At 62.6% G+C, this 57671-nt stretch carries 50 protein-coding genes, 3 pseudogenes and 1 riboswitch (1 of these 54 running past the window's edge); of the genes and pseudogenes, 22 read left to right on the plus strand and 31 right to left on the minus strand.

Features of this window, described 5'->3' with window-relative positions; translation table 11 throughout:
- The coding region (locus tag AB4Z48_RS30175; protein WP_441620809.1) for an isochorismatase family protein at positions 1 to 412 on the plus strand (412 nt) is incomplete at its 5' end.
- A 290-nt stretch (positions 413 to 702) separates the two neighbouring features.
- Positions 703 to 1527 (plus strand): MetQ/NlpA family ABC transporter substrate-binding protein, encoded by an 825-nt coding sequence (locus tag AB4Z48_RS30180; protein ID WP_441620811.1) that lies wholly within the window; start codon positions 703 to 705, stop codon positions 1525 to 1527.
- A gap of 52 nt (positions 1528 to 1579) precedes the next feature.
- Here the strand turns inward: AB4Z48_RS30180 and AB4Z48_RS30185 are convergent, their stop codons facing one another.
- The 5 genes from AB4Z48_RS30185 to fusA form a co-directional block, all read right to left on the minus strand.
- A complete protein-coding gene (locus AB4Z48_RS30185; protein ID WP_441620813.1) occupies positions 1580 to 2587 on the minus strand; it encodes a tripartite tricarboxylate transporter substrate-binding protein in 1008 nt (335 codons plus the stop codon).
- A gap of 60 nt (positions 2588 to 2647) precedes the next feature.
- On the minus strand, positions 2648 to 2968 hold the full coding sequence (locus tag AB4Z48_RS30190; RefSeq protein ID WP_441620815.1) for a DUF4387 domain-containing protein: 321 nt from the start codon (positions 2966 to 2968) through the stop codon (positions 2648 to 2650).
- A gap of 23 nt (positions 2969 to 2991) precedes the next feature.
- On the minus strand, positions 2992 to 4353 hold the full coding sequence (locus AB4Z48_RS30195; RefSeq protein WP_441620817.1) for an acyclic terpene utilization AtuA family protein: 1362 nt from the start codon (positions 4351 to 4353) through the stop codon (positions 2992 to 2994).
- 174 nt (positions 4354 to 4527) lie between these two features.
- Positions 4528 to 5553 carry a sigma-54 interaction domain-containing protein gene (locus tag AB4Z48_RS30200; protein ID WP_441620819.1) on the minus strand — a complete coding sequence of 342 codons (1026 nt, stop codon included), beginning with the start codon at positions 5551 to 5553 and terminating at the stop codon, positions 4528 to 4530.
- Between the two features lie 252 nt (positions 5554 to 5805).
- Positions 5806 to 7845, minus strand: a complete 2040-nt coding sequence (gene fusA / locus AB4Z48_RS30205) for an elongation factor G (protein ID WP_441620821.1) — start codon at positions 7843 to 7845, stop codon at positions 5806 to 5808.
- A gap of 570 nt (positions 7846 to 8415) precedes the next feature.
- Here fusA and AB4Z48_RS30210 point away from each other — a divergent pair.
- Positions 8416 to 9453 carry a carbon-nitrogen hydrolase family protein gene (locus AB4Z48_RS30210; protein ID WP_441620823.1) on the plus strand — a complete coding sequence of 346 codons (1038 nt, stop codon included), beginning with the start codon at positions 8416 to 8418 and terminating at the stop codon, positions 9451 to 9453.
- 56 nt (positions 9454 to 9509) lie between these two features.
- Here the strand turns inward: AB4Z48_RS30210 and AB4Z48_RS30215 are convergent, their stop codons facing one another.
- Positions 9510 to 10463, minus strand: coding sequence for a helix-turn-helix domain-containing protein (locus AB4Z48_RS30215; protein WP_441620825.1), 954 nt, complete (start codon positions 10461 to 10463; stop codon positions 9510 to 9512).
- Between the two features lie 431 nt (positions 10464 to 10894).
- A complete protein-coding gene (locus AB4Z48_RS30220; protein WP_441620827.1) occupies positions 10895 to 11755 on the minus strand; it encodes an HD domain-containing protein in 861 nt (286 codons plus the stop codon).
- On the opposite strand from AB4Z48_RS30220, the gene AB4Z48_RS30225 reads away from it, so the two are divergent.
- On the plus strand, positions 11715 to 12686 hold the full coding sequence (locus tag AB4Z48_RS30225) for a GlxA family transcriptional regulator (RefSeq protein WP_441620829.1): 972 nt from the start codon (positions 11715 to 11717) through the stop codon (positions 12684 to 12686). The two genes, AB4Z48_RS30220 and AB4Z48_RS30225, sit on opposite strands and share 41 nt — an antisense overlap.
- A 204-nt stretch (positions 12687 to 12890) precedes the next feature.
- On the opposite strand, the gene AB4Z48_RS30230 is transcribed toward AB4Z48_RS30225, so the two are convergent.
- Positions 12891 to 13592 (minus strand): aldehyde dehydrogenase family protein, encoded by a 702-nt coding sequence (locus AB4Z48_RS30230; protein WP_441620831.1) that lies wholly within the window; start codon positions 13590 to 13592, stop codon positions 12891 to 12893.
- A gap of 160 nt (positions 13593 to 13752) precedes the next feature.
- Here AB4Z48_RS30230 and ribBA point away from each other — a divergent pair, with 160 nt between their 5' ends.
- Together ribBA and ribA are read left to right on the plus strand one after the other, a co-directional pair.
- Positions 13753 to 14883 carry a bifunctional 3,4-dihydroxy-2-butanone-4-phosphate synthase/GTP cyclohydrolase II gene (gene ribBA, locus AB4Z48_RS30235; protein ID WP_441620833.1) on the plus strand — a complete coding sequence of 377 codons (1131 nt, stop codon included), beginning with the start codon at positions 13753 to 13755 and terminating at the stop codon, positions 14881 to 14883.
- A 64-nt stretch (positions 14884 to 14947) separates the two neighbouring features.
- Entirely contained in the window at positions 14948 to 15616 is a 669-nt protein-coding gene (gene ribA / locus AB4Z48_RS30240) for a GTP cyclohydrolase II (protein ID WP_441620956.1), read from the plus strand.
- Between the two features lie 277 nt (positions 15617 to 15893).
- On the opposite strand, the pseudogene AB4Z48_RS30245 reads toward ribA, so the two are convergent.
- The 11 genes and pseudogenes from AB4Z48_RS30245 to AB4Z48_RS30295 form a co-directional block, all read right to left on the minus strand.
- Positions 15894 to 16124, minus strand: a pseudogene (locus AB4Z48_RS30245) (response regulator transcription factor); the annotation flags it as partial.
- A gap of 99 nt (positions 16125 to 16223) precedes the next feature.
- Positions 16224 to 16406: pseudogene (locus AB4Z48_RS30250) on the minus strand (response regulator transcription factor); the annotation flags it as partial.
- Between the two features lie 982 nt (positions 16407 to 17388).
- Positions 17389 to 18927 (minus strand): 3-hydroxyacyl-CoA dehydrogenase, encoded by a 1539-nt coding sequence (locus tag AB4Z48_RS30255; RefSeq protein ID WP_441620835.1) that lies wholly within the window; start codon positions 18925 to 18927, stop codon positions 17389 to 17391.
- A 253-nt stretch (positions 18928 to 19180) separates the two neighbouring features.
- On the minus strand, positions 19181 to 20383 hold the full coding sequence (fdhA, locus tag AB4Z48_RS30260) for a formaldehyde dehydrogenase, glutathione-independent (RefSeq protein WP_441620837.1): 1203 nt from the start codon (positions 20381 to 20383) through the stop codon (positions 19181 to 19183).
- Between the two features lie 52 nt (positions 20384 to 20435).
- The gene (locus AB4Z48_RS30265) at positions 20436 to 21239 is read right to left on the minus strand and encodes a hypothetical protein (RefSeq protein ID WP_441620839.1); all 804 of its coding nucleotides are present in this window, start codon (positions 21237 to 21239) and stop codon (positions 20436 to 20438) included.
- Between the two features lie 87 nt (positions 21240 to 21326).
- A complete protein-coding gene (locus AB4Z48_RS30270; protein ID WP_441620841.1) occupies positions 21327 to 22328 on the minus strand; it encodes an ABC transporter substrate-binding protein in 1002 nt (333 codons plus the stop codon).
- A 98-nt stretch (positions 22329 to 22426) separates the two neighbouring features.
- Positions 22427 to 23488, minus strand: a complete 1062-nt coding sequence (locus tag AB4Z48_RS30275; protein WP_441620843.1) for a Rieske 2Fe-2S domain-containing protein — start codon at positions 23486 to 23488, stop codon at positions 22427 to 22429.
- 12 nt (positions 23489 to 23500) lie between these two features.
- A complete protein-coding gene (locus tag AB4Z48_RS30280; RefSeq protein ID WP_441620845.1) occupies positions 23501 to 24460 on the minus strand; it encodes a PDR/VanB family oxidoreductase in 960 nt (319 codons plus the stop codon).
- A gap of 22 nt (positions 24461 to 24482) precedes the next feature.
- Entirely contained in the window at positions 24483 to 25301 is an 819-nt protein-coding gene (locus AB4Z48_RS30285; RefSeq protein ID WP_441620847.1) for an ABC transporter permease, read from the minus strand.
- Complete coding sequence (locus tag AB4Z48_RS30290; protein ID WP_441620849.1) at positions 25288 to 26112, minus strand: ABC transporter ATP-binding protein; 825 nt, start codon at positions 26110 to 26112, stop codon at positions 25288 to 25290. The genes AB4Z48_RS30285 and AB4Z48_RS30290 overlap by 14 nt, the downstream gene beginning before the upstream one ends.
- Complete coding sequence (locus AB4Z48_RS30295) at positions 26112 to 26879, minus strand: alpha/beta fold hydrolase (protein ID WP_441620958.1); 768 nt, start codon at positions 26877 to 26879, stop codon at positions 26112 to 26114. Before AB4Z48_RS30295 ends, AB4Z48_RS30290 begins: the two co-directional genes overlap by 1 nt.
- Here AB4Z48_RS30295 and AB4Z48_RS30300 point away from each other — a divergent pair.
- Positions 26870 to 26956 (plus strand): annotated as a pseudogene (locus AB4Z48_RS30300) (hypothetical protein); the annotation flags it as partial. The gene AB4Z48_RS30295 and the pseudogene AB4Z48_RS30300 sit on opposite strands and share 10 nt — an antisense overlap.
- On the opposite strand, the gene AB4Z48_RS30305 reads toward AB4Z48_RS30300, so the two are convergent.
- The 7 genes from AB4Z48_RS30305 to AB4Z48_RS30335 form a co-directional block, all read right to left on the minus strand.
- Positions 26951 to 27367, minus strand: a complete 417-nt coding sequence (locus AB4Z48_RS30305) for a RidA family protein (RefSeq protein ID WP_441620851.1) — start codon at positions 27365 to 27367, stop codon at positions 26951 to 26953. The pseudogene AB4Z48_RS30300 and the gene AB4Z48_RS30305 sit on opposite strands and share 6 nt — an antisense overlap.
- Positions 27368 to 27454: 87 nt before the next feature.
- A complete protein-coding gene (locus AB4Z48_RS30310) occupies positions 27455 to 28567 on the minus strand; it encodes an LLM class flavin-dependent oxidoreductase (protein ID WP_441620853.1) in 1113 nt (370 codons plus the stop codon).
- Positions 28568 to 28663: 96 nt separating this feature from the next.
- Positions 28664 to 29212, minus strand: coding sequence for a flavin reductase family protein (locus AB4Z48_RS30315; RefSeq protein ID WP_441620855.1), 549 nt, complete (start codon positions 29210 to 29212; stop codon positions 28664 to 28666).
- A 3-nt stretch (positions 29213 to 29215) separates the two neighbouring features.
- Positions 29216 to 29728: an NAD(P)H-dependent oxidoreductase gene (locus AB4Z48_RS30320; protein ID WP_441620857.1), complete on the minus strand. Its 513-nt coding sequence runs from the start codon at positions 29726 to 29728 to the stop codon at positions 29216 to 29218.
- A gap of 530 nt (positions 29729 to 30258) precedes the next feature.
- Entirely contained in the window at positions 30259 to 31257 is a 999-nt protein-coding gene (locus AB4Z48_RS30325; protein ID WP_441620859.1) for an AraC family transcriptional regulator, read from the minus strand.
- Between the two features lie 305 nt (positions 31258 to 31562).
- The gene (locus tag AB4Z48_RS30330; RefSeq protein ID WP_441620861.1) at positions 31563 to 32222 is read right to left on the minus strand and encodes a TetR/AcrR family transcriptional regulator; all 660 of its coding nucleotides are present in this window, start codon (positions 32220 to 32222) and stop codon (positions 31563 to 31565) included.
- Positions 32223 to 32283: 61 nt separating this feature from the next.
- Positions 32284 to 32817: a lecithin retinol acyltransferase family protein gene (locus tag AB4Z48_RS30335; protein ID WP_441620863.1), complete on the minus strand. Its 534-nt coding sequence runs from the start codon at positions 32815 to 32817 to the stop codon at positions 32284 to 32286.
- A gap of 452 nt (positions 32818 to 33269) precedes the next feature.
- Positions 33270 to 33387: riboswitch (guanidine-I (ykkC/yxkD leader) on the plus strand.
- Between the two features lie 57 nt (positions 33388 to 33444).
- On the opposite strand from AB4Z48_RS30335, the gene AB4Z48_RS30340 reads away from it, so the two are divergent.
- The 14 genes from AB4Z48_RS30340 to AB4Z48_RS30405 all read left to right on the plus strand — a co-directional run bounded on the left by AB4Z48_RS30340 (position 33445) and on the right by AB4Z48_RS30405 (position 50062).
- The gene (locus AB4Z48_RS30340; protein ID WP_441620865.1) at positions 33445 to 34458 is read left to right on the plus strand and encodes an ABC transporter substrate-binding protein; all 1014 of its coding nucleotides are present in this window, start codon (positions 33445 to 33447) and stop codon (positions 34456 to 34458) included.
- A gap of 7 nt (positions 34459 to 34465) precedes the next feature.
- Complete coding sequence (locus tag AB4Z48_RS30345) at positions 34466 to 35368, plus strand: ABC transporter permease (RefSeq protein WP_441620867.1); 903 nt, start codon at positions 34466 to 34468, stop codon at positions 35366 to 35368.
- Positions 35369 to 35372: 4 nt separating this feature from the next.
- Complete coding sequence (locus AB4Z48_RS30350; protein WP_441620869.1) at positions 35373 to 36269, plus strand: ABC transporter ATP-binding protein; 897 nt, start codon at positions 35373 to 35375, stop codon at positions 36267 to 36269.
- A 23-nt stretch (positions 36270 to 36292) separates the two neighbouring features.
- On the plus strand, positions 36293 to 37099 hold the full coding sequence (locus tag AB4Z48_RS30355) for an urea amidolyase associated protein UAAP1 (protein WP_441620871.1): 807 nt from the start codon (positions 36293 to 36295) through the stop codon (positions 37097 to 37099).
- An 18-nt stretch (positions 37100 to 37117) separates the two neighbouring features.
- Entirely contained in the window at positions 37118 to 37804 is a 687-nt protein-coding gene (locus tag AB4Z48_RS30360; protein WP_441620873.1) for an urea amidolyase associated protein UAAP2, read from the plus strand.
- Between the two features lie 113 nt (positions 37805 to 37917).
- Entirely contained in the window at positions 37918 to 41586 is a 3669-nt protein-coding gene (gene uca, locus AB4Z48_RS30365; RefSeq protein ID WP_441620875.1) for an urea carboxylase, read from the plus strand.
- Entirely contained in the window at positions 41583 to 43421 is a 1839-nt protein-coding gene (atzF, locus tag AB4Z48_RS30370; protein ID WP_441620877.1) for an allophanate hydrolase, read from the plus strand. The genes uca and atzF overlap by 4 nt, the downstream gene beginning before the upstream one ends.
- Before the next feature lie 73 nt (positions 43422 to 43494).
- Positions 43495 to 44481, plus strand: a complete 987-nt coding sequence (locus AB4Z48_RS30375) for a TorF family putative porin (RefSeq protein ID WP_441620879.1) — start codon at positions 43495 to 43497, stop codon at positions 44479 to 44481.
- Positions 44482 to 44869: 388 nt separating this feature from the next.
- Positions 44870 to 45589 carry a c-type cytochrome gene (locus AB4Z48_RS30380; protein WP_441620881.1) on the plus strand — a complete coding sequence of 240 codons (720 nt, stop codon included), beginning with the start codon at positions 44870 to 44872 and terminating at the stop codon, positions 45587 to 45589.
- Positions 45590 to 45594: 5 nt separating this feature from the next.
- A complete protein-coding gene (locus tag AB4Z48_RS30385) occupies positions 45595 to 46881 on the plus strand; it encodes a c-type cytochrome (protein WP_441620883.1) in 1287 nt (428 codons plus the stop codon).
- 8 nt (positions 46882 to 46889) lie between these two features.
- Entirely contained in the window at positions 46890 to 47066 is a 177-nt protein-coding gene (locus tag AB4Z48_RS30390; protein WP_441620885.1) for a hypothetical protein, read from the plus strand.
- A complete protein-coding gene (locus AB4Z48_RS30395; protein WP_441620887.1) occupies positions 47063 to 47647 on the plus strand; it encodes a cytochrome C oxidase subunit II in 585 nt (194 codons plus the stop codon). Before AB4Z48_RS30390 ends, AB4Z48_RS30395 begins: the two co-directional genes overlap by 4 nt.
- On the plus strand, positions 47634 to 49253 hold the full coding sequence (locus AB4Z48_RS30400; RefSeq protein ID WP_441620889.1) for a cbb3-type cytochrome c oxidase subunit I: 1620 nt from the start codon (positions 47634 to 47636) through the stop codon (positions 49251 to 49253). The genes AB4Z48_RS30395 and AB4Z48_RS30400 overlap by 14 nt, the downstream gene beginning before the upstream one ends.
- Positions 49250 to 50062, plus strand: a complete 813-nt coding sequence (locus tag AB4Z48_RS30405) for a c-type cytochrome (protein WP_441620891.1) — start codon at positions 49250 to 49252, stop codon at positions 50060 to 50062. The genes AB4Z48_RS30400 and AB4Z48_RS30405 overlap by 4 nt, the downstream gene beginning before the upstream one ends.
- 157 nt (positions 50063 to 50219) lie before the next feature.
- On the opposite strand, the gene AB4Z48_RS30410 is transcribed toward AB4Z48_RS30405, so the two are convergent.
- The gene (locus AB4Z48_RS30410) at positions 50220 to 50342 is read right to left on the minus strand and encodes a cold-shock protein (RefSeq protein WP_441620893.1); all 123 of its coding nucleotides are present in this window, start codon (positions 50340 to 50342) and stop codon (positions 50220 to 50222) included.
- 16 nt (positions 50343 to 50358) lie between these two features.
- Positions 50359 to 50700 (minus strand): hypothetical protein, encoded by a 342-nt coding sequence (locus AB4Z48_RS30415; protein ID WP_441620895.1) that lies wholly within the window; start codon positions 50698 to 50700, stop codon positions 50359 to 50361.
- 620 nt (positions 50701 to 51320) lie between these two features.
- On the opposite strand from AB4Z48_RS30415, the gene hpnJ reads away from it, so the two are divergent.
- Complete coding sequence (gene hpnJ, locus AB4Z48_RS30420; protein WP_441620897.1) at positions 51321 to 52736, plus strand: hopanoid biosynthesis associated radical SAM protein HpnJ; 1416 nt, start codon at positions 51321 to 51323, stop codon at positions 52734 to 52736.
- Positions 52737 to 53243: 507 nt separating this feature from the next.
- Here hpnJ and AB4Z48_RS30425 read toward each other — a convergent pair.
- From AB4Z48_RS30425 to AB4Z48_RS30435, 3 genes are all read right to left on the minus strand, one after another.
- Complete coding sequence (locus AB4Z48_RS30425) at positions 53244 to 55886, minus strand: bifunctional diguanylate cyclase/phosphodiesterase (RefSeq protein ID WP_441620899.1); 2643 nt, start codon at positions 55884 to 55886, stop codon at positions 53244 to 53246.
- A 431-nt stretch (positions 55887 to 56317) separates the two neighbouring features.
- Positions 56318 to 57274, minus strand: coding sequence for a 2-hydroxyacid dehydrogenase (locus AB4Z48_RS30430; protein WP_441620901.1), 957 nt, complete (start codon positions 57272 to 57274; stop codon positions 56318 to 56320).
- Between the two features lie 79 nt (positions 57275 to 57353).
- Positions 57354 to 57671, minus strand: the 3' portion of a protein-coding gene (locus AB4Z48_RS30435) for a type II 3-dehydroquinate dehydratase (protein WP_441620903.1). 144 nt of this gene lie beyond the right edge of the window; 318 of the gene's 462 nt are visible here — the last part of the coding sequence; its start codon lies off the right edge, out of view; the stop codon is at positions 57354 to 57356.

Here is a 57671-nt window from a genome sequence, read left to right on the forward strand (position 1 = left end):
GCACTGGGCACTGGCCGCCAACGGCCGCAAGAAGATCGTCGTGGCCGGGCTTTGGACCGAAGTCTGCAACACCACCTTCGCACTGAGCGCCATGCTCGAAGGCGACTACGAGATCTACATGGTGGCAGATGCCTCGGGCGGCACGACCAAGGAAGCCCACGACTACGCCATGCAGCGCATGATCCAGGCCGGCGTGGTGCCGGTGACCTGGCAGCAGGTCATGCTCGAATGGCAGCGCGACTGGAAGAACCGCGACACATACGATGCCGTGACCGGCCTGGCCAAGGAACATTCTGGCGCGTACGGCATGGGTATCGACTATGCCTACACGATGGTGCACAAGGCTGCGCAACGTACGGCAACCACGCACGAATCGATCGCGCCTGTGCATGCGCCGGTGATCGAGCACTAATCACCTCCAGTCGGTGCCGAAGGCTTGCTGAAGCTTTCGGCACCATGCAAATGATCGGCGCGGTGGTTGGCGAGTTCCTGTCGGCGCAGCGCGGTCTTGGCTTTCTGAAGCCGCCACCGGCGACGCGGCTGTTCCAGCGCCGCACGACTAACGTCATACCGATTCCTTCCTTTGCGCCGATTCGCCCGCCCCCGACAATGAGCCACCGTCGGCAATGCGGGCGCTGCGCGGGACATGCTGGTCACGCGTAGCGCCCGCTTCCGGCTCATTTCCATTCGGGGACCATAACTATGAACAAGCGGGTGCGCGCCCTCATCGTGGCGCTTGGGGTTGGCATTGGCGTGGTCGCAGGCATCGGATCCGCCTTGGCGCAAGGTGCGCCGGACAAGACGAAGATCAAGGTGGGCATCTCGGCCGGTAACCAGGAGCAGATCTTCGACCTGGTCAGGAAGGTGGCCGCCCGCGACGGCCTGACGATCGATGTGGTGGTGTTCAACGACTACCTGCAGCCCAACGAGGCGTTGGCATCCGGCGACCTGGACGCGAACGCCTTCCAGCACAAGCCATTCCTCGACAGCCAGATCAGGACGCGCGGCTACAGGATAGTGCCGGTTGGCTTGACGATCACTGCGCCGCTGGGGATTTACTCCAAGAAGTATCGCGGCGTCGATGAACTTCCGGAGGGCGCGAAGATCGGTATCCAGAACGATCCGTCAAACGGCAACCGCGCATTGTTATTGCTGCAGAAGGCAGGACTGATCAAGCTGAAAGCAGGCGTGGGCCAGAACGGCGTCAACGCGACGCCGCTCGATGTGGTGGAGAATCCGCGCAAGCTCAAGCTGGTGGAACTCGACGCCGCCCAACTGCCGCGCGCGCTGCCCGACCTCGCGGCGGCATCGATCAACAATGACTATGCCTACCAGGCGGGACTGTCCTTGCAGAAAGACACCATCGCCATTGAGGATGCACGCGGCCCGTACGCCAACCTGATTGCCGCGCGCCCTCAGGACAAGGACAAGCCGTGGGTGAGCAAGCTCGTCAAGGCCTATCAATCCGACGAAGTGCGCAACTTCATCAATGCGCAGTTCAAGGGATCGATCATCCCCGCGTTCTGAACCACCGACAAACGGATACAGCGGCACCCGAGCGCGATGCCCTGCCTGGTCGCTACTCCGCCACGATCTTGCGCTCTGTGGCGATCCGTTTCCACAACGCCAGCTCTTGCTTCATCCGTTTGCCGAACACGTCCGCACTGGCGGCGGACGGCCGGGCGCCGTCCTGGGCCAGCGTCGCCTTCAGGTCATCCGATGTCGCCACCGCCGCGATCTCGCGGTTAAGCCGTTCCACCAGCGGCGCCGGCGTGCCGGCCGGCGCCAGCACGCCCACCCAGATGTCGGCCACATAGCCGGGAACCGATGCGCCCAGAGGCGGCAGATCCGGAAACGCAGGATTGCGCTCGTGCGACGTCACGGCCAGCGGACGCACCTTGCCCGACTTGATCAGCGTGGCCAGCGAACTGTAGTTGGAGATCATTACGTCGATCTGCCCGGCCGCCAGGTCGATCAACGCATTGGACGCGCCCTTGTACGGCACGTGCATCATGCTGACACCCGACGACACGCACATCAGTTCCGTGGCCATCTGCCCCAGCGAGCCGACGCCGGCGGACCCATAGGTGATGCTGCCCGGCTTGGCTCGCGCTGCGGCCAGCACCTCCGCGGGCGTGCGCGCGGGCATCGCCGACGACACGGCCAGCAGCATCGGCCCATCGGCCACCATGGCCACCGGCGCAAAGGCCGTGAGCGGGTCGTACGGCGAGTTCGGTTGCGTGGCCGCCGCGGTCAGCAGCGTGGATGACGTCAGCAGCAGCACCGATCCATCGTGCGGTGACTTGGCGACGAAGTTGGACCCCACCACACCGGCCGCACCCGGCCTGTTCTCCACGATCACGGTCGTGCCCAGGCGCCGAGCCAGACCTTGGGCCAAACCGCGAGCGATGACATCGTTGCTGGCGCCGGCCGTGAACGGTACCACCAGCCGCACCAGCGGCGGCACCGCGTCGGGCGCCGCTGGCGCAGAAGTCTGGGCGCCTGCGGCCCCAGCCGCGCCAACCAGCAGCAGCGCCGCCAGCAGACGGCCTGCAATGTCAAAATACGTCGTTCGATACCAGCGCATTACGGCACCTCCGGGATCAGCGTGGAAATGAAAATGACATCATTCAAGGGGGCGAGCCGCTCAGGCCGGCACGTCCAGGTCCAGCAGCGGCGCGTACTGCTGGGCCCCGAAGATGTCGCCATCGCCCGCGCAGCCGCTGGGGCGGTTTCGATAGATCGTGAACTTGATGGCCAGCGCGGGATCGTATTCGACGAAATCGGAGATGCGCTCCACCGGAATGCGGTACAGCGCGGCCATCGATTCGCGCGTGATCGCGCGGGATCGCTTGACGCGCTCATACTGCGCCGCCTCGCGAAAGATGATGTCGAACGTGATCTTGTTCACGCCGGCGTTCTTGCTGCGGATGGTCTTGGCCAGTTCGTGCAGTTTCTGAGTAGGCATATTCGGCTCCAGGATGGCTTGCATCAGACGCCCGCGTGGACGAGGTGTGTGGGAAACAGCGCCAGCGGATCGTGCACGGCGATGGTGTGGTTGAGCGTCCAGCGGTAAGCCGCGCTCGCGTGCAGCACTTCGTCCAGCGGGAACGACACCGATCCGGCCGTGCCCTTCACGTCGGGCAGCCGCGCGTAGAACATCTGGCGCAGCCCGGTCATGGTCACTTCCTCGGCCATCTCGCGCGTGGGCGCCACGCCTTGCACCAGCACGGCGAGCTCGTGGCCGGGCCGGTCGCGCAGCGGCTCCAGCTCGCCCATCACGCCGTCGCGCCCGTAGACGCTGTAATGAAGCTGGTAGCCTTCGTCGCCAAAGCGCAGTCGCACCTGCTCCCGGGCCCATGCCATGACGCGGTCGATATTGGCGATCGTGTATGGATCGCGCACGCCGCACAGCCCCACGTAGCGTTCGCCCACCTTGCCAGAGCCTTCGAGCTTGACGCGCACCGCTTCGTCAGCGTGGAAGCGCGACCCCGTGATCCGGGTGGTGCGCTCGTCCACCTGTTCGTAGCGGCAGTCGCGCATGTCGAGGCGGCCGCCGGCCACGAATTCGTCGTATGGATTTGAACGCTCGTACATCGCATGGCCCGCCACGGACGCCACGGTGCAGCGCTGCTCGGGGTGCATGGCGGTGACGCGCACATCGTCGTGCGAGATCGTGCCCATCACGGTCTCCTTGCCGCCATAAGGCTCCGCGCAGAACGACGCGCATTCCAGCACCTTGCCCAGGTAGTACGCCTGGTCCGCCGAGAAGCCATGATGCAGCGCGGGCGCGGCGAACAAGGCCGCGTCGGAGCTGCGGCCCCCGATGATGACATCGGCGCCCTGGCGCAGCAATTCGACGTACGGATGCACGCCGGCCATGGCGACAACGCGCTCGGTGGCAGCGAGTTCGTCGTGCGTGAGGTCGGCAAAGCCGTCCAGCCCCGTGATCGCATCGCCGTCGTCGAGTCTCGCGCGCAGCAGGCCCTTGTCCACCTCGGAATAGAAGTAGCCGAGCTTGAAGCGCTTTAGCCCGTGCTGGCGGGCCAGGTCCTGGATGATGCGAACGTACAGGTCCACACGGCTGTTGGTGCCGGTATCGCCAGCCGAGCCGATGATCATCGGCACGCCAAGCTTGCGCGATGCCAGCAGCATCTGCTCGAGGTCGTGGCGCTGCCATGCCTCGGGGCTGGTCGAGGTATCGGACCCCAGCGGCACTGGCCCCACGTCATCGCTGCCCGAGTCGGCGGCGATGTAGTCCGGCCCGGCTTCCACGCCCAGTTCGAAGCTGGCGATGCGCAACGGCGCAAAGCCAAGATGGCCGTTGGGGCAGATGATCTTCAGTGACTGCATGTGTCAGGTCTCCAGAGCGTTCGCGGGCACCGATGCCCGTCCTGGAACCCTTTCAGCGAAATCCATGCCAGACTCAAGAATTGACAATTCTCCTTTTAAATCAACGCACTAAACGGAACGCAAAAATACCATGCGCGGATTTAACGCGCGATTCACACGCAGCGCGTGCGATTTTCACGCATCGGTGATACCCAGCTTGATCATCTGGTGTCGCAATGCATGGCGCGTCAGACCGAGCCGTTCCGCTGCGATGCCGATGTTGCCGTCGGCGTGGCGAAGCGCAGCGCGTACCAGACCGGTCTGGAAGCGAGCCGTCGCCGTGGAATAGTCGAGCCCGCCGTCGTCCTGCGGATTGTCGTGCACATCGGTGCCTGCGTCGCCACGGGCCCGCGGCGCGGGCAGCTTCTCCGTGGCACGAGCGCCGGAGACCTCGCGCAGGATACGCGCGGGCAAATGCCCGGGCAGCACCGTATCGCCCTCCTCCAGCAGGCAGATCCGTTCGAGCAGGTTCTCCAGCTCGCGCACATTGCCCGGCCAGCGATAGCTGCGGAAGATGCGCGCCACCTCGGGGTCGAAATGCCGCATCCGACTGCCGTACTGCAGGTTGTAGCGTTCCAGCGCCGCATGGGCCAGCAGGAAGATGTCGTCGCCGCGCTCGCGTAGCGGCGGGATATTGATGGCGATGACTTGCAGGCGGTAGTAGAGATCCTCGCGAAAATTCCCTGCGTTGACTTCGCCCAGCAGGATCTTGTTGGTGGCCGCGATGAAGCGCACGTCCACGCTGATCGGTTTGACCGCACCCACGCGCCGGAACCGTCGGGTATCGAGCAACGTGAGGATCTTCGACTGCATCACCGGGTCCAGCTCACGCACTTCATCCAGGAATACCGTGCCGCCATTGGCCGCCTCGATCAGCCCTTCCTTCTTGACCACGGCCCCGGTGAATGCGCCTCGCTCGTGGCCGAACAGTTCCGATTCCAGTAACTGGGCAGGAATCGCCGCGCAATTGATATCGATGAAGTCGCGCGCGGCGCGGGCAGACTGCTCATGGAGCATCCGGGCAATCAGGCTCTTGCCGGTCCCGGTCTCGCCATAAATCAGCACCGTGCGGGCCTGGCTGCGCGCGACGCGCGTCACCAGGTCGCGCAACGCGACGATGGACGGATGATGACCAACTAGATCGGACGATTGAGGATGCATGTGTATTGGATGGCCGTGCAGCAGCAGCCGTAGACCGTATCAGATGTAAATGTGTCACCGTTGCCGCAGAAAGCTGTCAACTCGCGAGCCGGTGCAAGGGCAAACACCCGCTCGGCTTTGCACCGCAAAGGCGTGAAGACAGCGAAAGGAATCTACCACGAGCGAAGCCGGGGCCGGCCGGACCGTCAGGGCGGCCAAATCAAGATCCGGCTAACGGCCGGCCGACGGTACTAATGCTGGAGCCGGGCCCCGCTATCGCCCTGCTTCTTTGTGTTTCGACGCCATGCGCTCCTGCTGGGCGGGGGGCGTCGGATCGTAGTGGCTGATCTGAATGCTGTAGTTGCCGTGTCCGCCAGCGATCGCGTTCAGGCGCGATTGATAGTCGTTGAGTTCGGACAATGGGACCTGCCCTACAACGACCACGGCGTTGCCGGCGGCCGTGCGTGTGCCGTGAACCTGCCCGCGCTTGGCGGACAGGTCGCCGATGATGTCACCCATCGACGCTTCCGGCGTCATCACCTCAATGTCCACGATAGGCTCAAGCAGGATGGGCTGGGCTTTCAGCACCGCATCGACGAAGGCCTTCCGCCCCGCGGAGACGAATGCCACTTCCTTGGAGTCGACTGGATGGCTCTTGCCGTCGAAGACGGTGACGCGCACGTCCTGCATCGGGAAGCCGGCAAGCGGTCCGCTGTCGATGACCTGCAGGATGCCCTTTTCCACGGCGGGAATGAACTGGCCTGGGATGGCGCCGCCCTTGACGGCGTCGACGAACTCGAAACCAGTGCCTCGCGGCAGTGGCTCGACGCGCAGCATGACTTCGCCGAATTGCCCGGCGCCCCCGGTTTGCTTCTTGTGGCGATAGTGCCCCTCGGCGCTGGTGCCGATGGTTTCCCGATAGGCGATTGTCGGTGGCCGTGTCACGACCTCGAGCTTGTACTGCTCGGAGAGTCGCTCCAGCATGAGGCGCAGGTGCAACTCGCCCAGGCCGCGTACCACCGTCTCGTTGGTGCCGGCCGGGTGTTCGATGCGCAGGCACGGGTCTTCCGCACTCAGTTTCTGCAGAATCTCCCAGAGGCGCTGCTCGTTGCCTCGGCGTGCAGGCTCGATCGCCAGACCATAGATGGACATGGGGAAGTGGAGCGGGGTCAGGTGGATGTTGCCGTCCTCGGGGGCGTCGTGCAGCACGGCATCGAAGCCGATCTCGTCGACCTTGGCCGTGGCGCAGATATCGCCTGGCCCGGCTTGCGTGACGTCCACGTGCTCCTTGCCCTGCAGCATCATGAGATGAGCGACCCTGAATGGCTGGCGCCGGTCACCGATATAAAGCTGGCTATCGCGCCTGATCGTGCCCTGATGGATGCGAAACACGGCCATTTTGCCGATGTATGGGTCCATGACAATCTTGAAGGCGTGGGCCAGCACATGCCTGTCCGCGACCGGCTCGGCGCGCACGACTTCCTTGCGGCCGCCAGCGTCGCGATAGAAGAGCGGCGGGTTCCCTTCCAAGGGATTGGGCAGGAGCCGGACGAACACATCGAGCAATTCCGCGATGCCGGCGCCGTTGGCCGCTGACGTGAAGCAGATCGGCACCAGATGACCTTCGCGCAGCGCCCGTTCGAAGGGCTCGTGCAACTGCTCCGGGTTGATGGCCTCGCCCTGCTCCAGGTATAGCTCCATCAGGGCTGGGTCGATCTCGACCACTTGATCGACCAGCGCGTTGTGCGCCGCAGCAACAGACAGGAAATCGGCGTCGCCGGCAGGGTTGAAAAAGCAATCCACCACCTCGCGGCCGCCTTGCGCCGGCAGATTGATGGGCAGGCATCCCATGCCGAAGGTCGCCTGGATTTGCGTCAGAAGCCCCGGAAGGTCGACCTTTTCGCCATCAATACCGTTCACGATGATCATTCTGCAGAGCTTGCGTTCCTCCGCCCACGCCATCATGCGCCGGGTGGTCATTTCGATGCCGGTCTGTGCATTGATGACGATGACGGCAGTCTCTACAGCGGGCAGGACACTGATCGACAGCCCCGAAAAGTCCGGATATCCGGGAGTATCCAGCAGATAGATGCGCGTGTCCCTATAGTGCAGATGGACGACGGCAGAGTTCAGCGAGTGATGATATTTGCGCTCGAACGGGTCGAAATCGCTGACCGTGGTGCCGCGCTCCACGCTGCCGGGCGCGTGTAAGGCGCCGCCCTGGTGCAGCAGCGCTTCGACAAGCGATGTCTTGCCACACCCGGCATGCCCGACCAGGGCGACGGTGCGGATGGCATCGGGACTGTATCGCATGGTCGCCCTCGTCCAGTGATGGATGTGGGGTCATTATTGGCGAAAAAGGACGTGTGTGCCATACGGGGTAATCTATATGAACGCTTCCCGTTTGCGCACACCTTCAGCGATATGCCGGACTCGTCAGCAAGTGTCTGGCGCCTGACAAGCCCTAGCCCGAGTATCCGGCAGGTGAATCCTGGCCGGAATGGATGACCGAAAGTCCTATGCCGAGCCAGTTGCGATCAGATCCCTGACGGAAGGCGAGGCTGCGAAGCGCACAGGCAAAACTGCAAGCCGTGCAGTTCTATTCGTAGGTTATGTATGCATTCTGCTCACTTCGGGTTTGCTCGCACTTTAGCCGCTGTGGATTGGACTTCAGCAACGCGTACGAGCTCCGCAGCGGCCCCGCATAGAACGACGGTGCGAGTGAAGCGCTAAAGCCCTCAGCGAATAGCTGCGTAGTCTGATATGAGTTCGCCCACGCAAGCAAGGCATCCCAAGAAGCCAGCACAAGACAGGCAGGAATCTCAGACAAGGGAGTCGGATCTTTTCCGCCTATGCTTGGGCACCACACATCAGGAGACCACTATGCCCATTGAACATCCCCGCTATCGGGTAGCTGCTGTCCAGGCGGCGCCAGAGTTTCTGAATCTCGAGGCAACCATTGACAAGACGATTGCGCTCATCGAAGAGGCCGCCCGAGGCGGCGCAAGTCTCATTGCCTTCCCTGAAACGTGGATACCTGGCTATCCGTGGTTTGCCTGGCTTGGTGCGCCGATCTGGGGAATGAAATTCATCCAGGCATACCACGACAATTCGATGGTCATCGACAGCGTGCAGTTTGAGCGCGTCGCCCAAGCGGCATCGCGTTGCAACATCACCGTTGTGCTTGGCTTCAGCGAGAAAGACGCTGGAAGCCTGTACATTGCCCAGGCCATCCTGAGCCCTGAAGGGAAGACCATTGCCACGCGCCGCAAGCTGAAACCCACGCATGTCGAACGCGCGATCTTCGGCGAAGGCGACGGCAGTGACCTGGCTGTTCACGACACCAACCTCGGCAGGGTTGGCGCCCTTTGCTGCTGGGAACATCTTCAGCCACTTACCAAATACGCGATGTATGCTCAGAATGAGCAGGTCCATATCGCCGCCTGGCCCAGCTTCTCCCTTTACGTCGACGCGGCTTACGCGCTCGGACCAGAGGTAAACAACGCCGCGAGTCGGTTGTATGCGGTCGAGGGCCAGTGCTTCGTGGTTGCGCCGTGCGCGACGGTTTCGCAAAAGATGATCGACATGCTTTGCGAGACACCCGAGCAGCAAGCGCTCCTCAAGCTGGGGGGCGGCCACGCGCAAATCTACGGTCCCGACGGACGGTCGCTGGCCGATCCGCTGCCTGCGGACGCGGAGGGGCTGTTGTATGCGGACATTGACCTGGCCGCCATCACCCTCGCGAAGGCAGCTGCTGATCCGGCCGGGCATTACTCTCGCCCTGACGTGACACAACTGCTGCTGGACCGCAATCCAAAGCCTCGTGTCGTGTATGCGAAGCCCAGCCAAAGCGCAAACGGCAACTCCGCGGGCATGCGGGCCGTCGAGCATACCGAGCTCGAAGAAGGTGAACAGGCCTGAGCGTTCAAACGACGCCTCGGTTCAAGCCGTCTCACAGGGACTGGACGGCCCGGCTGCTAGTCGCGCGAGCGGAACGCAGCCGGGCTTTGGCCGAACCGCCTCCGGAACGCGCGGCTGAAGTGTGCGGGATCGTTGAACCCCCAGCTCAGAGCGACCTGCTTGATGCTTAACCCGGAACAGGCAACGTCGAGCAGCGTCGCCCGACATGCCTGCAGCCTCTGATCCCAGATCCACTCGGCAAGCGAACACGGTTCCACCTCGAACACCCGATACAGTGAGCTGACGGACATACCGAGCGCTTCGCTGATCGAGCTGATGCTCAAGTCCGGGTCGGATAGATGTTCGTGAATATAGGACTTGATCCGGTTCAAGTGAAACAGCTTCAAGGTCGGTAGCGATCCGGCCTGCGAAGCCGGCAAAGTCGCAAGAGCCGCAGCGACGAGATCGAGCACGGCGTCGGAAACAGACGCCTGTGTCTGACCAGCCATCGCCTCTGCATGCTCTGGCAATCCCGCCACCAACTCCCCTAGCAGGCGCCCTATGCCTTGACTGCCGCGAATGGCGACGGCCGTCAACCGCTCCGCCGACGGTGCTCGCACCCGCAGCCGGTCGCGTGGCACCGTCACCACCAGTTGTTCGAAGTCCTCCCGGAACACGAGTTCATAGGGACGCGTGCTGTCATAGATCGCAAAATCGCCAGCTGCAAGTACCGCACGTCGACCATCTTGGCGTACTTCCCCCTCACCTGCCAATTGGAAGCTGACCAGGAACAGTTCCTCCTGAGTCTGCCGGATCAGTCGCGAAGTCCGTCGCACATGCTGGCCACTGGAATTCACCACCGCAAGTTCAATGTCCGCGAGATCGCTCTGGGCGATGCAACCAGAAAACTGCCGCCCTCCATTGAGCTTGGCGGGGTCAACGTCCAGCTTGACGAAGGCGCGACTGATAGCGTCTCGCCAATAGTCCAGCCGCTCGCCGACAGGTGCGGAATCGGTACTTGTGCGTTTCATCGTCTAACCCATGAACAGGACATCGGTGAGTCCTGGATTGATGCCACTCGCTGAACAGCACAAGCCCGCGCACGCCATTTCCGGTGAGCAATCAGCCATCGCACAACATGCTTTCAGGAATCCACGCGTGCGTCGCGGCGGACCGCTTGCGGCGGACGGCCAACTGTATTGACCCGCCGCACCTCAAGCGACGTGGATTAGGCTTGAGGGGGGGGTAAGGGACATCAGCCAGACGATTTCAATAAACCGGGTAACAAGCCCCAAGTGATTTGGGCTTGAGGACACCGCGTCACAGTTCGGCGACGAACCGGCGGATGGCCGCCGCAACTGCTGATAATTGCCGCTTCGTGACCTGCAATCGACAATGAGCTTATCGAATCAGGACGGCGTCTCAGCTGCCGGAGAGCCATCCTCTCCGGCAAGACCGCGGTTCAGCTTTCGAAAGGGGCGTGGTCGAGCAGGTCGCAAACGTTCGGAATCTCGAAACCATGCACGTGACGACGTCCGATATCTGCTAGTCCCGTGCCAATTGCCGTGTGGGGCTTCTTCCGTGCAACTTCAGCTAGCGCCGCCTGAAACGCGGCTTTGAATCCCAGACGCGGATAGAGTTGCAGGACATCGTCGATGAGGGACGGTGTAAGTTCCTCGATCCAGAGCCCCATGACGTCCACATGGGCACCCATGTGGACAAGAGCGACTTCCGGCTCCTTGCGGTCGGCGATGCCGGCGCTGGCGTGAAGCGCGATCGCGTCCCAGACCAGTTGTGCCTTCGATTCCGCGTAGCCGTTCGCCAGCAGGAATCGGCTGGCGGCATCGGCGCCATCGACTTCAAAGCGTTGATCGGCAGCAAATTCTTCCGTAAGTCCCAGGTCGTGCAGCAACGAGGCAAGGTAGACGGCCTCGCGGTCATACTTCAACCCACGCTTCTGACCAAGGAATTCAGACCACCACCACGTCCGGTGTACGTGACCCCACATCGCTTTGGAATGGACGCGCTCGACGAGCGAGGCAGCTTTACGGGTAAGCTCGGAATCGGGATCGCTAACGCCCCCGATGATGACAGGTGTGCCCACATGTCCTCCGCAAATATCAAGTTGATCAGGTTCCCAGTGTAGGTCGCCCGGGGTTGGCAAAAATGACTGTTTTTGGATGATTTGTGCCAGAATGGGCTTTTGGTCGGAAGGCGAGGCCTCGATGAGGGAACGGAAGACATCACGCGGCCCGCGTGCAGGGGCGATGCCGAGGCGAGTTGTGATCTTGGGATTGCCACCCGTCGATGCGCTCGACGTCATCGGCCCGGCGGAAGTATTTGCCTTCGCGAATCGGCTTCACGAGGGCAAAACTGCACCCTATGCACTGGAACTGGTTTGTGCGGGCGCCGACATATACATCGAGAGCGAAACCGGCATTGGACTCAAGGGACACAGGACGCTTGAACAGGAGCGTCGTGCACACAGGCCAATCGACACGTTGATCGTGGCTTCGGGCTTCAGATCATCAGATCAGCTGGACAAGGCCACCATGGAGTGGCTCCGAACGCGCGCGCGGACAGTGCGGCGCATATGCTCGATATGCGTCGGAGCGTTCGCATTGGCTGAAGCAGGACTCCTGGATGGTCGCAGGGCAACGACCCATTGGGGTGTGGCGCAAAGCATGGCCGAACGCTATCCCAAGGTGCAGGTCGATCCGACTCCAATATGGGTGAAAGACGGAAACATCTACACCTCCGCTGGAGTATCGGCGGGTATCGACCTTGCGCTTGCCTTGGTCGGCGAAGACATGGGGGACAATGTGGCCTTGGAGATCGCCAAGAATCTTGTCCTATTCTTGCGACGTCCGGGCGGACAGGCGCAATTCAGCGTCGCCCTTCAGTCCCAGCGCACGGCCGGCTCAAGCCTGGATGAACTGTGCCTCTGGATCAGCGAGCACCTCGAAGCGAGCCTTACGGTAGAAGTCCTGGCAGATAGGCTCGCAACCAGCGTCAGGACGTTGATACGCACCTTCCAGCGAGAACTGAAGACTACGCCAGCAAAGTACGTCGAGGCCGTCCGACTCGAAGCAGTGTGCCGGGCGCTCGAACTAGGTGGGCGGTCGACGGAGGAAATCGCACGGCGCTATGGCTACAACAGCTTTGACGTGCTACGCAAGGCGTTCACGCGTCGGTTCGGGGTGACCCCAAAAAATTACGCAGAACGCTTCGCGAAGGATAGCGCAGCGAGCTAGGTGCTTGCGGGCCCGCGATGGGCACCCGGAAATGTTCCACCGTCTGCCTGGCGCGGATCGCCCGCTACAGTCAGTCCGGCATGGCGCCGCGGCCGTCCCAGCCCCGCCCGTGCGCATTGCGGTAGCGCACCGCGCCCGAAAGTGGACACCGGACCGAACGTGCTGGCCAACGACGGCCCATATCGTCGTGGCCGTACTCTTGCTTCAGTGCTTGTTCGAGGCCCCCAGAGCGGGATCGGCCCGGCCGAGGAAGAACCGCAGTACCAGGCGCTGGATGACCGTTCCGTAGGGTGGATAGAACAGGTCGATGGGGAAGAAGCGCTGCCGCTTGAACACGGTCTTGGCATGGGACAACTCGCGAAAGCCCTCTTCCCCGTGATAGTTGCCCATGCCCGAGTTGCCGATGCCGCCGAAGGGTGCGTCGTGATTCACCACATGCCAGCCCCAGTCGTTGACCGAGACGCCGCCCGAGTGCGTACGGCCGAGTAAATCGTCGCGCTCGGCGCGGTCGCGGCTGAAGCAGTACAGGGCCAGGGGCCGCGCGTGCTCATTGATAAAGCCGATCGCCTCGTCCATCGTGTCGTACGGGCCGACCGGCAGGATGGGGCCGAAGAGTTCTTCGGTCATCACCAGCATGTCGGGGGTGACGTCCGTAACGATCTGCAGCGGCAGCGTTCGCTCTTTGCCAACTGGCATCGGCCCGCATGACTCGATGCGCGCGCCCTTGGCGCGCGCATCATCGAGCAGTCTCTGGATGCGTTTGTACTGACGCTCATCGATGATCGAGGTGTAGTTGGGGTTGCCGGCCGTCTTGTTGTCAAAGAACTTTTCAAACGTTTGGCATTGGCACGCAGGGTCACCGCTCAGCTCGAACAGCACTTCCTCGATATCGCGCAGGCTCAGCATAGGGCGCGGATATCGGCGGGGTGGTGCCGAGGATTTCCGGACATCGTTTGCCCATTATCTGGCTAGATCTGTGCCACTCGAGACGCTTCAATAGAAGCCAAGAGCAACACTCACCGCCGGCCACAAGCCCGCACAGCGGCAATCCCAACCTAGAGTACCCATGAACCCCTCTCTATCTACGATCCCGGAACTCCTGGCCGATCTCGCTGCCGGCAGCTTGGTGATACTGGTCGACGATGCAGACCGAGAGAACGAAGGCGATCTCGTGATCGCCGCCGACCACATCACCCCGGATGCCATCAATTTCATGGCCAAGCATGGTCGCGGGCTAATCTGCCTGACACTGACACGCGAGCACTGCCAGCGCCTGCGCCTGCCACCGATGACCACTCGCAATGGTGCTGCACACGGCACCGCGTTCACGGTCTCCATCGAGGCGGCCCGCGGCGTCACTACCGGGATCTCGGCGTCCGACCGCGCCAGAACCGTGCAGGCAGCGGTTGCACGAGATGCAACACCGGGCGATCTCGTTCAGCCGGGGCACATCTTTCCCTTGCAGGCCCGTGACGGCGGCGTACTCGTGCGGGCGGGGCACACGGAGGCCGGCTGCGACCTTTCGGCGATGGCAGGCCGCTCTTCCGCTGCCGTCATCTGCGAAATCATGAACGACGACGGGACCATGGCCCGCATGCCAGACCTGGAGATCTTCGCTCGCAGGCATGGTCTCAAAATCGGATCCATTGCAGATCTGATCGAGTACCGCAGCCGCAATGAAACACTGATCAAGCGAGTCTCCGAGCAAATACTGCACACTGCACAGGGCGAGTTCAACTGCATCGTCTTCCGTGACCACCTCGGAGGAACACATCTTGCGCTAACGTGCGGCCAGTGGTCGGCTGCCGACGAAGTACTCGTTCGGGTGCATGAACCCATGTCGATGATGGATCTTCTAAGTGTGAATACCAACCGGCACTCCTGGTCCCTGTCGGGAGCACTTGCAAAGCTGCAAGCCTCGGGGAGAGGTGCCGCCCTGCTTTTGAACTGTGGCGAGGATCCGGAAGCCCTGGCGTCGCACATGTCAGCGCCTGACGGTGGCGCGCTTGATCAAAAGCCAATGGACCTGCGCACGCACGGCATTGGAGCGCAAATCCTGCGCGATCTGAACATCGCCAGGATGACGCTCCTGGCAAGCCCACGGCGTCTGCCAAGCATGGCCGGCTATGGGCTGGAGGTGGTGTCGTTTCTGGAAGCTCCGGCCGCGATAGCCAAAGCCAACCTTTGGGCGGCCTAGCCCCACCGCCATACGCCCCAACATCGAGAGAATTTGCATGTCCGCCGCTGAACAAATAGACATCATGACCCCGCTGGAGCACCATCATCTGGAGAGACTGCGCGACGCCCGGAGGCTACGGTTTCCGGCCATATCCGCAAAGCCAACCGGGCTGGTCGAGCGTTGTGGCGAGGCCAGGCTACCGCTCTCTACCGGCACCTTTCTGGCGATTGCATATCGAAGCACCACGACCGGCCTGGAGCATATTGCGCTAGTGATGGGAGATCCCGCACAAACACCGGGATGTCTGGTCCGAGTGCATTCCGAGTGCCTGACCGGCGACGCATTTTCGTCACTCAGATGCGACTGTGGTGAGCAGCTCCAGCTTGCATTCCGTCGTATTGCAGACGAGGGCTGCGGCATCGTTGTCTACGTACGCGGCCATGAGGGCCGGGGCATTGGACTTGCGGAGAAGATCCTCGCGTATCGGCTCCAGGACGCGGGGTTCGATACCGTCGACGCCAATACCCATCTCGGCCACGCCGTCGACGCCCGCACGTACGATGAGGCGGCCCATATTGTCCTCGACATTGGCGCCAGCACAGTGAGATTGCTCAGCAACAATCCCACGAAGCGGGCAGCCCTGGCTGCGCACGGGCTGAATGTCCTGGCACAAGTGCCCTTGCACATTCCCGAGAACGCCGAGAATCGGCGCTACCTGCGGACCAAGCGAGAGAAAATGGGTCATCTGTAGATGCAGCCCTTAATGCCAACATAGACCTGGCGTACGCGTCCGGCGCCGGACACGATCGCTGCAGTTGACCGACCAACTGCGTGATCGACGAATGCCTGCGATAGGGGATCACGCACAATCCCCCTCCAATTCATCAAGTAGTGCGCTGCTGCGACCGCGGGGCGAGACCATTCGCCAGTATGCGATGTGAACCGACAGAATCCACACCGACGACACACCCGTGCCCGCGGGCCACACTGGGGGCGGCGGAGGGTGGGTCGACTGCAACTGGCGATGCTCAAGGCTGGCCAACCGTTGCCATGTGTCGCACATGGTAGCGTTTCATTCGCGAAATCGCTTCGGTCCGGGTTCGCAGTCTCAGCCGCTGCAGGATGCCGGACACGTGCTGCTTGACCGTATTCTCCGTTAAGCCCAGGCGCCGTGCGATGACCTTATTTGGCAATCCTTCAAGTAGCAGAATCAGGACTGAGCCCTGGCGCTGGGTCAGGCCCATGGCTTCCGGGGTAATTTGGGTACGCTGTGCCGATTCGGTCGTTCTATCCTGCACGCCTGCCGGCGCGGCGGTGAGTGACAAGCTGCCACCCGTCTGCTCGGCGCCCACGCGCAGTTCCAGGAGCGAGATTACTTCAGCACGGGAGCGCAGGTCGAGCCGCTGCAAGATGGCAGACACATGTTCCTTCACCGTGTTTACAGCCAGACCGAGACGGCGCGCAATGAGCTTGTTGGATAATCCCTCGAGAAGCAAATTGAGTACCGTTCCCTGGCGTTGGGTAAGACCCAGCCCTGCGGGCGGCGCCGAAGTGATTGTCCCGACCTGCCGAGTGGGGCTGTTGTCGTCCCGTGCGCCGGGATTGGTACGCGAGTGCTTACAGCCTGGGGCCTGTGCTAGCGGTTGGCGTTTTGCAATCAGAATGGCTTGCTTGCGCCTGGTTACACCAAGCCGCCAGATGACCGCAATGTCGTGCTCCTTGGCAGCCCTTTCCGTCATGGAGAAATGCTGCGCTACCACCTTGTCGGGCAACACTTCAAGCAGCAGAACGAGGACGGCGCATTGCTGCTCGGGGAACACGCCTGAATCCGCCACGGCGTCGGCATTCTGTGTGAATCCGCTTGCTGGCGTTTGCGCAACGACAGTTGCGTCATCCGCCATATCCACCCGCACTACGATCGGGAAGGAGCTGGCCTTCTGAGGATCGTTGGCGGTCGCTGCCAGTGACGAATTCGCGCTACTGAATGTGGCCACGAAAGGCAAGCTGTCCATGGCGGCAGGCCTGGAGCCGGTTGAACTCCCAGGATGGACGCGTCCAGGGATCACGCCTCCCCTGGTCTGCAACGCTCGAGGAAGCGCCGCCTCCCTGTTGACAATCGCGAGCTTTCCCCCATGTCCCATCCCGATGGCCGGATGATGGGTGTCTTTGGCCTGCATACCTTCCATCGTTGCCTGCAACTCCTCGAACTGCGTCGTGGTCAGTTCGGCCACGACGCGCAACGTGTCCCTAAATTGCTCTGAAATCATCTTCTTGTTACGTTTTCCCCATGACCCATGGTTCCCGCACTGGTGCCAGTGTTCGCCCCAAAGAGTGGAATGTGGAGCGTGGAGCTTTGCTCGGCCTCATCGCGAAGCGCCGGGATCGTTCTCTATTGCATCGCTGAATTCGTGGGTCGCACGACGGGCGGGGATAATCGAGATATGCATGCCACCGCGAGCCGCATTGCGAACGGTGCCTCCGTGAGTGGCGTTACACAACTCAGCGTTCGCGATTGTCTGGTGTTCAGTATGACAAGGCCGGCTCTTCAGAATGCAGCGAGGCAGACAGTTGTGCCCGCCGACGAAGCCAGGGGGAAGGCCGGTACCGCGGGTCGCCGCTCAGTTGCATCATGTTGTCGAGCAACTTCAGCACCGTACGCGCTCCCAGACGATCACCCCACGTGAGTGGCCCCATCGGATAGCCAAGACCAAGCATAACTGCCCTATCAATATCCGCCGGAGTTGCGATCCCCTGCTGTGCCATATCACAAGCGATATTTATGATTGTCGCCACGATCCGCTGGGCCACAAGCCCCACGCTGTCCCGCACAATGCTCACGCCCGCGCCATCGGAGCCGAGCGCACCGTGAGCCGCACGCCGAAAAGCCGGGTCCGTCACGGGGGAAAGCATCAACGTACGCCGTCGGGAAGTATCAAAGCAGAGATCCAGCCCGACTGTGCGTCTCGCATCCAATAGCTCCCGTGCGCAGCAACTGCTGACGTCCTCACCCAGAGGCGTCACGATACATAGCGCTTGCGCACTGGGACAAACACTGCTTTCCAGCGGTGTCCCCAAGGCGGTGAACAGATCGACCGCTCGCTGAGCCAAAACCGGATCCGCCGGACTAATCCACACGGCGCTGGGCCGATCCTGCGGCAGCGCCTGCGCTTTCATCCGGACCGGACTACCCTCGACGTAGCGGTAGTATCCTTCCCCGCTCTTTCGTCCGAGCAGGCCTGCAGCGCGGCGCTGGGTCGCCAGCACTGATGGGCGGAAACGCGGCTCGTCAAAGTATTGCCGGTAGACCGATTCCATCACCGGCACGGAAATGTCGAGCCCGACCAGATCGAAGAGTTCGAAAGGACCGAGCCTGAACCCCGCCTGATCCCGCATGATCGCATCTATCTCCAATGGGGTGGCAACGTCCTCGCCTATTAGCCGCAGCGCTTCAGTGCCGAATCCACGGCCGGCGTGATTGACCACGAAGCCAGGAGTATCCTTGGCGCGGACCGGAGCGTGGCCCAAGCGCTTCGCCAGTCCCATCATGGCGTCGCCAATCGCACGATCGCCCCGGACGCCATCGATGACCTCGACGACCTTCATCAGCGGAACCGGATTGAAGAAGTGGAAACCCACGACTCGCTCCGGCCGCGCGCAGGCGGCCGCGATAGCAGTTACGGAGAGTGAAGAGGTATTCGTCGCGAGAACGCAGCCGGGTGAGACGATTGCCTCCAGCGCGCGGAACAAGGCCCGCTTCGCCTCCAGGTCTTCGACAATCGCCTCCAGCACGATATGGGCAGGTCTGACGTCATCGAGCACATCGACCGTTACCAGCCTCCCGGCGGCAGCATGGGCATCCTCCTCCGGCAAACGCCCCTTCGATGAAAGGCGGGACAGCGCGCTAGCCACGGCACCCCGCGCCTCCTCGGCTGCCCCGTCCCGTGCGTCATACAGCAGGACAGTGATCCCGCCCAGTGCCGCGATCTGGGCAATGCCCCGGCCCATGGCGCCCGTACCTACTATCGCTAGCACGAGCTCTGGTGAAGCTGGATCAAGTACCATCTCGTATCACTTATATTCCCTGCACTTCGCTCGGCCTAGAGTGCAAATAAAGCTGGTCTTGCGCGCCGTATTCGCAACCGCAAGCATTGAGCGTGCCCATGGCGCCGCCGTCGGCGCAGACAAACTTCGCAACAGTGTGGCCCGTTGCGCCTGAATCTTCCGTCTAGTGGGAATCCGGAGTGCCAACGACCGGGGCAGTTTATGTGAAGCGACGTCGTAAGATGCCCTCCGTTTTGCTGCCACCCCGCCCTCCCTAAGCAGCCTTCGCAATCATCTGATGCGGGTCGATCACAAACTTCTTTGGCGCGCCGGAATCAAAGGCCGCGTAGCCCTTGGGAGCGTCGTCCAGGGAGATCACCTCTACACCCACCACTTCCGCGATCTTGAGCCGGTCCCAAAGAATGGCCTGCATGAGAGAGCGGTTGTACTTCATCACGGGTGTCTGTCCCGTGAAGAAGCTGTGCGACTTCGCCCAGCCGAGGCCAAGGCGGATGCTCAGCGCCCCGCGCTTTGCCGCTGAATCGACCGCACCGGGATCATCCGTAACATACAGGCCAGGAATGCCAATCTTGCCGGCCGCGCGGGTTACCTCCATCAGCGAGTTGAGGACCGTAGCGGGCGCCTCTTGTTGCGCGCCTGCATGCCCATGCCCTCTCGCCTCAAAACCGACCGCATCAACGGCGCAATCGACCTCCGGCTCACCAAGGATCTGCTCGATCTGATCGGACAGCGTGGCATCCAGCGAAAGGTCCACAGTATGGAATCCGACCTGGCGCGCATGCACCAACCGTGCCGGCTTCACATCGCCCACAATCACCACGGCTGCGCCCAGCAGTCTTGCCGATGCCGCTGCCGCTAGCCCGACCGGACCAGCACCCGCGACGTAGACTGTACTGCCTGGCCCCACGCCGGCACTGACGGCGCCGTGATAGCCCGTCGGCAAGATGTCGGAAAGGCAGGTCAGATCGAGAATCTTGCTAAGCGCCTGCTCCCGGTCAGGGAACTTCAATAGATTGAAGTCCGCATACGGCACCATCACATACTCTGCCTGCCCGCCGACCCAGCCGCCCATGTCGACATAGCCGTACGCGCCACCGGCACGCGCCGGATTCACCGTGAGACAGACACCGGTATGCTGCTCCTTGCAAGTCCGGCAACGCCCGCACGCGACGTTGAATGGCACCGAGACGATGTCTCCACGCGCCAGTGTCTCAACGTCGCGACCCACCTCCACGACCTCCCCGGTGATTTCGTGCCCGAGAATGAGACCCTCCGGCGCGGTGGTCCTGCCGCGCACCATATGCTGGTCGGATCCGCAGATATTGGTCGAGACGACCTTCAAGATCACGCCGTGATCAATTCGGCGGCCACGGGGATCTTCAAGTTTCGGAAAGGAAATGTTCTGGACTTCGACAACGCCTTGGCTGATATAGGCCACGCCACGATTGGTACTCATTGATGCCTCCATATTTATGCGACCCACCTCGGTGGGTCAGTGACTTGGCCGGTTACCAGTTCCAGCGGAATACGATATTCGGCGTCGTGCGAGACTTGTTGCCGGCGCTGTTGAGAACGTTGTTGCCAGTGACGGAGTGGTGCTCCAGGCGAAGGCCCAACGCGAACGCATCCTTGGGCCCAAAGTTCACGAACACTTCCGGTTCAAGATAGATGTCCACCCCGCCGCCGATGATCGGGCTGAAGTAGACCGGTCCGCTGAATGTCGCGTTCAGACCTGCCACGCGAAATGGAATCAGGAAGAACAGGCGGAGCAGCGGCCGGGTTCCCTGCACATCGGTGGGGCCTACCGTGTACCACTTCTTCCTCGCAAGGATCGAAGTCTCGAGCATCGATCCCTTTGTGAACGGTAAATCCCAATACACGCTGAGGCCTGCGGAAACCGCCCGGTAGTGCGAGTAGCTGCCGTCTTCCACACGCACCATGGCCAGCACATCCTGGATCGGGCCATAGGACAGATTGGCGCCGGTGCTCTTGGACAAGCTCAGATGCGAATTCCAGAGAAAGTAGTTCTGACGGTTCGAAGTATCCTGCCCAAGGTCACGGCCCCTGTAGGCATCGAACAGGACATAGTTATCACCCAGGGCATAGGTTCCAAAATGCTCGAATCGCAGGGTCTCGCGGCTTCCATTGGTGCCCGTTCCCATGACATAGTCATTGGGATCGCTCGGCGCATAGGCGAACTGGATATTGGTCTGCGAGTAATTCTCTGCGCGCGGACTCGCGCAGAATGATGCGAGTGCCAGGACCGTCGTCCATTTAAGCGCCCCATGGGGTGCTTTCTTCAGTTTCCACATGGCGTCAGATTTTCTAGTTAGCTGAGCTCAACCGTGTTCGCCTCCCAAGGCGAATTCCGGAACTTGGGGGATTTCGCCTGCCCGCGCCTACCTGCCGCCCGGCAGATATCGGGTATCGATGACTACCATTGGATCAAGGACGTTGGACGACAAGCCTTGCGACTTCGCCACCCAGTCCCACGTTGCGTTCACGCGCTCGGGACTGAAATTGCCGCGGCCATCCTTCTTGCTTATCTCGTTGTCGATCAACGACACCGATGCGCCAAACTCCTCGCCCGCCACCTTTGCGTCCAACCCGGGAACGATCTTCGCCATCGCCGTGCCGACCGCCGTGGGATTCGCGACGGCCGCGACGCTGGCCTTGTTGAAGGCGTCGAGAAAGCGCTTCGCAAGCTCCGGCTTTTCCTTCAGGAAGTGCTCGTTTGCGACAATGACGTAGCCATACCCGTCGTATCCATAGTCGRACCACTTAAGCACGCGCAGGGACTTCCCCGCCGCCTTCATGACCGACGCCGCTGTCGGAGCGCTGGTCACCCAGTCCAGGGCGCCATCCACTTGACCGCTGGCGATAAGCGGTGCGAGTGCCCCCGCATCGACCTTCATCAGCTTCACACTGGCCGGATCCACACCGTTCTTCTGCAGGAACAGCGGCCAAACCACGTTGACGCTTGAATAGACGGAGGTTGCCAACTTCTTGCCGGCAAGATCCTTCAGACTCTTGACCGGCAAGCTTTCGATCAGGTGAATGGAATCCGGCTTCTTGTTGTAGATGCTGTAGATCACCTTGATCGGCAATTTCTGCTGCGCAATTGCGGCATAAACCGCATCGATGCCCACCGCCGTCATATCCGCCGAACCGGACGCCACCCTGGTGATGGCATCGCTTGACCCGTTGCCACTACGGATCTCGACATCCAACTGCGCTTTGCTGAAGTAACCATCGGCCTTGCCCAGATACTCGATGCCGTTAGCGCCACTGGGTATCCAACCGAGCTGATAAATGATCTTGTCGGCGGCCCGGGCTGTGCCCATGACGCCCGCCAACAGCCCAACAGCAACTACCATTGCGTTCAACCGATGCTTTCTCATGGGAACCTCCTGACAAGAATTTCACGACGCAGCTACCCCTCCAGGTCTGCCGCTCACGCGGCCCCGGAAGAAGGTGTGTAAAGGATTGGAAGACGACTTCAGTCTGGCTGCGCAGCCCCCAGGCCCAGCGCTACCATGGCCCTGCGATACTCGACCGACATGCGATCCGCAGGTATGTGGATCTCATTTCTCAGGTCGAGAGGCAATGCTTGCGGACACTGGGCCACCACCTGCGAAAGGTCTTCAACATTGATCCGCTCGGTGAACTCGATCAGCGCTTGAGGATCAAATTTCCGGCTCTCATCGACCACAATCTGGAATATCTTGGTGGTCCATGCCGTCATGGGTGAACCCACGTCGAATACACGATAGACGGAGCCGGAATCCGGATGGTGGACCCGTACCGTGCATGAGAACGGCAGCGTGGTCTCATAGCGATAGACGGCACGATTGAACCTCGGCTCATCTGCGGCAGACCCTTGCCCCTCCTCGACATAACGAGTCCGCTCAATCACGTTGGTCTCGAACGCCAGGTTGAGGCCGGACACGGAGACTTCGTAGGGAGGGATCACAACCTCGGGGCCGCCAAACGTCGAGGTGTGCACCCACGGCACATGACAAAGATCGCTGAAGTTCTCGATATGGCGGGCAGCGGACGTATCCCATACACTGGGCGGCACAATTGCCACCGTCCCGGAACCATTCTCCACCTGGGGCCACTCGGGAAGGTCCGCACGAGGCTCGTTGCTCAAGCACACCCAGACAAAGCCATAGCGCTCCTTGCAGAGATAGCTCTGGAGGCATAGCTTCTTCGGTATCGGCAAGTTCGGCGCCAGCGCGGGAATCCGCACGCATGTCCCGGCGGCGTCGTACTCAAATCCATGAAATCCGCACACCAGATTGCCATCCTTGACCGACCCGAGGCTCAGTTTTGCGCTCCGATGCGGGCATGAATCCCGCGCGGCCTTGACGCCGTCGCATGATCGGTAGAGCACCACCGGGATGTCGAGCAGTTCCACCCCAACCGGGCCGTCGGAAACTTCCGTTGACAGGGCCACCGGATGCCAGAATGACGCAAGGATCGCCCAGTCCGACTCCGTGAAGCCGCTATCGGCCGGTCGCGGGCTGTTGGGTGTTGTGTTCTTGATGGGGAGGAACATTCTTTCTTCTCCTTAGAGGTCGATTGTCAGAGTGGAATCCGGTTTTCCGCGGGATACGCACACCAGCATGCAATCACCGCGCGCCCGCTCGCCTGGCGACAAGTAGTGGTCTCGGTGATCGATGTCGCCACACAGCACTTTCGTCAGGCAAGTGCCACAAATGCCCTGCTCGCAGTTCAACTCCGGCTGAATGCCGTGTTGCTGAAGGACCTCCACGACACTGGTTCCCTCCGGCACCATCGCTTTGATGCCGGAGCGGACCAGGACGAGCTCGAAGGCGCCACCGCTTTGCGTGAGCGTCGGCGATGCCGCGAAGTATTCGGTGTGTAGGTGAATGTCCGCCCGCTCACGTACGGCGGCGGCCACAGCATCCATGAATCCTCCAGGGCCGCAAAGATAGACATGCGTTCCCGGCACAAGATCTGCCATGGCACGTCGCGCATCAAAGCGCTGGGCCACAGAGCCGTCGTCATGATGAAATACGACCATGGATGCGAATGGCGCCTCTTGCAGTTCGCGACGGAACGGCGTCCGCGCCACCGATCGTGTTGCGAAATGCAGGACGAAGGGGCGACCACTCGCATGCATCCGTTTAGCCATTGCCAGCAACGGCGTCACGCCGATGCCCCCACCGATCAGCACCGCCGGCGCAGAACCCGCGTCCAGGGCAAATGCGTTGCGTGGGCACCCAACCTTGACCTGCGTCCCGGTACGAACGATCTCATGCATGCGCCTTGAGCCGCCGCGCCCTCCCTGCTCGCGCAATACAGCTATCACATATCGGTCACGTTCCCGTTCATCGTTCAGAAGGGAGTACTGCCTGACCGGCCCCCCGGGAACGTGCACGTCGATATGCGCACCTGCCGTGAATGGCGGAAGCACACCGCCATCGGCCCGCACGAACTCAAACGAACGGATCCCATCCGCTTCGTCCGCCATCCGCTTGACTACGAGATCCATGACTTCGCCCATGTCACACCTTCCTTCTTCGCGCTCATTCACCGCCCGACTTGGGCAGGCTGCGCGGGTAACAGATCCGTTGCACCAGCGTCACCAGGTGGAACAGTCCCAGACTCATCAGTACCAGCACGCCTAGTGCTGAAAACGCTTGGGAAATCTTGAAATAGGAGGTCGCGAACCGAATGAAGTAACCCACCCCTTTTTCCGAAGCGACAAACTCAGCGATCACGGCGCCAATGACCGCAAGCGTGATGGCCACCCGGACGGCCGAGAAGACATGAGGCAAAGCGAACGGAAGCCGGATCTGCAGATACTCGTTGCGCAGCGAAGCCTTTAGAGCCCGGCTGAGCTCGATCAACTCGGGCGGCGTCTGTGCTAGTCCGGTGGCAATACCGACAACCAGTGGAAAGAACGTAATCAAGGCGGTGATCACAACCCTCGCCAGATCGGTGGCGCCGAGCGTGACAATGAGGATTGGGGCGACCGCGACAATGGGCGTGGACTGCACCACAATCAAGAGCGGATACACGCTAGTGCGAAACACCCGGAATCGATGAAGCGACGCAGCAAGCGGAAGGCTGACCGCAAAGGCCAGCAGAAACCCCAGCACGATCACGCGCAGGGTCGCCTGGATGTGGTCCCACCACTGCCAGGGGCCGACGGCAACACCAGCCCGGACAATGGCGCCAGGCGACGGCAGCAAATATTCAGGCAGCCCCAGCCAGCGACTGGCAGCCTCCCACACACAAAGTATGACCAAGAAGGTGATGAATGGCAGCGTCGCCCGCGGGGCCATCCACGGCGTCTTCTCTCGCGCCGACAGCGGGCGCTTACCGGCTTCAATTGTGTTCATGGCTGCTCAGGAGTTCTTCGCGAAGGTTGTCGGAGAGATCATGGAAGAGCGGCTCGCGCATTGTTGCCAGCGTGCGAGGACGGGAGAGTTCCACCGGCACAATCTCGCGGATACGGCCTGGCCTCGGCGCCAGCACAAGGATCCGGTCAGCCATCAGCACCGCCTCGGTAATGGAGTGCGTAATAAAGACCGCCGTGCTCTGCCGTGCGCTCCAGAGCCGCATCAACTCGAAGCTCAGTTCGTCCCGGGTGAGCGCGTCGAGCGCCGAGAATGGCTCGTCAAGCAGCAAGATCTCCGGATCCGCCAGGAGCGCACGCGCGATGCTCACGCGCTGCTGCATGCCGCCTGATAGCTCATCCGGGTACTTCTTCCGGAAGTCCTTCAGGCCAACCAGTTCGAGCAGCTCTTCGGCTCTGGCGATGTCGCCCGGCGTCAGGCGACGGCCCTGATGGGTTATCGGGAACGTGAGGTTTGACATCACGTTCATCCAGGGCAATAGCGTGGGCTTCTGGAATACAAAGCCGATGTCGTCACGCGGACCAGCGACCTCGTCGCCAAAGATATGAACGGAGCCGGTATCCGGCTTGATCAAGCCGGAGATGAGGCGCAGCAGCGTGGACTTTCCACAGCCGCTAGGGCCAACTACGACGACAAACTCGTTACGGCGAATGCTGAAGTTGATGTTCTTCAGCGCTTGTACGACCGTGCCGTCAGACGCCTTGAAACGATGCCCCACCTCACGGAAGTCGATCGCCACGCCGCGCGCCCCTGTTACCGTGCTGCTAATGGATTCCAGGTGTTTCTGGAGCATTACTCCACCTCCCTATGTAGAATCGAAGCACCGGCATCGGCGTTCGTCATTAGGAACGCGGACAATGCCGAGTCGAACTCCGCTGGCGCTTCAATATTGCAAAGGTGACCCGCCCCCTTGATGACAACCAGCCGGCTCCGTGGGATGCTGGCGGCAAGCAGGTGACTCTCCGCTTCCGGCAACACGCGATCCTCGTCGCCGACAATGACCAGCGTGGGAACCGTAATCCGCCCCAGTGCTTCGCGGAAATCAGTGGTGACGAGAGCTTGCAGCGCTTGCTTGTAAGAGTCCGGCCGCAGCGCTTCCAGGGAGCGGCGCAACCTGAGGCGGATCGCTTCGTCGGCGCGTCCTCCCGCCAGGATGTCAACGAGTCCCTTGGCAATCTCCGCGATCGAGACACCTTCTTCGAGTGGTCTGAGACGCTTCGCAAGGAATTCCTCCCTTGCCTCGGAGGTCAGCAGGTTCGCGCCCGCGCTCGTCGCCGCAAGTGTCAGCGTGGCCACCCGCTCCGGGTATCGCAGATAGAAATCCTGGGCAATGTAGCCGCCCATCGACAACCCGACGATATGCGCGCGCTCTGCCCCAAGTTCGCTCAGCAAGAAATCCAGATCGTCGGCAAAGTCGCTGAACACCAATTGCCGGGCAGAATCATCGCTATCACCATATCCGCGCGCGTCCCAGGCGACGCACGTGTGATTAGCGCTCAGGCCCGCGAGCTGTCCGTCCCAGTTGCTGCGGTTGCCACCGACGCCATGCAGGAAGACCACCAGCGGTCCTGCTCCCGCCCGCGCGTAAGCGATGCGCACGTTGCCGCGCTCGGAGAATGCGGGACTCGTCGTCATGACCTTTGCTCCGGCAAGACAGCGACCACTTCAATCTCCACAAGGCAAGCGGGCAACAGGAGTGCCTTGACTTGCACGCCCGTACTGGCTGGCTTGTGGTCTCCGAAAAACTCCTTTCGTACCACCCAGTACTCCTGGGCCACCGACTCAGTCAGCGCGCAGGTAAAGTACGTGGTCATCTTGACAATGTCTCGCATCGAGCCACCAACACGCGCGAGGATCGCCTGGATGTTCTCGAAGCACTGGCGCGACTGGGCGACCAGATCACCCACGCCAGCCAGACTTCCGTCCGGGCGCAGGGCAATCTGGCCAGAGAGGTATACGGTGCTGCCGGCGCGAATCGCAGGCGCGGGCGGCATGTCGTGCTCCCAGTCCCATTCGGGAAAGACAGGGCTTATGTGGGTGCGGGTCAAGACTGCTCCTCGGATATAGGCTGAACAAGCGTGCGTTGCCCCGTGTTCGACGCATGGCGCACGCTCGCATTTGACAGGGTCCGTCGCTTACGCCGCGCGCATCGTTGCGCCGACATTCGTCGAGACCCCCAAATCCTCAAGCAAGGGCAGTACTCTCTCGCCGATGAAGCTGAGGTCCTTGATGAAGTCAGGGACGATGAGCGTGATGCCGTCAAGCTCGGATTCAATAATGGTCTTGGCCAGGCGACGCGCGAGCGTCTCGGCCGATCCGGTCATTGCGCCACCAAGCACCGAGCTCACTCGTGCACCTTGGTCAATGAAGTACTGGGCAGCAAAATTCTGCTTGGCGCTGACGTCGGACGAGTACTCCGCCGTCTGGGTGGCGAGCGCGATACGGTCCACGCCTGCATCGAAATGGTCCAGGCGGGCCTGCGCATCGGCGTCCGTTTCACCGGGAATCAGTGTGAACAGACCGTACGTCTTGAACTCTGGCTTGCCGGCCTGAGCCGCGAGCTCCTTGGCTCGCCTGCCGCGGGCGATTGATGTCGCGTCATCGCTGGCCGTGAAGAAGCTGCCGTGGCAGTTGTCGATCGTGAACTGAAAACCACGGTCCGAAGCTCCGGCGCAGATGATGGTGGGCATCTTCGACGGCTTGGGATTCGACATGCAATCATTCAGCTCGTAGAACTGACCCTTATGGGTGACGCGATCCTCGGTCCAAAGGCGCTTGACGACGTTGATCCACTCATCCGCGAGCCCGTATCGCTGCGCGTGATCCAGCGGCTTCCACAAGCCAAGTTGGCCGAGGTCATGGGGGTTCGAACCGGAAACAAGATTCAGCCCGACCCGGCCATTGGAAATCTGGTCTATCGTGGCCACCATCTTTGCGACGAGAGCCGGAGGGAAGATCATCATGTGCACAGTTCCCCAGATCTTGATCGAGCTGGTAGCCTGCGCAAGGCCCGCCATCGTTGTCAGGGATTCGAGAGTGATATCCCAGTGCCTGGAGGGGCCGCCGTAGCCGCGCCACTTTGCCATGCTCAGGGCAAAATCGAAGCCCATCTTCTCGGCCAGGCGAGTGACCTGAAGATTGTGCTCATAGGTTCCGGGCGTTGCTGGGGCATTTACCGACGCAACCCAGCCATTGTTGCCAACCGGGATGAATACGCCGACTTCTGTTGCTCGCTTAGTTGTGGGCATCGCAGACCTCTCTAGATCATCAGAATGCTGGTTACAGCATGGGTTTAAAACAAGCAGGCTCAAGGCCTCGTTCTCAATGGATGGATTCGTTCGAAGCTATTCGGACGGTGACAGCAGCTTGCGAAAGGCGCTGCCGTGGAAGACCAGAGGTTCCACATGCGGGCGCATCGTCAACGCGATGATCTTGAGCAAGACAATGCCGTGATCGCCAGCAGGCATGACCGTCTCGACCGCGCACTCCATCCACACCGTCGCGCCATCGATCAACACCGCGTCGCCTGGGGTGGTGCCGAGACCGAGGCCATCAAACTTGTCTTCCGACCGCGAAGCCAGGCGGCGCACCGCGGCATCATGGCTGTGCCCCAGAAAGCTGATGCCCAGCCTTGGGGCCGTTGCCAGCTTTTCCCAAGTCTTCGAGGTCCACTGGATGCAGAATGAAACCAGCGGCGGATCAATCGACACCGGAACAAAACTGCTAGCCGCCATGCCTGCCGGGCGCCCGTCAATCATTGCGCACACACCCACTACACCCGTCGGGAAGCACCCATAGGCCTTGCGCAGGAACTCGCCGGACTCACCGCCTTTTTCCGCGAGCACCGAGAATGGCGGATCTGCCGCCAGCCACTTGATTGCGTTCTCTGACATGACTTACCCCCTTTGCGAGGACAGCAACGTGCGCACGATGGAGCCCCAACGATCTGCAAATGCATTGATTGCGGTGCCGTCCTCGAATGATTTTTCCAGCAGGTACAAGCCGGATGTGGGACAGGTAGCGCCGAGTTCGACAAGTACCGGTTTCAGGAGCAGGTCCGGCGCCATGGCATGGGCAGGCCCCGCTCCGAGCATGAGTGGCACGGCGACAACGCCTTGCATTCCGGTGCCGCCGGCGAACTGATCGAGGAACAGCTTGAGCAAGCCGGTGTAGGTGGCTTTGAAGGTCGGACTCGCGACAACGATGAGCCGGGAGCCGGAGACCGCTGACACGGCGCTATCTACCGCCGGCTCACCCCAACCAAGCAGCGACGCGCCGAGATCAACGACATCGATCACGGTATCCGGCGCCCGTCCAGTCAGGGCTTCGACCAGCATGGCCGCTGCGTGTGCAGTACGTGACTTTGGCTTTGGATTGCCAACGATGATTGTGGTAGTCATTTCCAACATGCCCTCGTGGGTTACGCTGCCTTCCGTATGGAGCACTCGTGCGCTCAGGTAGCTTCTGTGTGTAGCGATTTGACCATTCCGCCTCTGCCGCAGCTATCCACATATTTGGAGAAGCCTGTCCGGAAAATTTCGGGTGATTGGCAGGATATGAGCCGCTTGTTTTAGAGCACGCGACCGACCCGTCATGCGACGACTTTGTGGTCTGCGATGGGCTGAGAACATGGGGGCGGAGCGGGTGCGGGCAGGCGCCGTCGGGGCCAGGCAACCGTACTTTGAAGATGGGAAGAATGGCGGCCGCGCGGACTCATCGAGTCGGGAAAGATATGCCGCGGGAAGTTGCTATTGCGCTGGAGCAGGGCCAGCTTGCTGTGTCGACCTGGAGCCCGATGCCGCGGGCGGGCTACGTTCTGTTGCCACGTACGGTGCTCGCCGTACTACTGCTGTTGTGACCCGTAGCCGCCGGCCGAGAATGACGTCAACTTTGTGTCCCCCCCAGCTAGCCTGTGGGGGATCAGATTCGGCATACCGAACTAGCGACGTATCTTCCTGCTGATGGTCTCAGACGGCGTTTCGGAGAATTCGCGCTTGTAGTCGGCGGAGAATCGGCCAAAGTGGTTGAACCCTACGCCCAAGGCGATGGAAGATACGTTCTGCCTGGAAAGATCAGACAGCAATTCCGTGCGTGCCTGTCGCAAACGAAAGTGCTTCAGATAGGCAATGGGGGTAAATCCAAAATACTTGCGGAAGCTCTCGAACAACTTTAGCCGCGATACACCGGCGACTGCTTCGATATCCTCGAGATGTATCGTCTCTCTGAAGTTGGTTTCGATAAAGATCTTGGCGCGCGCGACGTATCCCGGGATCCTTGCACCCAGGGCCCTTCCGATCTGATCCGAATAGTTGCTTGGCTGGGCGATCAGGAGGCCCTTCAGCAGGGCCATCTCGATATCTCGGCTAAAAGTGCCGCAGCCGTATAGCTCTCTCGCGCATTCGACCTCACTGATGTAATGCTTGACCATCCTCCACCAGGCGCCGGCACTTCCCTCATTGCCCTTGATGCATGGCTCAAAGACCAGCAGTGCTTCAGTATGCTGTCCGAGAATCTCTTCGAGCACCCTCTCCAATGACTCTCGGGATATCGTGACAAGGATCTTCTTGCAGTTCCCGGTAATGTCCATCTGCAATGGCTGTTCTGGCGATACCGCAACGCCGCAGTCGATGTTCGATAACAGCGAACCCTGGGGACCCCTCAACTCCTGCTCGCCGGAAACCGGGATGCTGATGCTGTACGTCTTGAGAATCTCCCTGGCGCCAACATCCACGGTGATGTCCGTACCGTGCTCGATATACCCAACCGTGGTCGACATGCCCTTTAGCACTTGTCCGCTGTAACGAAACCTGAAACGATCAGGTGTCGGGATATGAACCGAATGCGGCCCGCAAAGCGCTTCTGAGAACGACCATGCTGCCTTGAGGTCTAGCTCGGCAGCCAGGATGGTGTCGTCGGCATAAAACTGGCTTTCCATCATGAACTCTGTGTACTAAATCAGTGGCGCGAAGCATGGGATGGGTTCGGCTAACCGCAACGCAAGTTCCATTCCTTTCTTCCGGCCAGCTAACTGCGCAAATATGGACCCACCAAGGGATGCTCTGCATGGCTCGTGCGCCTCAACTGAGGCCGACCGCACTATCGGGTTGCCTGCATACACCCGCCACACCAAGTTGCAGCGGGCTCCGCACTCAGATATGGAATACTTTATGTATAAAGTATTAGCGTACCCACTCTGCAACTTCTGGAGCATCAGCGTTTACCCGTGTCGTGAACGCCGACAAATCACGTAGTGGCCTTGCTCATTGCCCTCCACAACACCTTCGTCGCCTGCCGCAACGCCTCCTGGTCCGGCAGCCCCGGCCCTCCTCGCCGGCAAAAGATCATCAATCCCTGAGCGTGCGCTTCTATCAGCGTCGCTCGAATGGCGCACTCTTCCGCCGGCAAGGACGGGTTGATCGCCGCGATCAGATCGTGCCAGATCTGCTGGAACTGTTTGTTCCCCTCCCCCACAAGTTCCTTCACCGAAGGGTCGTGCTCGGCAAGCGTCCAGCACTCGAGAACAAATGGCGTTACGTTGGAACTTGCGGCAAGAACCTCATCAAAGAATTCATCGATGATCGTATTCAACCGATCTTCAGGCGATTGCAGCTTATTGGAACTCAGCTTCGCGTAACGTTCGATGTAACGACCGTACATTTCGCGGATCGTTGCCGTCAGCAATTGTTCTCGTGTGGCGAAATAGTGCTGCAATGTACTAAGCCGGATTCCGACTTCCCCAGCTACCCGGTTGATGCTGTAACCGCCATACCCCTCTTCCGCAAATACCTTGATCGAAGCCTCAATCAACTCCGGAACGCGACTTGCGCGATTCCCTCGCAGTCTTGTCCGCGCTTCCGTTTTCTTCCCATAAATATCCGCTGAAGTAAACTCGATCTTTTTCACTTTATTTCGTCAAAATAGATTTCCATTTATCCATTCCACCCGGCCTTGCCTGCAGATCAGTTCAAACGGCCGAACGCCGGGTCATTTCCCCCGTCTCCGCAGGACGAGGGATTAGCCAGGTCCTGGCGAGAGCCTTGATCAAACCAATTCCAGTACGCAACGCAGCTCGGGGGTCACGCAAACAGTTCTCAACCTGTGAGCTACGGCTCTGGCCATAAATACACCATGTACAAAAGTGCTCACAATTGTTCGTAATCAGATTGTATTGATGCTCGCCAAGGCGGGAACAGGCTCGCTCTACGGTTTCCATCGGTGAAAAGGCTGGAAGCGCCTGGAATTCGATCTGGAGATCCTGACCGGACGCGAACTCGCCAACGCTTACTGCCTCCACCTGGCCACTGAGCCACTTCTCACAAAATCCAGAGTAATGAACGACTTTTCCACCACCGACATAAATGCCGTGATGCCGATAGCCGTCCCGAGTCGTGCTTACGTGAGCACCCGGGAACAGAATCGGGTTGCCTGAACATGCAGGCAATCCAACAAGGCGGTCGATACGATGGCCCGTGGTACATCTGGAAATATCGTAGCGCATAGGTCTCTCCCCGCCGCATCAGAGGAGCGACTATCGTGTGAATCACTGCAAGTCGCCTGCTTGCATAATAGGTTGACATACCTATAAATCAACGGTATTTACCCTATATATGTTACGTTTTAAGCATTTATATCTAATTTTATAGGTTATGCAACCCATTTTTCAATAGGCTAGCGAACCGATAGACTCCCAAATGCGCACAACCAGGCATCTTGCTCAGGCGGGGCCGTCGCAGCTTTCCCCCGCCGGATTGCGCCCTTGCACTGTAAGCGGCCCCACCCGCACCCAAGCAGTGCATGCCGTGCGCATTTCCGCACCAGGGCATGGCATCGCACGCCGCTGCGTGGCGCAACAAGGCGGTTGCGAATCACTTTCTCATCCCCGGTTCCGTTCCCAGGCACTGGCATGGCGTTTGCTTATTCTCGGTCAGGGAGGCGACCTAGCGTCGCTCACCGAAGGGTAGCTAGGGTTCCGGTCGTGCCATGCGCACGATGCCTGGTCCGAGAGCAACCGGCCTCAGGCGCGCTAGTTCGCGCCCAGGCTCCACGGCGGGACAAAAGCCCGGGAGGTTCACTTCGTTGAGAGGTGGCTTCCCTGCCATTTGTCACCGCCGATCGGAGCCGAACCATGCCTGCATTTCCTTTCTCACGTCCTTCGCGACGCCCGTTCCGGCGTACGTGCGCCGGCCTGCTGAGCGCTGCGCTGCTTGCCATTGGCCTCGCCGGTGCACGGCCGGCCATGGCCGAAATCAAGGTCGGTGTGTCCGACTGGCCGGGATGGGTTGCCTGGTACGTCGCCGAGCAAAAGGGCTTCTTCAAGAAGCATGGCGCGGACGTGAAGCTGGTCTGGTTCGCCAACTACACCGACTCGATCGCGGCGCTCTCCTCGGGGCAACTCGACGCCAACTCCCAGACCTGGTCGGACACCCTCGGGCCGCTGGCCAAGGGCCTGCCGCTCAAGGCCGTGCTGGTCAACGACAACTCCTCGGGCAACGATGCGCTGGTGGTCAGCGGCAAGATCAAGTCCTTCGCCGATCTCAAGGGCAAGACCGTTGCGCTGGAGCAGTACAGCATCTCGCACTTCGTGCTGGTCACGGCGCTGGCCAGGAACGGCCTCAAGCCCTCCGACGTCAAGATCACCAACCTCTCGGCCGGCGACGCTGCCGCAGCCTTCATGACCGGCCGCGTGGACGCGGCGGTGGTCTGGAACCCGTGGATCGACCAGATCACCCGCAGCGGCAAGGGCCGCGCGCTGTTCACCTCCAAGGACATGCCGGGCCTGATCCCGGACCTGCTGGTCGCGCAAGAGAAAGCGATCCGCGCCAAGCGCCGCGACCTGGTCGGCATGATCCGCGCCTGGTTCGACACCGAGAAGTTCATCCGCGAGCAACCCGCCGAGGCGGCGCGGATCATGGCCAAGGTGGTCAGCATGAAGCCCGATGAGTACAGCGTCTTCCTGCCCGGCACGAAGTTCTTCGATGTCGCCGCGAACCACGGCGCGCTGGACCCGGCGCAAGCCACCTCGTTGCAGGCCGTCACGCCGACCATTGCGGCATTCCTGCTGGAGAACAAGCTGATCGACGGCAAGCCGGACCCGGCGCGCGGCGTCGATGCCAGCCTGCTGGCCGATGCGCTGAAGTGAGACAGACATGAGCGAGAACACAGCACGCCTGCCCTCCACCGCGCGCGCGGCGCACGTACTGCCCCCATCGGCGGCCACGGCCAACGCCACGCCAGCCACGCCTTCATTCCACGCCAAGCGCCAGCCCTGGTGGGGCATACGCAGCGCCATCCCGGCGCACCGCACGGCGGCGCTGGTCAGCCTTGGCCTGCTGCTGCCGCTGGTGGCCTGGGCCTGGCTGGCCGCCAGCGGCTGGGTCGAGCCGGTCTTCATGCCCGGCCCTCTGCAGGTGCTGCAACGGCTGCACGGCTGGTATGCCGACGAGGGCCTGGCCGGCGACATCGGCATCAGCACGCTGCGCGTGCTCTCGGGCTGGGCCTTGTCCGCGGTGATCGCCCTGCCACTGGGCCTGGCGATCGGCACGTTCCGCAGCGTGCAGGCCTTGCTGGAGCCGCTGACCGATTTCGTGCGCTATATGCCGGCGGTGGCCTTTATCCCGCTGGTGATGGTGTGGGTTGGCATCGATGAGGGCGCCAAGATCGCCATCATCTTCATCGGCACGTTCTTCCAGATGGTGCTGATGGTGGCCGAGGACGTGCGCCGCGTGCCGATGGCGCAGATCGAAGCGGCCCAGACCATGGGCGCAAGCCGCGGCGAAGTGATCCGGCTGGTCATCGTCCCCGCCGCCAAGCCAGCCTTGCTCGATACGCTGCGCATCACCATGGGCTGGGCCTGGACCTACCTGGTTGTGGCCGAGCTGGTAGCGGCCAGCTCGGGCCTGGGCTTCTCGATCCTGAAGGCGCAGCGCTTCTTGCAGACCGACAAGATCTTCGCCGGCATCCTGCTGATCGGCGTGATCGGCCTGGCGATCGACCAGTTGCTGCGCTGGACGCACCGGCGCGCGTTTCCCTACCTGCACGCGAGGCGCTAAAGCCATGTCCATGACGCTCTCCCCCAAGCTGCGCGTGCGCGGCGTATGGAAATTCTTCGGCCGCGGCAAGACGCACGATGGCACGCCTGACAGCACGCCCCCGGCCGCATTGCAGGACATCCACCTGGATATCGCCAACAACGAGTTCGTCACGCTGGTGGGCGCATCCGGCTGCGGCAAGTCCACGCTGCTGCGCTCGCTCGCCGGCCTGGAGCCGCACAGCGCGGGCGAGCTGCTGTGCGACGGCAAGCCGATCGAAGGCCCGGGCCCGCAGCGCGCGATGGTGTTCCAGCACTACAGCCTCTACCCGTGGCTGACGGTGATCGAGAACATCCGCTTCTGCCGCGAGCTGAAGGTCAACACCAGCAGCCGGACCAGCGCCGATGTGGAAGCCGCCTCCGGGCGGGCCGATGCCTTGCTGCGCCTGATGGGGCTATGCCACGTCAAGGATGCCTACCCCGGCCAGCTGTCGGGCGGCATGCAGCAGCGCGTGGCCATTGCGCGTGCGCTGATGAGCCGCCCGCCGGTGCTGCTGATGGACGAGCCCTTCGGCGCACTGGATGCGCAAACCCGCGAGGTCATGCACGACCTGATCCTGCACGTGCACCGGCTGGAGCAAAGCACCATCGTGTTCGTCACGCACGATGTGGAAGAGGCGATCTACCTCGGGCAACGCGTGGTCCTGATGGCGCCGCGCCCCGGACGCATCGACACCGTCTACGAGGTGCCGCTGCCGGCCGCGCGCACGCAGGAGATGAAGCTCTCCTCCGAATTCCTGAACCTCAAGCGCGAGGTGCTCGCGCGCATCCGCGCCACCTCCGGCATGCAGACGGATTTCGAATTGCTCGAGCAGCTCTCGCATGCCGCATCCACCGACCTCGCACCCGAGCCGCAGGCCTGAGTTGCCACCCGGAGACCAACAGAATGGAAACCCCTGAACACGCCTTTGCGAACCCGTCCGTGCATGCCGCGGTGGATGTCATCGACCACTGGCGCCGCTTTGCCCCCGACCTGCCCGCCAGCCAGGTGGCCTGGAGCGAAGTCCTGCCCGGCGGCTGCCACTGGAGCTGGCGCTTGTCGCGCGGCATGGCCCTGCGCTTTGCCGCCCTGGACGCGCGCGCCAACTGCTCCGTGGTGCTCTACGCCGCGCATGACCGGCTGGAGCGCTACAGCATGCCCGACACCTGCAAGGCGCTGCACACCGCGCATTTCACGCGCGGCCATGTGCTGATGAGCGATATGGGCCGCGCCATGGCCTCGATCACGCACGACACACTGGGCTGGCACGACCCGTTCGGCGGCTTGCTGGACGCCGCGCGCCTGCATGAGAAGTACGGCGAGCAGCGTTTCGGGCAACACCGCAACGCCATGTACCGCGCGGGCCGCGATGGCCTGCTGATCGAAATCGGCAAGTACGGCCTCGGCGCGCGCGACCTGATCGCGCCGGTCAACCTGTTCAGCAAGATCGCCGTGGACGCGCACGGCAACTTCGCCTTCGATGCCAGCCTGGCGGTGCAAGGCAGCTCGGTGGAACTGCGCTGCGACATGGACCTGATCGTGGCCGTCTCCACCGCCCCGCATCCGCTGGACCCGCGCCCCGGCTACGCGCCCGGCAGGGTGGGCGTCGCGGCCTGGCGCAACGGCCCGGCCCCGGCCGACGACTTCTGCCGCGGCTACCGCCCCGAATGCGCGCGCGCCTTGCACAACGCCGATGTGTTCGCGCTGTCCTGAAGACCACGAGGAACCGATATGACCAACGCTGCCACCGCTACCCTGCGCACGAGTTCGCTGGACCCCGCGCACGCGACGCTGCGCCACCGCCAGCCGGCGGGTGAGCCCTGGCTCACCGAAATCCGCGCCGGGCAGACCGTGCGCATCGTCGACCTGGAAGGCAACCAGGCCGCCGACGTGCTGTTCTACAACCGGCATGACGTGGCCGAGCATTACAGCGCCACCGATACGCTGCTGCGCCAGGGCGGCATCTACCTCAGCAGTGGCTCGGTGCTGGTGTCAAGCGCTGGCCGGCCGATGCTGACCATCGTGGCCGACACCTGCGGGCGCCACGACACCCTGGGCGGCGCCTGCGCGGCCGAAAGCAACACCGTGCGCTACGCGCTGCAGAAGAAGTTCATGCACTCCTGCCGCGACAACTACCTGCTGGCGATGGCGCATGCCGACGTGGGCCTGAGCAAGCGCGACCTGGTGCCCAACATCAACTTCTTCATGAACGTGCCAGTCACGCCGGAAGGCGGCCTGTGCTTTGCCGATGGCATCTCCGGCCCGGGCAAGTATGTGGAGCTGCGCGCCGAGATGGACGTCTGGATGCTGGTGTCCAACTGCCCGCAGCTCAACAACCCGTGCAACGCGTACAACCCCACGCCGGTGGAGTTCATCGTGTGGGATGCCGCGATCACTGCCCGCGCGCGGATCGCGTAGCGCGCAGAACGTAGTACCAGCTTGCCCATTCCGCGCCCCAAGGGCGCCGCTGCGGGACGACCCGCAGCCGAGATGATTCCCGCAGGACGACCTGCCCCGAGGGAACCACCCGCATGTCCTCGCCATCTCAACGCTTCGACACCGTCCTGATCGCCAATCGCGGCGCCATCGCCTGCCGCATCATCCGTACCCTGCGCGCGCTTGGCCTGCGCTCGGTCGCCGTCTACTCCGAAGCCGACGTGGATTCGGCCCACGTTGCGCAAGCTGATGTGGCGGTCTGCATCGGCCCGGCGCCCGCGGCGCAGAGCTACCTCGATGCCGGGCGCATCCTGGCCGCCGCCCGCGAGACCGGCGCTGGCGCCATTCATCCCGGCTACGGCTTCCTGTCCGAGAACGCCGGCTTTGCCGAAGCCTGCGAAGCCGCCGGCATTGCCTTCATCGGCCCGACGCCCGCCCAGATGCGCGCATTTGGCCTCAAGCACACGGCCCGCGCGCTGGCCGAACAGCACCGCGTACCGTTGCTGCCGGGCAGCGGGCTGCTGCCCGGCCTGGCCGTCGCGCGTGCCGAAGCGCTGCGCATCGGCTATCCCGTCATGCTCAAGAGCACTGCCGGTGGTGGCGGCATCGGCATGCGGCTGATCCGCAGCGAGGCCGAGCTGGCGCCCGCCTTTGAAGCGGTGGAGCGCCTGGCGCGCGCCAACTTCAAGGATGCCGGGCTGTTCCTGGAGAAGTTTGTCGAGCGCGCCCGCCATATCGAGGTGCAGTTGTTCGGCGATGGCCAAGGCAAGGTGGTCACGCTCGGCGAGCGCGATTGCTCGGCGCAGCGCCGCAACCAGAAAGTCATCGAGGAAACACCCGCGCCAGGGCTGGATGCGGCCACGCGCAGCGCGCTGCTGGGCGCCGCCGAGCGGCTTGGCCAGGCGGTTGGCTACCGCTCCGCCGGCACGGTGGAATTCGTGCTCGACGCGGACACCGGCGCCTTTTACTTCCTGGAGGTCAACACGCGCCTGCAGGTGGAGCACGGCGTGACCGAACAGGTCACGGGCATCGACCTGGTCGCATGGATGGTGCGGCTGGCGCGTGGCGAGGACTTCGCGCTGGCAGCCCCCGCACCGCGCGGCGCCTCGATCCAGGTGCGCCTCTATGCAGAAGACCCCGCGCGCAACTTCCAGCCTAGCGCGGGCTTGCTGACTGAAGTGCGCTTTCCTGAAGACGCCCGGATCGACACCTGGATTGGCGCGGGCAGCGAGGTGCCGCCGCACTACGACCCCATGCTCGCCAAGCTGATCGTCACCGGCACCGACCGCGAAGACGCTGTGGCAAAGCTGCAGGCGGCGCTTGGCACGACGCGGCTGGCGGGCATCGAGACCAACCTGCGCTACCTGCGCGCGGTGGCAGCCAGCGACGAGTTCATCCACGGGCGCATCATCACGCGCTCGCTGGCGGATTTCACCTACCGGCCCAACGCGGTCGAAGTGCTGGACGGCGGCGTGCAGACCACGGTGCAGGACTGGCCTGGCCGCGCCGGCTACTGGGACGTGGGCGTGCCGCCGTCCGGCCCCATGGACGACCTGGCGTTCCGCCTGGCCAACCGCCTGGTCGGCAACCCAGGCACCGCCGCCGGGCTGGAATGCACGCTGAGCGGGCCGACGCTGCGCTTTCACCATGATGCGGTCATCGCGCTGTGCGGCGCGCCCATGCCAGCCACGCTGGATGGCGTGGCGCTGGCGCCCTGGCAATCGCACCGCGTGGCCGCGGGCAGCGTGCTGCGCCTGGGCGCGGTGGCCACCGGCGGCAGCCGCGCCTACCTGGCCGTGCGCGGCGGCATGGATGTGCCGCACTACCTCGGCAGCCGCTCCACCTTTACGCTGGGCCAGTTCGGCGGCCATGCCGGCCGTACACTGCGCACCGCCGACATGCTGCACATCGGCAGTGAAACCGCCGGCGAGCCGGTAGCAGCGCTGGCGCACGATCAGATCCCGGCCTATGCCGGCGGCAACCACGCCTGGGATATCGCGGTGCTGTACGGCCCGCACGGCGCACCGGACTTCTTCACCGGCGACGACATCGACGCGTTTTTCGGCACCGAATGGCAGGTGCACTACAACTCCAGCCGCACCGGCGTGCGCCTGATCGGCCCCAAGCCAATGTGGGCGCGCCGCGACGGCGGCGAGGCGGGGCTGCATCCCTCCAACATCCACGACAACGCCTACGCCATCGGCGCCATCGACTTCACCGGCGACATGCCGGTGATCCTCGGCCCGGATGGTCCCAGCCTGGGCGGCTTTGTCTGCCCGGCCGTGGTGATTGCCGCCGAGCGCTGGAAGCTCGGCCAGTTGCGCCCGGGCGACGCAGTGCGCTTTCATGGCGTGACGCAGGAGCAGGCCGCGCAGCGGCAGGCGGCGCAGGACCGCTGGGTGCGCGAGCTGAGCGCGCACCCGGCCTTCCTGCCCGACACAGGAGCCGGCGCCGGCGAACACGGCTCGCCGATCCTGCGCCAGCGCGCGGCCTCGGCCAGCCGCCCCGGCCTGGTCGTGCGCCAGGCGGGTGACCGCTACCTGCTGGTGGAGCTGGGCGAGCTGCAGCTCGACATTGCCTTGCGCATGCGCATCCATGCGCTGCATGCCGCGCTGCAAGCCCTGCGGCTCGACGGCGTGGTTGACCTGACACCAGGCATCCGCTCGCTGCAGGTGCATTTCGACCCGCGCCGGCTCGCGCGTGCCGCCCTGATCGACACCATCCTGGCCGCGGACGATGCGCTGGGCGATACCGACGACCTCGTCGTGCCATCGCGCACCGTGCATCTGCCGCTATCGTGGGACGACAGCGCCACGCGGCTGGCCATCGACAAATACATGCAATCGGTGCGCCCGGACGCGCCGTGGTGCCCTAGCAATATCGAGTTCATCCGCCGCATCAACGGGCTCGATTCGGTCGAGGCGGTGCAGCGCATCGTCTTCGATGCCAGCTACCTGGTGCTGGGGCTGGGCGACGTGTACCTGGGCGCGCCCGTGGCCACGCCGCTGGACCCGCGCCACCGGCTGGTCACCACCAAGTACAACCCGGCCCGCACCTGGACGCCGGAGAACGCGGTGGGCATCGGCGGCGCCTATATGTGCGTCTATGGCATGGAAGGGCCCGGCGGCTACCAGTTCGTTGGCCGCACGCTGCAGATGTGGAACCGCTGGCGCGACGCGCAAAGCGGCGCCGCCGACTTCGACGCGGGCAAGCCGTGGCTGCTGCGCTTCTTCGACCAGATCCGCTTCTATCCTGTCAGCGAAGACGATCTCACCAAGATCCGGCGCGACTTCCCCGCGGGTCGCTATCCGCTGCGCATCGAGCAAGGCACGTTTGGCATGCGCGACTACCGTCGCTTCCTGGACAAGCATGCAACGGATATCGCGGCGTTCAGGCAATGCCAGCAAGCCGCGTTCGGCGCGGAGCGGGAACGCTGGCGCGCGCTCGGGCAGGCCGAGTACGTGGACGAAACGCAGGCGCCCTCCGCCGCTGCGGCCCACGCCACCGAACTCCCGGAGCAAGCCCATGTGGTGTGCAGCCAGGTACCCGGCAGCGTGTGGCGCGTGCTGGTAAAGGAAGGCGACGCGGTGGCCGAGGGCGACACGCTGGCCATCGTGGAATCGATGAAGATGGAGTTTGCCATCACGGCGCCTTGCGCCGGCTACGCCTGGCGCGTGGCCTGCCGCGAAGGCGCGCCCGTGAGCGCCGGGCAGGAAGTCGTCATCGTGGTGCCGCAAAGCGTGGCAGCGAAGGAGGCAGCATGACGGTCCCCTTCTCGCTCGATATCGCCTCGCTGCAAGCGGCTTACCAACGCGGCGAACGCACGCCCACCGAGGTCATCGAAGCGGTGATTGCGGCGACAGAGCACGATCCGCATCACGCGTGGATCCATCGCCTCGACGCCACGGCCCTGCGTGCCCGGGCAAGGGAGCTGGAACAGAACGGGCCGGCCGGCCTGCCCTTGTACGGCATTCCGTTCGCGATCAAGGACAACATCGACCTGGCCGGCGTGCCGACCACGGCCGCCTGCCCGGACTACACCTATATGCCGGCCCGCAGTGCTTTCGTGGTGCAACGGCTGCTGGATGCCGGCGCCATTGCCGTGGGCAAGACCAACCTCGACCAGTTCGCCACCGGGCTCAACGGCACCCGCTCGCCCTATGGCGCCTGCCACAATGCCTTCGATCCCGAGCGCATCTCCGGCGGCTCCAGCTCCGGCTCCGCCGTGGCGGTGGCCCTGGGGCAGGTGAGCTTCGCGCTGGGCACCGACACGGCGGGCTCCGGCCGCGTGCCCGCCGCGTTCAATCACCTGGTGGGGCTCAAGCCGAGCTGCGGTCTGCTGTCGACCAGCGGCGTGGTGCCGGCCTGCCGCTCGCTCGATACGCCCTCGGTCTTCGCGCTGACCGCCGACGACGCGCACCGTGTGTTCGCGGTGGCGCAGGGCTTCGATGCCGACGACCCCTATGCGCGCCCGGTCCAGCCGCATGGTTTCGACTTCGGCGTCGCTGCTGCATTCCGCCTCGGCGTGCCGGCGCCGGGGCAGCTGCGCTTCTTCCAGCCAGGCTATGCCGACGCCTTCGCCCAAGCGTGCGCGCATGCCCGCGCGCTGGGCGCCGAGCTGGTCGAGATTGATTTCGCCCCGTTCCTCGAAGCCGCCCGGCTGCTGTACGAAGGCCCCTGGGTGGCCGAGCGCTACCAGGCCATCCGCGCCTTCGTCGATGCGCATCCGCATTCGCTGTACCCGGTCACGCAGCAGATCACGCTGGGCGGCGCCACACCGCTGGCCGCCGATGCCTTCGCCGCCATGTACCGGCTGCGCGCGCTGCAGCGCCAGAGCGAAGCCGCCTGGGCCCAGGCGGACGCCCTGCTGCTGCCCACCGTACCTGGGCATCCGACCATCGCCGCCATGCTGGCGGAGCCGGTCGCGCGCAACAGCGAGCTGGGCCTGTACACCAACTTCATGAACCTGCTGGACTGCGCCGGCATTGCCGTGCCCGCCGGCTTCCTCGCCGACGGTCTGCCCTTCGGCATCACGCTGGTCGCGCCGGCCCACCAGGACGTGCCGCTGCTGCATCTGGCGCGGCGCTGGCAATATGCCCTGCAAGGACGCGCGGCCACGATGGGCGCAACGGGCAGGACGTTGCCCGCCGCCGCCAGTGTGCCGCCCGCCGGGCGCAGCGGCCAGCTGCAAGTCGCCGTCTGCGGCGCCCACCTGCAAGGCCAGCCCCTGCACCACCAGCTGGCCGAGCGTGGCGCGCGCCTGCTGGCACGTACCCGCACGGCGCCGAGCTACCGCCTCTACGCGCTGGCCGGCGCCGGCGTGCAGCGGCCCGGCCTTGTACGCGTGGGGCAAGCCGAAGGTGCCGCCATCGAGGTCGAAGTATGGGAGATGCCCGAGGCCCGCTTCGGCAGCTTCGCCGCCGGCATTCCCGCGCCCCTCGGTATCGGCCGCACCGTACTGGCCGACGGCAGCAGCGTTCCAGGCTTTATCTGCGAACCGTGCGGCATAGCCGGCGCGACCGACATCACGGAATTTGGCGGCTGGCGGGCGTGGCGCGCCCACCAGGCAGCCATCGGCACGGAGCCGCCGCCGCACTGAGCCCCCCGCCGTTCTCTCCTGTTTGCCGTTTTTTGTTCCCATCCACCCACTGGTCCCAACCGTGAGTTCCACCATGTTCGCCCCTACTACAGGCACGCCCTCCCATCGTCCGTCGTCGCCGCGCGTGGTTCCCGCGTGGCTGGCCGCTTGCGCGCTGCTAGCCTGCGCAGCGCCGGTCACGGCCCAGGATAGCGGCCAAGCCGCCCAAGCCGCCGAGGCGAATGCGCCGGAAGCCGCACCTGCGGAGCCGGCCGGCCCTTACACGTTCACGGGCCATCTCGACGCCGTCTCCCGCTATGTCCTGCGCGGCGCCACCACCACCTACGGCAACGGCGCCCCACTGGGTAACGCCGGCGGCGACGCCCCGGAATCCTCGCGGCCAGCACTGCAATGGGGCGTGGACCTGGCGCATGAAAGCGGCTGGAGCATCGGCTACTGGGCGTCGATGATCAACTACTCGTACCAGCAACTGGGCAACTCCTACAGCGACCGCTCGATCACCAGCTTCCAGACCGCGAAGTCGATCGAGAACGATTTCTACGGGGCCTATAGCGGGAAGATCGTCGGGGACCTCGGCTACACGGTCGGGATGACGGCCTATTACTACATCAATGGCTCCCATGCCAATGCGCTGGAATCCAGGCTCGGCCTGAGCTATGGGCCGTTCAGCCTGAATGCGCAGACGCTGCTCAACGATGTGGTGTGGGGGAACAAGGGGGATACGTACTGGACGCTGGTCTATACCAAGACCTTGCCCTATGGCATTACCTTCACCGGCACGGTGGGGGCATACACGTACAAGAAGGAGGGAAAGTACCTTGGCACCACTGATACGCTCAGCGGGACTTCATGCGGGCCACATGGCGCGTTTGTCGTCAATGGATGCTTTGCGGGGAATACGCCGTACAGCGGAGCCTTCCGGCATCTCACACTGGCGCTTGCCGCGCCGATTCCCGGGACGCCGCTTAGCGCAGGGCTTCAGTGGATTATTGGGGGGTATAACCGGTTTGGGGTGCATCAGGAGAATCGGGTCTTGGCTTCGGTTAGTTATGGGTTTTGAGCGAATTGGGAAGCAGGACAACTGTCAAGTCGCAGTCAGTGCTTCTTTGGCTACCAAGTCTATCTACCGGGGGAGTGGGCTGAAGATACTTAGCGGCGCCGGTAGGCGGATTTCCCACCGACGTGAGGTTCCTGACGAAGGACGTCCCGGGAAGGGGGCTGTAAAGCCTCTCGGTCCCAAGACCAAGTTTGCCAGCGAGCCTGCGCTCCACGCGATAGGTCGCGAAGAGTACATTGACTTTAGCCATTGTGACCGCCTACGCTGTTAGCGCAGCAAACACAACGCAGCGCAACTCTCAGGCGGCAGGAATAGCTGGCGTGGCGGCGCCCGGCGCCCGCCTCTGCCAATGGTAGGTGTTTCGCCAAAGGGGTGACGACGTCACAATTCAATGCGAAGACCAAGACCGGCGGTTTTCCTCGCATGCCTGCTTTGCGCCCCCGGATGGGCGTTGGCACAGGCTACGGCCGAGGCTGTCCCTGCGTTCAAGCAGGTTGAGTCGCTGGAGGCCAGGGTGCAGGGATGCGTGACCTGTCATGGCCAGAGCGGACAAGGCACGAGCAACGGTTACTACCCACGTATCGCCGGAAAGCCCGCGGGCTATCTCTACAATCAACTGGTGGCCTTCCGGGACGGAACCCGCAAGTACCCGCCCATGAACTACCTGGTCGCATACCTGCCCGATGCCTACCTGCGGGAAATCGCCGACCACTTCGCCAAGCAAAGACCACCGTTCGCGGCCCAGGAGGCCGGAACCACGGATCCCGTCACGGTGGCACGAGGCCAGGCCCTGGTACGCACAGGCGATGCCAGCAAGAATGTCCCCGCGTGCGCGACGTGCCATGGGGCCGGGCTGACTGGCATGGAGCCGGGCATTCCAGGTTTGATCGGGCTACGCCCTACCTATATCGTGGCGCAGCTAACGCGCTGGCGCGTCGGCGACCGGCATGCCGCCGAGCCCGATTGCATGAAGCGCATTGCTACGCGGCTTTCCGATAGCGATATAACGGCGGTAGCAGCGTGGTTGTCGCAGCAGCCCGCGCCGAAGGATCTGTCTCCCGAGTCGTCCAACCTTGTGCGCATGCCTCTGGCGTGCGGCAGCCAGCGATAAGCCATATGCGAACGAGCGCGCGTATTGGGATCGGAGTTGCAGTCCTGCTGGCCGTAGCCGTGGTCGCCATGTACTGGTTCCGCCCCAGCAGGCTTCCTGAAAAAACGGACGCCCGGCCCATCAATGCGACAACTCAGATCATCGGCAGCGGAGAGTATCTCGCCCGCGCCGGCGACTGCGTGGCCTGCCATACGGCACCAAACGGCAAGCCGTTCGCGGGAGGCCGCGCGATGGCTACGCCTTTTGGCAGCCTCTATGTTCCTAACATTACGCCAGACGACGAAACCGGCATTGGCCAATGGACCGCCGACGACTTCTACCGGATGATGCACACCGGCGTCTCGCGTGACGGGGCGCTGTTGTATCCGGCCATGCCGTTCGCCTCCTATACCAAAGTGACACGGGCCGACTCGGATGCGATCTTCGCCTATCTTATGTCCGTCGCACCGGTAAAGCAGGCCAATCGCGCGCACGAGCTGCGCTTCCCCTTCAACAAGCGCGAACTTTTGATCGGCTGGAGAACGCTGTACTTCAAGGAGGGCGAGTACACCGCTGATTCCAAGCAATCCGCGCAATGGAACCGCGGCGCATATCTCGTACAGGGCCTGGGGCACTGCGCGATGTGCCATACGGCTATCAATATGTTGGGCGGTTCGAGCGAGTCGAAAGCATTCGAAGGCGGCATGATCCCCAACCAGAACTGGTATGCGCCTTCACTCACCTCCAACCAGGAGGCCGGGCTAGGAAACTGGTCCATCAAGGACATCACGGACCTCCTGCAAATTGGCGTTTCGCACCGGGCGACGGTGTATGGCCCGATGGCCGAGGTCGTCTACAACAGCCTTCAGTATCTTAGCGATGCCGACGTCGAGGCGATGGCGGTCTATCTCAAGGCATTGCCGCAACGGGATGCCGAACCGCCTCCCACCAGCCAGGCGCGCCTGGTCGATCCGGCTGTGATGGAACTGGGCCGCAAGGTGTACGCACTGCAATGCGCTGTCTGCCACGGCGCGGAAGGCAAAGGGCAGCCGCCGGCATTTCCCCCACTGGCGGGCAATCAGTCCCTCACCATGTTGTCGCCCGTCAATTCCATTCGCATGGTGCTCAACGGCGGCTATGCGCCCGGTACCGCGAAGAACCCGCGGCCTCATGGCATGCCCCCCTTCTCGCATATCCTGAACGATCAAGAGGCGTCTGCCGTAGTCACGTATATCCGTGTTGCTTGGGGCAATAGCGGTACGCCCGTGACACCGGCCCAGGCCAACGATCTTCGTACGCTGCTTCCTGAGTGAGGAAAGTGATGGCCGATCCCATTGAGAGTGAGGAAGCGAGACAACTGGACGTGGAAGTCGCTCGGATCGTCAGCCGCGGCCCGTCGGGGACGTTTGCGATAGCCGGCGTCGCGACCGCCATCGTGATTGCCATCTATTTCGGCTTCTATCTGTTTGTCTATCTGCCGCGAGGCGTGGTTCAGTGAGCGCCGATACCAACTCCCCGGCAAACGACGGCAGCCACCACGCGGAATTTGTCGCCGTCGCGGCAGAACGCCGCTGGGCCATCGTCGTTGGGATCATCATCGCCTCCCTGGTGGCAGTGATGATCATCACCAGCCTTCACTGGGCGGCCATGCCGCCGTCCAGGGTAGAGACCATCGACGTGAAGACCTTGCACATCCGGGGCGAATTCGTTGAAAGCAACTTGGGCACCGCAATGGACAATGACGGCAAGGTGATCGTCCGCGTCGTAGCCCAGCAGTACTCTTTCGTGCCGCAATGCATCGTCGTACCCGCAGACGTGCCCATTACCTTCCGTGCCACCAGCACCGACGTCGTACACGGCTTTATCGTCGGAACAACCAATGCCAACACGATGCTGATCCCGGGTTTCGTGTCGACGTTCACCACCAGGTTTCGCACTACGGGCGAGCAATTGATGCCGTGCCATGAATACTGCGGCACCGGACATGAAGCCATGTGGGGTCGCGTACAAGTGCTAGCGCGCGACGAGTTTCTCGCCAAGACGCGTACAGAAGAAAGGCTGACCTGTGTTCCTCGCTAGAAGACTCGTGCTGGCCCATTTCTGGGTCGCCTTCGTCGCCTTCCTCGGCGCGATCCTGCTTGGCGAATGGCAGATGTACATTCGCAGCCCGCTGCATGCGTGGATCAACAACCCGGAGCACTACTATCGATCGGTGACGGCACACGGCACCGTGATGGCTTACGTGCTGCCCACACTGGTAGCCATGGGCTTCGGCTATGCCATCACGGAACTTGCGCTGAAAAGGCCATTGATCGGCGTGCGATGGGCCTGGGGCGGCTTTTGGCTGGTGGTGGGCGGCACCGCGATGGCAGCCGTCACCATGGCGATTGGCAAGGCGTCGATCCTGTACACGTTCTACCCGCCCATGATTGGAAGCCCGTTCTACTATCTTGGCGTCGTGCTGGTGGTCGTGGGCTCCTGGATCTGGGTTGCGCTGATGGCCATCAACCTGAGGGCGTGGAAGAAAGACAATCCCGGCGCAACTGTTCCGCTGGCGATGTTTGGTAACGTCGCGGGTGCCTACCTGTGGGCCTGGACGTCGCTGGGCGCCGCCATCGAAGTGCTCGTGCTAATCCTTCCCGCATCGCTTGGCCTGACCGACACCATCAACGCGGGCCTGGCGCGGGTCTTTTTCTCGTGGACCCTGCATGCCATCGTCTACTTCTGGCTGATGCCGGCGTATATCGCGTTCTATACGATCGTGCCACGTGCGATTGGAGGAAGGCTGTATAGCGATACGATGGCGCGCGTCGCATTCGTCCTCTTCCTGGTGTTCTCGATGCCCATCGGTATCCACCATCTGTTCGCCGACCCACAAGTGGGTGCCGGGTTCAAGTTTGTGCACGCGGCGATGACCGCCATGGTGTCCGTGCCGACGCTGTTGACCGTGTTCACCATCGTCGCGTCGGTCGAGATTGCCGGAAGGCTGCGTGGCGGCAAAGGGCCGTTCGGCTGGGTCAAGGCGCTGCCTTGGGACAACCCCGTGATGTTGGCGGTGACCTTCTCCTTCATCATGCTTGGCTTCGGCGGTGCGGGGGGCCTGATCAACATGAGCTACCAGCTCAACGAGACCATCCACAACACGCAGTGGGTCACCGGCCACTTTCATCTCATCTTTGCCGGGGCAATCGTCATCATGTACATGGTGGTCGCGTATGACCTATGGCCACAACTGACGCAATGCGAACCGCTGTCAACAGGAATCATGAAGTTGCAACTGTGGCTATGGTTCGTTGGCATGCTAGTGTTGTCGCTGCCATGGCACCTGGTGGGGCTGCTTGGCATGCCGCGACGCATGGCTTACTACGACTACACGCATCCGGCTATCCACCCGCAAGCGTGGACAGTGACAGCATCGGCAGCGGGTGGCTTGTTGCTTGTCATTTCCGCATTTCTCTTTATCTTCGTCCTGGCGCGCGCGCGCAAAGGCACGGCAGGTCCCGCGCCCTATAGCTTCAGCGAGCCTGTCCACGCAGGCGCTCCGGCGCCGGTGGCATTGAACGGATTTGGCCTGTGGGTGGCGATGATGATCAGCCTCACCGTCGTCAACTACGGATACCCCATCGTGCAACTGGCGTCCCTGAAGGAAGCATCCGTGCCGGTGGTACCAATCGGGAGCCGATGATGCACGAAGGCGGCATGTATGCATGGCGCAACCCGTGGTTCCGTTGGAGCGTGGTGTTCCTTTCGGCCTTGACCGTCCTGTCGATACTCGTAGGCTTCGTGTGGCTGCCGTCCGTCCATGGCGACTTCACCGCCCAGGGAATCTGGGCCAGCATTTGCCGCGCGGCCGGCGTACCCGCCGCCTGGAGCAGCGGAGCAGCCGTGAAGGACGGACCCGGCTCGTCCAATGTCGTGCTCGAGCGCGACATGGCGCGGGCCGCCCCCAGCGATTCGATCGGCCGGGGCGCAACGCTCGCACTCAACTGCACCATGTGCCATGGCGCGCAAGGCATGAGCATCTCGAACGCGCCCAATCTTGCCGGGCAGTATCCCGAGGTGGTCATCAAGCAATTGCATGACTACAAGAGCGGCAAGCGCGCAAGTCCGATCATGGAGGCTCTGGCAACGCGTCTGCCCGACAAGGACATCGAAGACCTGGCCGCTTACTTTGCTTCCCTGCCCAAGGCAAGAACCTCCCCGACTACCTACGACGAGTCGCTCCCGTCGCTGGTCCGCGTCGGGGACCCGATGCGCAATATAGCGCCATGCATTTCCTGCCACGGCGGCGTCGACCAGAAGCTGGGCGCCCCGTGGCTGGAAGGCATGCCAAAGGAATACCTGGTAGGGCAACTCAAGGCCTTCGCGCAAGGCAATCGCCACAACGATCCAGAAGCACAGATGCGTAACATGGTGCGGGGGATGAGCGCGCAGGAGATGGAAGAGGTGTCGGCCTTTTACGCCCGCAAAGCAAGTCCGGTGGAAGGAAGATAGCTAGGCAGCTAGAGCCGAGGCGACGATCGTGAGCAGGGCCAGCAAACCCCTGAGGGATTCCGCTGCGAGTTGCCGTGCTACCCTACTCCAGACCCACAGCGGACCACGCATGGGCCCGATCTCTGCCCTGACAGGATGCGTTTGCGGCGCGGAAAATTCACGGCGGTTTGATGTTCGCTGCCTGTTTCCCCTTGGGACCTTGCTTGACTTCAAAACTGACCTTCTGGACCTCCTGAAGCGATTTGAAGCCGTTTCCCTGAACCTCGGAGACGAATACCATGACGCGATGAGCGCGCTTACGGGTTCACGTCCAGCGATACGCCGGCGCAGCGAATCACGCGCAGGTAGGCGACCGTATCCCCGACTGCGGCGGTGGCCTGCTCCGCAAGCGTCCATATGCGCGCAGACTTTTCGGCGCACGCCATCATCGTCTCGAGAGCATCCGAATCTGCAAACCCGTGAGCTGCCGCTGCCCCGAGTACGGCATCGAGAACGCGTCGGGCCGCAACTCGGGCAGCGATCGGCGCCATGGGAGCCCGATACGCAAGAAAGCCTGCCATCAGCAAAAATTCGGCCGGGCTAATGTGCTGGCCATTGCCAACAGGAACACCGTCCGTATCGACTCGATCTTGCGTCATGCATCGCCTCCCTCTTTGGAGCACTTAGCGCTGTGATCGCGCGGATCCGTGCATTCCGTAGCGGATTCGACGATGTGCCCGGTGCTGCACGCGGCTCCGGACGCCGCTTGATGCCTGAGGTGACGCCGCGGGCCGCGCAGAGTTAGTCTAGTACAGGATGAATCGCCAATGCCGGCAAACGCGGCGTCCGATCGCCGCGGGTGTTGCCTCTTAGGTGTGTGTTTCGGTAAGCTGGGCATCGACAGGCATCGACACCGGGTTTATACGACCTTCCACCTTCAACGTGATCGCGCTTTAACGACCGACGGTGAAAAGGCCAATTTTTCGCCATGCCGAGACCCCAAGTCGTAGTATTCTTGATCCGCCTCCTGCTCCCCAGCGATAGCCGCTGCCTCGCTACCCGGGTGAACTGTCGTGCTGCTCTGAAACGATGATGATGAGGCGAATCGCTGCGCTCCCGTTCCCATAGGCCCACAGGAGAGGACGACGTCCAAAGCAACTATCCAGTAATTGTCATCTTTTTGAAGGCTTCGAAACACTTCGCGAACATCGCCGATGCCTGGCGAGTCCGTGCGGGTGACTGATCCCGGCCACGCCGACTATTCTCTTCGAGGGCATTAATGAAAACGCTGTTTCTCCAGGCACCTTCATTTGAAGGCTTCGATGGCGGAGCGGGCTCACGCTTCCAGACGAAGCGCGAGATTCGATCATTCTGGTATCCGACGTGGCTCGTCCAGCCCGCTGCGCTGGTCGAGGATAGCCGCGTCGTGGATGCTCCCGCAGATGGCCTGTCGCTGGACACGACACTCGACATTGCTCAGGAATACGAACTGATCATCATTCACACGAGCTCTCCATCGTTCCAGAGTGACGTTCAATTCGCAGAGCACTTAAAACGGCGCAAGCCCCCGATCCTCATTGGGATGATCGGGGCAAAAGTCGCCGTCGATCCTCACGGCTCACTGACCGCGAGCGACGCACTCGACTTCGTGTGCCGTGAAGAATTCGACTTCACTTGTCGCGAGATCGCGCAGGGCCTCCCGTTCGAATCGATTCTAGGTCTGAGCTATCGTCTGCCCGACGGCGGGATCATGCACAACGACGCCCGACCCATTCTCGAAGACATGGACCAGTTACCGTTCGTTTCGCCCATCTATAAGCGCGACCTGACACCGGAGAACTACTTCAGCGGCTACCTCAAACATCCGTATCTGTCGCTCTACACGGGGCGAGGCTGCAAATCCAGGTGCACCTTTTGCCTCTGGCCGCATACGGTCGGGGGTCATCGCTACCGCACGCGTTCGGTAGAGAACGTTCTCGAAGAAGTGAAATGGATTAGGGACAACATGCCCGAAATCAAAGAGATCATGTTCGACGACGATACCTTTACGGATCTCAGACCGAGAGCCGAGGAGATCGCTCGTGGTCTTGGCAAGTTAGGCGTGACGTGGTCGTGCAACGCAAAGGCGAACGTGCCCTATTCAACACTTAAGGTGATGAAAGAAAATGGGTTGCGGCTCTTGCTGGTCGGGTACGAATCCGGCGACGACCAGATTCTCGTGAACGTCAAGAAGGGCCTGCGGACCGATATGGCCCGCCGATTCAGTGACGATTGCCGCAAGCTCGGCATCAAGATCCACGGCACGTTCATTCTTGGGCTTCCCGGCGAGACGCACGAAACAATCCAGAAGACGATCAAATACGCGAAAGAGATCAATCCCCACACGATCCAGGTGTCACTCGCTGCGCCCTATCCGGGTACCGTCCTTCATAAGCAAGCGGTCGAAAACGGATGGTTGAATGAAGGCAAGGTCATCGCCCTCATCAATTCGGCAGGCACCCAGGCTTCCACTATCGGCTATCCGCACCTGTCGCGCGAAGAGATCTACCTTGGCGTTGAGGAGTTCTACAAGCGCTTTTATTTCAGACCAACCAAGATCTGGGAAATCGTCCGCGAAATGCTGGTGAGTTGGGAGATGATGAAACGGCGCCTGCAGGAAGGCGTAGAGTTCTTCAGATATCTCCGTGCGCGCTAGGCATGAGGCCCGGTGCACCTTTCATCACAACGGCGTCGCGCGCCCCCATGGGCCTCGACTCTGGCGAGTCAGCACTCAGGGCTATCGCAACAACGATCGAGGTACATATAAAAATACGACGGCTACCGGCTGCTGGCCGCCACCGGCACGACGGCGCTCCAGGGATCAGCCGAAGGCATGACGCCCCGGCCTTAGGCGCGCCGACACCTACCGAAGGTGCTCAGTCAAACGGCCAATAGCGACGCTTCGTACACTCCATTACCATCCCATCTGCATGACTTTGATGGACGGCCCCGCCGCTGCCGTTCCCCCACATCCTGCACCAAGCAGCGGCGGTCTTTTTGCTTGCGGGAATCATCAACTACTTCTCATCGACGCTGCTCCTGACCTCGTGCTCGAGATCGGCCAGCCGCTCCCTGCTCCGCCGTGCGCTCAAGGGCAGGCCACCACCGCCGCCTCCAGCCTGATGCAGGCCCCCGACCAAGGCACCGAAGGACACCGCTCGCCTCAGGTCACGGCGCTCACGAAGGCCTCGAACGCGCTGGCCTCCACCGGCGGACAGAAGAAGTGGCCTTGCCCGTAGTCGCAGCCGGCAGCCAGCAGGATGTCGCGCTGCGACTCGGTCTCGACGCCCTCGGCAATCACGCGGATGCGCAGAGCATGCGCCATGCTGATGATGGCGCGGCACAAGGCCACGTCGTCCGGGCCGCGCGTCAGCGAGCGAATGAAGGACTGGTCGATCTTGATGTAGTCAATGTCCAAGCGCCGAAGGTACGACAAGGACGAGTAGCCGGTGCCGAAGTCGTCGAGCGCGATCTCCATGCCGGCTGCCTGGAAGCGGGAGAGCTGGTCCATGACATCGGCGTTCTGCTCCATCAGCGAGCCTTCGGTGATCTCGATGACGAGGCTGCCCACCGGCACGTTCCTGCGCTCGATCATGCTGGACCAGGACTCGGGCCCGCTCGCGGGCGCGCAGAACTCCACTGGTGATTTATTGACCGAGATCTGGAAGCCCTTGCCCAGCAGCACCTGCCAGCGCGCAAGCTGGTCCAGCGCTTCCGTCAGCACCCAGCGGCCGATGTCGATGATGAGGCCGGATTCCTCCGCAACGGCAATGAAATCGGCCGGGCGGATCGGCCCGCGCACCGGATGGTCCCAGCGGATCAGGGCCTCGGCCTTGCAGACCTTGCCCGTGCGCAGATTGACAATGGGCTGGTAGTGCAGCGCGAACTGCCCGGACACCAGGGCCGTGCGCAGGTCCTGCGTGATGCGCAGGCGCTCCCTCTCCGCCTGCAGCAGCGCCTGGGTGAAGACCTTCCAGCGATTGCGGCCCTCCTGCTTGGCGGCAAACATCGCCCGGTCGGCGCACACCAGCATGGCCTCGGCGTTATCGGCGTCCTTGGGGTAGGTCGCCACGCCGATGCTGGCAGACACCACCACCAGCTCGCCGGCCAGGCGGTAAGGCGCGGCAATCCCCTCCAGGATCGCCTGGGCAATATCCCCGACAACGCCGGCATCGCCCACCGCGGGCAGGATCACGGTGAACTCGTCGCCGGCCAGCCGCGCCACGGTATCCGACGCGCGCACCGATGCCGCAATGCGCCGCGCCGCCTCCAGCAGCAACAGGTCGCCCTGGTCGTGGCCGAGGGTATCGTTCACCTCCTTGAAGCGATCCAGGTCGATGAACAGCAGCGCCAGCACATCCTGCGTGCCGCGCGAACGCTCGATTTCCTGCTCCAGCCGGTCGAAGAACAGGCGGCGGTTGGGCAGATCCGTGAGCGCATCGAAATTCGCCTGGTGTCGGATGACTTCCTCCGCCTGGCGCTTCTCGGTCATGTCATGGATCAGCGCAACGCGGCGGCGCTCGCCGTACGCGTGGGCCAGGTAGGTATCCACGGTCAGGTAGGCGGGAAACTCGCTGCCGTCCTTGCGGCGGATCGAGAATTCGCCGCTCCATTTGCCCTTGGCTGCCACGGTGGCCCGCAGGCGTTCGACCAGCCCTGCCGCATTGCCTGCCCCGCCGACGCTATGGCCCGAGCGGCCCTTGATCTCCTCGACTGTAAAGCCGGTGGCGGCGGCAAAGGCCGGATTCACGTCGATGATGGTGCCATCGAGCGACGTCACCACCATGGCCTCGCTGCTGGACGAATAGACCAGCGAAGCCAGCCGCATCTCCTCCATATGGCGCCGCCGCTCCGCCATGGAGCGGCGCAGGCTGTAGTACAACAGGCCAAGCAGCAGCGTGGAAGCAATGGCACCGGCCAAGGCAACGCGGCGATAGACCTCGTAGGGCGCCAGCACCAGGCCGACCGACTCGCCCACCACGAAACTGAGCCCGAACTCCGGCACACGGTAATAGCCGAAGACCCGCTCCACGCCTTCGGAGCCCGACACCGCCCGATAACTACCAGACTGGGGCGACTCGCTGGCGAGGTACGGCCTGTTGCTGACCGCCCGTGCCAGCGTGCCCTCCAGGGCCGGCACGCGCGCAATGACCTGGCCGGAAGTCTTGATGACCGACGCCACCTCTCCATCGCGGTTAGTGAACGTCTGCGCAAAGCTGGCGAACTGTTCCGGACTGACCGAGACCACGATGACCCCGTCGAAGTTGCCCGCGCGCAGGATGGGGCGCGTGAACTGGATCGACCATTTGCGCGAGACCTTGCCCTTCACCGGGTCGCTGATGAACAGCATGTCGCGCCCGCCCGCGTTGTGATGGACCTGGAAATGCTCGCGCCCGCTCAGGTCGACCTTCTCGCCGGGCGCGGGCGGGGCGATGGACGAGTAGATGAGCCGGCCATGCTTGTCGATCACTGCCACCTGGAACGACAGGTCTACCACCAGGTTCTCCCGCTCACGCACCATGTCGATGAAGCCCGGCTGGCCGACCAGCCAACTGGCGCGCAGGTCGAGGAGGAACTCGGACAGCCGCAGGATGCTGGATTTCGAGTACGCGCCGAACGCCTGGGCCTGCGCCTGGGTACGCTCCGCGGCGTCGTGCAGCAAGCGGTCCCGCTCGCTCACGAGCTGAAACGCCGCGAACGCCCATGTTGCAATCAGCCACGCCGCTGCCCCCAGGTTCAACGGGGAAAAGACCTGGCGCAGGCGCTGCAGCGCCTTGCCATATCGGGTGGTCGAGCGTTCTGGCATCAAATGGGTATCGCAGCGCAGCGAAGAGTCGACATCGATAGCAGGCTAATCGAGGTCAGCGAACCCGACAAGTAGCAAGCACTCTAGTCCCGTGCTCACTGCGTGGAGACGAGCCGGCACGTGCCTAAAACGTCACGTCGTGGTCATGCCCCGCTCGACTCGCGGGTGGCCGGGCCGCGCTGGCGCCCCCCCCTGCTCGTCGTCCCGTTCTTGGCGCGGCCCTCCGCTTCCCTCCCACTACCGCGTCAGCGGTTTAGTACAAAGCAAATATCTGAAGCCTAAGATATTTACGAATCCCGGCCATCCCTCAATTCGGCTCGCGATCCGAGTTCCCTGCTTCGCCGTCTAGCCAGAACCGATTCGCTTTATTTTGATCGCGTCTCTCGTCCGTTCCACGCGTCCGGCGCATTGCGCCGGACGTAGTCCATACCTCAATATCCGCGTGCTGGATCGATGATGTTGTCCGGCGATTCGTCGGCGGAAACGCGAATAATATTCTCCGCAATCTGTCTTGCCGCGGATGACGGAATCGCCACCGAAGCCAGGTGGGGGGTGATCAGTACATTGGGCATGCTCCACAGCGGATCCCCGGCAGGCAAAGGTTCGCGCTCGAAAACGTCCAGGGTTGCCCCGCCGATGTGGCCGCTTTGGAGCAGGTCCGTGAGCGCCGCCTGATCGACCAGTGCGCCCCGCGCAACGTTGATGAAGGCCGCGCCTCGCGGCAGCCGCTCGAGTCGCGCCCGATCCAGGATGCCAGCCGTCTGCGGCGTGAGCGGCAGCATCACGACGACAATGTCCGCCTGTCCGAGCACGGTGTCGAGCGTTTCCAGTCCGGCAAAGCACTCCACGCCTTCGATCTGCGCCGGGCTGCGCGACCAGCCGATCACCTTGAACCCCTGGCGCTGCAGTTCGTGGGCCGCTTTCGCGCCCAGCTGACCGAGCCCCAGAACCGCCACGCGGATGTCTTCCGGAGAACGGGGATGACGGTAGGCCCACTCACCCCGCCGCTGCGCCTGCTCGAAGTACGGGATGTCCCGGGCGTGCCGCAGCACAGAGAACAGCACGTACCCCGCCATCATGCGAGCCATCTGCGGGTCCGTGAGCCGTGTGATCGGAATGCCTGGGGGAAGATCCTGCCGCTGGACCAGTGAATCCACCCCCGCCCCCAGATTGACGATCAGGCGCAGGTTCGTCATCCCGGCAAAAAAATTCTCCGGCGGCTTCCAGGCGAGCGCGTAGTGAATGTCGGCCGGCCGCGTGATGTCGCTGGAGTGAATGACTTTCAGATTCGGCAGCTGGGCCTGGAGCGCGCGCTTCCACGTGTCGAAATCGTCGAATGCGCTGTAGAAGGCCAGCGCGCCCGAGGGGGTGTCTTCAGAAATTGGCATCTTGGCAACTGCATTGAGGAAAATGGCAAGGACGGCAGCGAGAGTACACCTTGCTGCCGCTCCGCGTGCGCGTGGGAAATCAGACCGCTGCTCTGCCCTTCTGTACCAGCCGCGTGACGGCCTCGATGGCAAATTCGTAGCCGTCGCCGCCCAGCCCGGCGATCACGCCATCCGCAGCCTTGGAGATGTAGGAATGGTGGCGGAACGGCTCGCGCTTCCAGATGTTGCTCATATGGGTTTCGATGATCGGACCGGGGAAAGACAGCAAGGCATCGAGGATCGGAACCGACGAGTAGGTCAGGCCGGCCGCATTGATGATGATGCCGTCCGCCACGCCGCGCGCTTCCTGGATCCAGTCGACCAGTTGTCCCTCGTAGTTCGACTGCAAAAAGCGCAG

It is taken from the genome of Cupriavidus sp. 2TAF22 (assembly GCF_052115045.1).
Lineage (GTDB): Bacteria > Pseudomonadota > Gammaproteobacteria > Burkholderiales > Burkholderiaceae > Cupriavidus.

What these genes read in the sequence shown, in the direction of transcription:
- AB4Z48_RS30180 (WP_441620811.1), top strand. Translation starts at nt 703, where the DNA reads ATGAACAAGCGGGTGCGCGCCCTCATCGTGGCGCTTGGGGTTGGCATT.
- AB4Z48_RS30185 (WP_441620813.1), bottom strand. Translation starts at nt 2,587, where the DNA reads ATGCGCTGGTATCGAACGACGTATTTTGACATTGCAGGCCGTCTGCTG.
- AB4Z48_RS30190 (WP_441620815.1), bottom strand. Translation starts at nt 2,968, where the DNA reads ATGCCTACTCAGAAACTGCACGAACTGGCCAAGACCATCCGCAGCAAG.
- AB4Z48_RS30195 (WP_441620817.1), bottom strand. Translation starts at nt 4,353, where the DNA reads ATGCAGTCACTGAAGATCATCTGCCCCAACGGCCATCTTGGCTTTGCG.
- AB4Z48_RS30200 (WP_441620819.1), bottom strand. Translation starts at nt 5,553, where the DNA reads ATGCATCCTCAATCGTCCGATCTAGTTGGTCATCATCCGTCCATCGTC.
- fusA (WP_441620821.1), bottom strand. Translation starts at nt 7,845, where the DNA reads ATGCGATACAGTCCCGATGCCATCCGCACCGTCGCCCTGGTCGGGCAT.
- AB4Z48_RS30210 (WP_441620823.1), top strand. Translation starts at nt 8,416, where the DNA reads ATGCCCATTGAACATCCCCGCTATCGGGTAGCTGCTGTCCAGGCGGCG.
- AB4Z48_RS30215 (WP_441620825.1), bottom strand. Translation starts at nt 10,463, where the DNA reads ATGAAACGCACAAGTACCGATTCCGCACCTGTCGGCGAGCGGCTGGAC.
- AB4Z48_RS30220 (WP_441620827.1), bottom strand. Translation starts at nt 11,755, where the DNA reads ATGACGTCGAGCGCATCGACGGGTGGCAATCCCAAGATCACAACTCGC.
- AB4Z48_RS30230 (WP_441620831.1), bottom strand. Translation starts at nt 13,592, where the DNA reads ATGCTGAGCCTGCGCGATATCGAGGAAGTGCTGTTCGAGCTGAGCGGT.
- ribBA (WP_441620833.1), top strand. Translation starts at nt 13,753, where the DNA reads ATGAACCCCTCTCTATCTACGATCCCGGAACTCCTGGCCGATCTCGCT.
- ribA (WP_441620956.1), top strand. Translation starts at nt 14,948, where the DNA reads ATGACCCCGCTGGAGCACCATCATCTGGAGAGACTGCGCGACGCCCGG.
- AB4Z48_RS30255 (WP_441620835.1), bottom strand. Translation starts at nt 18,927, where the DNA reads ATGGTACTTGATCCAGCTTCACCAGAGCTCGTGCTAGCGATAGTAGGT.
- fdhA (WP_441620837.1), bottom strand. Translation starts at nt 20,383, where the DNA reads ATGAGTACCAATCGTGGCGTGGCCTATATCAGCCAAGGCGTTGTCGAA.
- AB4Z48_RS30265 (WP_441620839.1), bottom strand. Translation starts at nt 21,239, where the DNA reads ATGTGGAAACTGAAGAAAGCACCCCATGGGGCGCTTAAATGGACGACG.
- AB4Z48_RS30275 (WP_441620843.1), bottom strand. Translation starts at nt 23,488, where the DNA reads ATGTTCCTCCCCATCAAGAACACAACACCCAACAGCCCGCGACCGGCC.
- AB4Z48_RS30280 (WP_441620845.1), bottom strand. Translation starts at nt 24,460, where the DNA reads ATGGGCGAAGTCATGGATCTCGTAGTCAAGCGGATGGCGGACGAAGCG.
- AB4Z48_RS30285 (WP_441620847.1), bottom strand. Translation starts at nt 25,301, where the DNA reads ATGAACACAATTGAAGCCGGTAAGCGCCCGCTGTCGGCGCGAGAGAAG.
- AB4Z48_RS30290 (WP_441620849.1), bottom strand. Translation starts at nt 26,112, where the DNA reads ATGCTCCAGAAACACCTGGAATCCATTAGCAGCACGGTAACAGGGGCG.
- AB4Z48_RS30310 (WP_441620853.1), bottom strand. Translation starts at nt 28,567, where the DNA reads ATGCCCACAACTAAGCGAGCAACAGAAGTCGGCGTATTCATCCCGGTT.
- AB4Z48_RS30315 (WP_441620855.1), bottom strand. Translation starts at nt 29,212, where the DNA reads ATGTCAGAGAACGCAATCAAGTGGCTGGCGGCAGATCCGCCATTCTCG.
- AB4Z48_RS30320 (WP_441620857.1), bottom strand. Translation starts at nt 29,728, where the DNA reads ATGTTGGAAATGACTACCACAATCATCGTTGGCAATCCAAAGCCAAAG.
- AB4Z48_RS30325 (WP_441620859.1), bottom strand. Translation starts at nt 31,257, where the DNA reads ATGATGGAAAGCCAGTTTTATGCCGACGACACCATCCTGGCTGCCGAG.
- AB4Z48_RS30335 (WP_441620863.1), bottom strand. Translation starts at nt 32,817, where the DNA reads ATGCGCTACGATATTTCCAGATGTACCACGGGCCATCGTATCGACCGC.
- AB4Z48_RS30340 (WP_441620865.1), top strand. Translation starts at nt 33,445, where the DNA reads ATGCCTGCATTTCCTTTCTCACGTCCTTCGCGACGCCCGTTCCGGCGT.
- AB4Z48_RS30345 (WP_441620867.1), top strand. Translation starts at nt 34,466, where the DNA reads ATGAGCGAGAACACAGCACGCCTGCCCTCCACCGCGCGCGCGGCGCAC.
- AB4Z48_RS30350 (WP_441620869.1), top strand. Translation starts at nt 35,373, where the DNA reads ATGTCCATGACGCTCTCCCCCAAGCTGCGCGTGCGCGGCGTATGGAAA.
- AB4Z48_RS30355 (WP_441620871.1), top strand. Translation starts at nt 36,293, where the DNA reads ATGGAAACCCCTGAACACGCCTTTGCGAACCCGTCCGTGCATGCCGCG.
- AB4Z48_RS30360 (WP_441620873.1), top strand. Translation starts at nt 37,118, where the DNA reads ATGACCAACGCTGCCACCGCTACCCTGCGCACGAGTTCGCTGGACCCC.
- uca (WP_441620875.1), top strand. Translation starts at nt 37,918, where the DNA reads ATGTCCTCGCCATCTCAACGCTTCGACACCGTCCTGATCGCCAATCGC.
- atzF (WP_441620877.1), top strand. Translation starts at nt 41,583, where the DNA reads ATGACGGTCCCCTTCTCGCTCGATATCGCCTCGCTGCAAGCGGCTTAC.
- AB4Z48_RS30375 (WP_441620879.1), top strand. Translation starts at nt 43,495, where the DNA reads ATGTTCGCCCCTACTACAGGCACGCCCTCCCATCGTCCGTCGTCGCCG.
- AB4Z48_RS30380 (WP_441620881.1), top strand. Translation starts at nt 44,870, where the DNA reads ATGCGAAGACCAAGACCGGCGGTTTTCCTCGCATGCCTGCTTTGCGCC.
- AB4Z48_RS30385 (WP_441620883.1), top strand. Translation starts at nt 45,595, where the DNA reads ATGCGAACGAGCGCGCGTATTGGGATCGGAGTTGCAGTCCTGCTGGCC.
- AB4Z48_RS30390 (WP_441620885.1), top strand. Translation starts at nt 46,890, where the DNA reads ATGGCCGATCCCATTGAGAGTGAGGAAGCGAGACAACTGGACGTGGAA.
- AB4Z48_RS30405 (WP_441620891.1), top strand. Translation starts at nt 49,250, where the DNA reads ATGATGCACGAAGGCGGCATGTATGCATGGCGCAACCCGTGGTTCCGT.
- AB4Z48_RS30410 (WP_441620893.1), bottom strand. Translation starts at nt 50,342, where the DNA reads ATGGTATTCGTCTCCGAGGTTCAGGGAAACGGCTTCAAATCGCTTCAG.
- AB4Z48_RS30415 (WP_441620895.1), bottom strand. Translation starts at nt 50,700, where the DNA reads ATGACGCAAGATCGAGTCGATACGGACGGTGTTCCTGTTGGCAATGGC.
- hpnJ (WP_441620897.1), top strand. Translation starts at nt 51,321, where the DNA reads ATGAAAACGCTGTTTCTCCAGGCACCTTCATTTGAAGGCTTCGATGGC.
- AB4Z48_RS30425 (WP_441620899.1), bottom strand. Translation starts at nt 55,886, where the DNA reads ATGCCAGAACGCTCGACCACCCGATATGGCAAGGCGCTGCAGCGCCTG.
- AB4Z48_RS30430 (WP_441620901.1), bottom strand. Translation starts at nt 57,274, where the DNA reads ATGCCAATTTCTGAAGACACCCCCTCGGGCGCGCTGGCCTTCTACAGC.